This is a genomic window from Nonomuraea sp. NPDC050202, from assembly GCF_040656115.1.
GTDB lineage: Bacteria > Actinomycetota > Actinomycetes > Streptosporangiales > Streptosporangiaceae > Nonomuraea.
The window spans coordinates 1-43,447 of the sequence record NZ_JBFALF010000060.1 but is presented as its reverse complement, the minus strand read 5'-3'; the positions used below and the strand labels follow the sequence as shown (position 1 = coordinate 43,447).

The 43,447-nt window shown below is 68.7% G+C and carries 37 protein-coding genes and 1 pseudogene; 27 read left to right on the top strand and 11 right to left on the bottom strand.

The window, feature by feature from the left end:
- Positions 1 to 85: 85 nt before the first annotated feature.
- Genes AB0I79_RS59660 through AB0I79_RS59650 form a run of 3 tightly spaced genes read right to left on the bottom strand, consistent with a single transcriptional unit; the run spans position 86 to position 2,012 of the window.
- Positions 86 to 616, bottom strand: a complete 531-nt coding sequence (locus AB0I79_RS59660; protein WP_357894444.1) for a hypothetical protein — start codon at positions 614 to 616, stop codon at positions 86 to 88.
- Between the two features lie 21 nt (positions 617 to 637).
- The gene (locus AB0I79_RS59655; protein ID WP_357894441.1) at positions 638 to 1,000 is read right to left on the bottom strand and encodes a nuclear transport factor 2 family protein; all 363 of its coding nucleotides are present in this window, start codon (positions 998 to 1,000) and stop codon (positions 638 to 640) included.
- Between the two features lie 13 nt (positions 1,001 to 1,013).
- A complete protein-coding gene (locus tag AB0I79_RS59650; RefSeq protein ID WP_357894438.1) occupies positions 1,014 to 2,012 on the bottom strand; it encodes a zinc-dependent alcohol dehydrogenase family protein in 999 nt (332 codons plus the stop codon).
- Positions 2,013 to 2,117: 105 nt separating this feature from the next.
- Here AB0I79_RS59650 and AB0I79_RS59645 point away from each other — a divergent pair, with 105 nt between their 5' ends.
- Both AB0I79_RS59645 and AB0I79_RS59640 read left to right on the top strand, forming a co-directional pair.
- Positions 2,118 to 2,864 (top strand): TetR/AcrR family transcriptional regulator, encoded by a 747-nt coding sequence (locus AB0I79_RS59645; protein ID WP_357894435.1) that lies wholly within the window; start codon positions 2,118 to 2,120, stop codon positions 2,862 to 2,864.
- A 144-nt stretch (positions 2,865 to 3,008) separates the two neighbouring features.
- Positions 3,009 to 3,863, top strand: coding sequence for a site-specific integrase (locus AB0I79_RS59640; protein WP_357894432.1), 855 nt, complete (start codon positions 3,009 to 3,011; stop codon positions 3,861 to 3,863).
- A 259-nt stretch (positions 3,864 to 4,122) separates the two neighbouring features.
- Here AB0I79_RS59640 and AB0I79_RS59635 read toward each other — a convergent pair whose 3' ends face one another.
- Entirely contained in the window at positions 4,123 to 4,407 is a 285-nt protein-coding gene (locus AB0I79_RS59635; protein ID WP_357894429.1) for a hypothetical protein, read from the bottom strand.
- Complete coding sequence (locus tag AB0I79_RS59630; protein WP_357894426.1) at positions 4,382 to 5,923, bottom strand: hypothetical protein; 1,542 nt, start codon at positions 5,921 to 5,923, stop codon at positions 4,382 to 4,384. Before AB0I79_RS59630 ends, AB0I79_RS59635 begins: the two co-directional genes overlap by 26 nt.
- A gap of 690 nt (positions 5,924 to 6,613) precedes the next feature.
- On the opposite strand from AB0I79_RS59630, the gene AB0I79_RS59625 reads away from it, so the two are divergent.
- On the top strand, positions 6,614 to 6,982 hold the full coding sequence (locus AB0I79_RS59625) for an STAS domain-containing protein (RefSeq protein ID WP_357894423.1): 369 nt from the start codon (positions 6,614 to 6,616) through the stop codon (positions 6,980 to 6,982).
- 685 nt (positions 6,983 to 7,667) lie between these two features.
- On the opposite strand, the gene AB0I79_RS59620 is transcribed toward AB0I79_RS59625, so the two are convergent.
- The 3 genes from AB0I79_RS59620 to AB0I79_RS59610 all read right to left on the bottom strand — a co-directional run bounded on the left by AB0I79_RS59620 (position 7,668) and on the right by AB0I79_RS59610 (position 10,454).
- On the bottom strand, positions 7,668 to 8,006 hold the full coding sequence (locus AB0I79_RS59620) for a DUF6300 family protein (RefSeq protein WP_357894420.1): 339 nt from the start codon (positions 8,004 to 8,006) through the stop codon (positions 7,668 to 7,670).
- Between the two features lie 187 nt (positions 8,007 to 8,193).
- A complete protein-coding gene (locus AB0I79_RS59615; protein WP_357894417.1) occupies positions 8,194 to 9,093 on the bottom strand; it encodes an aminoglycoside phosphotransferase family protein in 900 nt (299 codons plus the stop codon).
- A complete protein-coding gene (locus tag AB0I79_RS59610; RefSeq protein ID WP_357894414.1) occupies positions 9,090 to 10,454 on the bottom strand; it encodes a hypothetical protein in 1,365 nt (454 codons plus the stop codon). Before AB0I79_RS59610 ends, AB0I79_RS59615 begins: the two co-directional genes overlap by 4 nt.
- Positions 10,455 to 10,616: 162 nt before the next feature.
- Between AB0I79_RS59610 and AB0I79_RS59605 the strand changes: the two genes are divergently transcribed.
- From AB0I79_RS59605 to AB0I79_RS59560, 10 genes are all read left to right on the top strand, one after another.
- Positions 10,617 to 10,988, top strand: a complete 372-nt coding sequence (locus tag AB0I79_RS59605; protein ID WP_357894411.1) for a hypothetical protein — start codon at positions 10,617 to 10,619, stop codon at positions 10,986 to 10,988.
- A gap of 9 nt (positions 10,989 to 10,997) precedes the next feature.
- The gene (locus AB0I79_RS59600) at positions 10,998 to 11,441 is read left to right on the top strand and encodes a hypothetical protein (protein WP_357894408.1); all 444 of its coding nucleotides are present in this window, start codon (positions 10,998 to 11,000) and stop codon (positions 11,439 to 11,441) included.
- Positions 11,442 to 11,690: 249 nt separating this feature from the next.
- Entirely contained in the window at positions 11,691 to 12,152 is a 462-nt protein-coding gene (locus AB0I79_RS59595; RefSeq protein WP_357894405.1) for a hypothetical protein, read from the top strand.
- Positions 12,153 to 12,477: 325 nt separating this feature from the next.
- The gene (locus AB0I79_RS59590) at positions 12,478 to 14,022 is read left to right on the top strand and encodes a radical SAM protein (protein WP_357894402.1); all 1,545 of its coding nucleotides are present in this window, start codon (positions 12,478 to 12,480) and stop codon (positions 14,020 to 14,022) included.
- Entirely contained in the window at positions 14,000 to 14,716 is a 717-nt protein-coding gene (locus AB0I79_RS59585) for an aspartate/glutamate racemase family protein (RefSeq protein ID WP_357894399.1), read from the top strand. The genes AB0I79_RS59590 and AB0I79_RS59585 overlap by 23 nt, the downstream gene beginning before the upstream one ends.
- A complete protein-coding gene (locus AB0I79_RS59580; RefSeq protein ID WP_357894396.1) occupies positions 14,703 to 15,524 on the top strand; it encodes a hypothetical protein in 822 nt (273 codons plus the stop codon). Before AB0I79_RS59585 ends, AB0I79_RS59580 begins: the two co-directional genes overlap by 14 nt.
- Positions 15,525 to 15,543: 19 nt before the next feature.
- Positions 15,544 to 16,338, top strand: a complete 795-nt coding sequence (locus AB0I79_RS59575) for a carbohydrate kinase family protein (RefSeq protein ID WP_357894393.1) — start codon at positions 15,544 to 15,546, stop codon at positions 16,336 to 16,338.
- Positions 16,339 to 16,356: 18 nt separating this feature from the next.
- Complete coding sequence (locus AB0I79_RS59570; RefSeq protein ID WP_357894390.1) at positions 16,357 to 17,313, top strand: nucleoside 2-deoxyribosyltransferase; 957 nt, start codon at positions 16,357 to 16,359, stop codon at positions 17,311 to 17,313.
- Positions 17,313 to 17,804, top strand: coding sequence for a hypothetical protein (locus AB0I79_RS59565; protein WP_357894387.1), 492 nt, complete (start codon positions 17,313 to 17,315; stop codon positions 17,802 to 17,804). Before AB0I79_RS59570 ends, AB0I79_RS59565 begins: the two co-directional genes overlap by 1 nt.
- A gap of 113 nt (positions 17,805 to 17,917) precedes the next feature.
- Entirely contained in the window at positions 17,918 to 18,235 is a 318-nt protein-coding gene (locus AB0I79_RS59560; protein ID WP_357894384.1) for a MazG nucleotide pyrophosphohydrolase domain-containing protein, read from the top strand.
- Positions 18,236 to 18,693: 458 nt separating this feature from the next.
- Here the strand turns inward: AB0I79_RS59560 and AB0I79_RS59555 are convergent, their stop codons facing one another.
- Positions 18,694 to 18,846, bottom strand: coding sequence for a hypothetical protein (locus tag AB0I79_RS59555; RefSeq protein ID WP_357894381.1), 153 nt, complete (start codon positions 18,844 to 18,846; stop codon positions 18,694 to 18,696).
- Positions 18,847 to 19,426: 580 nt separating this feature from the next.
- Between AB0I79_RS59555 and AB0I79_RS59550 the strand changes: the two genes are divergently transcribed.
- From AB0I79_RS59550 to AB0I79_RS59525, 6 genes are read left to right on the top strand one after another with little or no spacing between them, the layout of a single operon-like run.
- Entirely contained in the window at positions 19,427 to 21,292 is a 1,866-nt protein-coding gene (locus tag AB0I79_RS59550; RefSeq protein ID WP_357894378.1) for a hypothetical protein, read from the top strand.
- Positions 21,289 to 23,406 carry a hypothetical protein gene (locus AB0I79_RS59545; RefSeq protein ID WP_357894375.1) on the top strand — a complete coding sequence of 706 codons (2,118 nt, stop codon included), beginning with the start codon at positions 21,289 to 21,291 and terminating at the stop codon, positions 23,404 to 23,406. Before AB0I79_RS59550 ends, AB0I79_RS59545 begins: the two co-directional genes overlap by 4 nt.
- Positions 23,403 to 25,529, top strand: coding sequence for a hypothetical protein (locus AB0I79_RS59540; RefSeq protein WP_357894372.1), 2,127 nt, complete (start codon positions 23,403 to 23,405; stop codon positions 25,527 to 25,529). Before AB0I79_RS59545 ends, AB0I79_RS59540 begins: the two co-directional genes overlap by 4 nt.
- Entirely contained in the window at positions 25,526 to 26,773 is a 1,248-nt protein-coding gene (locus AB0I79_RS59535; protein WP_357894369.1) for a CHAT domain-containing protein, read from the top strand. The genes AB0I79_RS59540 and AB0I79_RS59535 overlap by 4 nt, the downstream gene beginning before the upstream one ends.
- A gap of 16 nt (positions 26,774 to 26,789) precedes the next feature.
- The gene (locus AB0I79_RS59530; protein ID WP_357894366.1) at positions 26,790 to 27,368 is read left to right on the top strand and encodes a hypothetical protein; all 579 of its coding nucleotides are present in this window, start codon (positions 26,790 to 26,792) and stop codon (positions 27,366 to 27,368) included.
- Positions 27,369 to 28,382, top strand: coding sequence for a hypothetical protein (locus AB0I79_RS59525; protein ID WP_357894363.1), 1,014 nt, complete (start codon positions 27,369 to 27,371; stop codon positions 28,380 to 28,382).
- Between the two features lie 477 nt (positions 28,383 to 28,859).
- On the opposite strand, the gene AB0I79_RS59520 is transcribed toward AB0I79_RS59525, so the two are convergent.
- Positions 28,860 to 29,783 (bottom strand): NmrA family NAD(P)-binding protein, encoded by a 924-nt coding sequence (locus tag AB0I79_RS59520; protein WP_357894360.1) that lies wholly within the window; start codon positions 29,781 to 29,783, stop codon positions 28,860 to 28,862.
- A 95-nt stretch (positions 29,784 to 29,878) separates the two neighbouring features.
- Here AB0I79_RS59520 and AB0I79_RS59515 point away from each other — a divergent pair, with 95 nt between their 5' ends.
- The 7 genes from AB0I79_RS59515 (at position 29,879) to AB0I79_RS59485 (ending at position 41,590) form a co-directional block, all read left to right on the top strand.
- A complete protein-coding gene (locus tag AB0I79_RS59515) occupies positions 29,879 to 30,445 on the top strand; it encodes a TetR/AcrR family transcriptional regulator (protein ID WP_357894357.1) in 567 nt (188 codons plus the stop codon).
- Between the two features lie 1,093 nt (positions 30,446 to 31,538).
- On the top strand, positions 31,539 to 32,519 hold the full coding sequence (locus AB0I79_RS59510) for a hypothetical protein (RefSeq protein WP_357894356.1): 981 nt from the start codon (positions 31,539 to 31,541) through the stop codon (positions 32,517 to 32,519).
- A gap of 612 nt (positions 32,520 to 33,131) precedes the next feature.
- Positions 33,132 to 34,634, top strand: coding sequence for a TIGR02677 family protein (locus AB0I79_RS59505; RefSeq protein ID WP_357894354.1), 1,503 nt, complete (start codon positions 33,132 to 33,134; stop codon positions 34,632 to 34,634).
- Positions 34,624 to 35,817, top strand: coding sequence for a TIGR02678 family protein (locus AB0I79_RS59500; RefSeq protein ID WP_357894351.1), 1,194 nt, complete (start codon positions 34,624 to 34,626; stop codon positions 35,815 to 35,817). The genes AB0I79_RS59505 and AB0I79_RS59500 overlap by 11 nt, the downstream gene beginning before the upstream one ends.
- Entirely contained in the window at positions 35,814 to 39,740 is a 3,927-nt protein-coding gene (locus AB0I79_RS59495; RefSeq protein ID WP_357894348.1) for a TIGR02680 family protein, read from the top strand. The genes AB0I79_RS59500 and AB0I79_RS59495 overlap by 4 nt, the downstream gene beginning before the upstream one ends.
- Positions 39,733 to 40,941 (top strand): TIGR02679 family protein, encoded by a 1,209-nt coding sequence (locus tag AB0I79_RS59490; protein ID WP_357894345.1) that lies wholly within the window; start codon positions 39,733 to 39,735, stop codon positions 40,939 to 40,941. Before AB0I79_RS59495 ends, AB0I79_RS59490 begins: the two co-directional genes overlap by 8 nt.
- A 475-nt stretch (positions 40,942 to 41,416) precedes the next feature.
- A complete protein-coding gene (locus AB0I79_RS59485) occupies positions 41,417 to 41,590 on the top strand; it encodes a hypothetical protein (protein ID WP_357894342.1) in 174 nt (57 codons plus the stop codon).
- Between the two features lie 300 nt (positions 41,591 to 41,890).
- Here the strand turns inward: AB0I79_RS59485 and AB0I79_RS59480 are convergent.
- Positions 41,891 to 42,147 (bottom strand): annotated as a pseudogene (locus tag AB0I79_RS59480) (transposase); the annotation flags it as partial.
- Between the two features lie 115 nt (positions 42,148 to 42,262).
- Between AB0I79_RS59480 and AB0I79_RS59475 the strand changes: the two are divergent.
- On the top strand, positions 42,263 to 43,357 hold the full coding sequence (locus AB0I79_RS59475) for a hypothetical protein (RefSeq protein ID WP_357894340.1): 1,095 nt from the start codon (positions 42,263 to 42,265) through the stop codon (positions 43,355 to 43,357).
- Positions 43,358 to 43,447 lie beyond the last annotated feature (90 nt).

Genomic DNA, 43,447 nt, shown 5'->3' with positions numbered 1-43,447 from the left:
TACAAGATCCTGGCCGTTCTCCAGGTGTTGTTAGCCACCTGGAGTGGACGCTGTCCCACCTGCCATCAGCGCCCACCCTAACGAACTAACAAAGTCCTACTAGGGCTTGTGCGTGATAGGTGGCCGGGCCGGTCGGCTGGTTGGCGAAGAACGTGATCGTGAGCGAGTCCAAGGCGGCCAGGCGCAGCGGCACCGGGTCGGTGGCGAGGTCGGCCCCGGCCGGGACGGTGAAGGTGCGCTTGCCATGGACGGTCAGGTGGCGCAGCGATCCCGGTTCGATGGCGGCTCCGCGGTCCGTGCGGGCGAGGGTGGCTTGGTCGATGGTAAGCGGGATGGTGCCGTAGCGGTTGGACAGCCGGATCCGAGTGGCTTTCCCGCCAGCGCTGACCCGGACGATCTGGCGCACGGTCTGGCGGGTGAAGCCCTGCTGTGACCAGTTGGGGGCGAAGCTGGTGCTGGGACGCTGTGGCGCGGCGGTCCAGGTCGCGCTCCAGCCGGGCCCGGTGGCGGCTGAAGGCTGCCGGGCGGTGTCCGGAAATGCGGCAGCGGTGCCGGTCAGCAGGGCGCAGACGGTGATGGCCGTGACGGTCAACAGCCGTCGCGTGGCGGAGGACATGATTCTTCCCGGGTGGTTGGGTCAGCTGTTGGCGGCGTCGAAGAAGGCGTACAGGTGGCGGATGCGCCCGTCGGCGAAGACGGCGACGTCGGAGCCGGTCGCGGCGGTGGTGCCGGCTTCGGGATCGCCGAACCGCCAGAAGAAGCGGGCCTGACGATGGTGCACGTCGATCGGGGCGCTCAGGCCGAAGCGGAAACCAGGCGGGATCCCCTGCTGCAGGGCGGCGAACGCCGCATCCAGCGCGTCGTGTCCTTCGACGGCGATCTCCGGGTCGGTGTAGGTGCAGTCGGGGGTGAGGATCTCCTCGATGGTGGCGCGCCGGGAGGCGGCGTCGGTGTCGTTGATGGCCTCGATGAACCGGTGGATGAGCTCGGCGTAGTTCATGGGTTTCTCCTGGTCAGTGCCGGACGGTGACGACGATCTTGCCGACCTGGGTGTTGGATTCCATGTAGCGGTGGGCCTCGACGATGTCGGTCAGGTCGAAGGTGCGGTCAATGATCGGGGCGAGCGCTCCGGCGCGCAGGCCGTCGGTGATGAAGGTCTCGGCCCGGAGAAGCCGCTCCTCATCGGCGAACAGGTGGTAGATGGCGTAGCCGTAGACGTTGATCGGCCACCACATCGGCAGCGGGGTGGGCCGCCCGTCCAGGGAGCCGTAGACGATCAGCATGCCGTCGGGGGCCACGGCCTGCGCCAGGTCGGGCAGGTCGGGCCCGGCGACGCCGTCGAAGATCAGCCGCGCGCCGCGCTCGCCGGTGAGGGTGTGCACCTGCCCCGCCACGTTGCCGTCGTCGGCGGCGATCACGTGCTTGGCGCCTGCGGCCAGGAGCCGGTCGGTTTTGGCGCCGGCCCTGGTCACCGCGATGGGCGTGGCGCCCAGGTGGGCGGCGATCTGGACGGCGGCCAGGCCGACGCTGCTGGAGGCTGCCGTGACGACCACATCATCGCCGGGCTGCAGTCTGCCGACCTCGACCAGTGCGCCGTAGGAGGTGAACGCGGGCACCCAGATGGCCGCGCCGGTCACCGCGTCCATGTGTTCCGGACGGCGGATCAGCCGCTCGGCCGCCACGATGGCCCGGTCGGCGTAGATGCCGTGGACGGACATCCCCTCGTCGTTCGGCTTGGCCACGATGCTGACCGCTTCTCCGGCGGCGTAGCCGGTCACGCCGGGTCCGACGGCCTCCACCACACCGGCGGCCTCGGTTCCCAGGCGCGAGCCGGGCAGCACCGCGTCGTAGTAGTACCGGCCGGTGCGCAGGAACACCTCGCCCCGGTTGAGTCCGAAGGCGTCGATGCGCACCCGCACTTGGCCGGGGCCGGGTTCACCGATTTCCACGTCGGCGAGGTAGAGCACCTCGGGACCGCCGAGCTCGTCGAACAGGACTGTCCTGGCTTTCATCACGAACTCTTCTCTCAGTTACACGGATCCTGTCGCCGTTCAAAGTCAGAACGGCGTTCAAACTTGGTGCGCCGTACTCTAACGTAGCGGTGTAAGCTGTCAAGCGTGCAAGAGCAGACAGTGGGCCGGCGGGCACGGTTGCGGGCGCAGACCACCGCGGAGATCAAAGCCATCGCGCTCAAGCACCTCAGCGAGGGCGGCCCCGACGCGGTCTCGCTGCGGGCGATCGGCCGCGAGATGGGCATGAGCGGCAGCGCCATCTACAGCTACTTCGACACCCGCGACGCGTTGATCACCACGCTGATCAACGACATCTACACCTCGCTGCTGGACCAGGCGGAAACCGCACGCGACGCCGTCGCCCCCGACGACATCGCCGGCCGGATCCTGGCCTGGGGGCAGGCCCTACGCGTCTGGTCGCTGGCCAACCCCGAAGGCTTCCGGCTCATCTACGGCGATCCGGTCGCCGGCTACCACGCGCCGACCGGAGGACCGGCCCCCGAGGCCGCCAAACGTGCCTGCTTGGGACTTACCGAACTGGCCGCCGCCGCCTGGCCGCACGCGAAAGCCACCCAGGCATCCACTGACCACCAGTGGTCGGACTTCTCACCCGGCCTGGCCGACACCATCCGCGAACACTTCCCCGACCTGCCCCCGGCTGCCGTTGCCCTCGCCCTGCGCATGTGGGGCCGCATGCACGGCCTGATCTCCCTGGAGGTCTACGGCCATCTCGCCACGCAGACCGGCGACCCCGCCAAGCTCTACCACGCCGAACTGCTCGACCTGCTCAGATCCCTAGGGCTCGACGTGGAGCATGCGCGCCGCGCGAGGACGCCGCACTCCTCGGCCTGAACCTTTGGACGATGTGCCGCACAAGGAGATGTGGCACGCCACAGATAACGCCCTATTATCTGTGGGATCACTGATCGCGACCTGCGGCAATGAAGGCCAGCCGCTACGTGAAGCGGCTCTGTTATCTGCGGCAAGGAGGACGCCGTGCCCGCCGTGACGCCGCTGTCGGCCGCCCAGCGCTTGACGGTCCGCACCGCGGCCGACGCCTTCCTCGACACTCTGCCCAACCCCAACACTATGCGCGCCTACGCCGCAGGCGTCGGCAAGATCGCGCAATGGCTCGGCGAGCACCGCCCGCTCACAGCGATCGCCGACGACGAGATCGGCGAGGCCCTGGAAGCGCTGTGGGGAAGCGCGGCGGTCAACACCTGGAACGCCCGCCGCGCCGCCGTACTGTCCTGGCTGGCCTGGTGCCACGATCGCGGCCACGCCGCCCCGGCCGTGCCCGCCTGGGCCAAGCGACTGGCCGCACCCGACAGCCAGACCCCCGCCCGCTCCACGACCGCAATCGACCGACTGATCACCCGCCGCGACGTCGGCCTTCGGGAGAAGATCCTCTACCGCCTCCTGTTCGAGACCGCCGCCCGGGCCGAGGAAATCCTCACCCTCAACATCGAGGACCTGGACCTGACCGCCCGCCAGGCGCGAGTCAAGGCCAAGGGCGCCCGCGCCAAGACCCGCCGCCGCGGCCAGGCACGCGAGGACTTCGTGCTGGAAACCGTCTACTGGGACGCCGGCGCCGCCCGACTGCTACCCCGCCTGCTCAAAGGCCGAACCCGCGGCCCAGTCTTCGTCACCCACCGCCGCCCCGGCCCCGGCAAGGTCATCGGCCCCCGCGACGTCTGCCCCGACACAGGCCTGGCCCGCCTGGCCTACGGCCAAGCCCGCGCCCTGCTGGACGAGCACACCGCGCTGAACGGTCCCGGCACCGGGTGGGACCTGCACGAATTCCGCCACTCGGCGTTAACCCATCTCGGCGAGGCGGCGCGAGCCTGCTGATGCTGATGGCCAAATCCCGGCACAAGAAACCGGAGAACCTGCGGCGCTACTTCAAGCCCTCCCCAGACGCCATCGCCGAGCTCACCAGCCTGCTCGCCCCTCGAACCAGTGGCTGACCTACCTCGACTCGCTCTACCAAGATCGTGATTGTGGGTTTTGGCTTACCTTGGCTGAACCCCTGGCATGACCCCCCGACAACGCCAGCAGCCGAGCGCTCCCGCCCGTCGTCGGGCTGCGTGGTAGCTGGTTCGGTAGTCGATCACAGCAAGAGACCTGCCGCAGTGCAGGGCGAAGTCAGGATCTCGACTGTGGCCGCCGACATCTGCTCGCCACACAACACCACCGCGCCAGCGGCCCACAGGGCGTCGGCCAGCAGCGGATCAGTGGGTCGCTGCCAGGCGGCAAGTTCGGCGACGGTCACAGCGTCCCAGAAAAGAAAGTGCGCGGCGTATACCTGGTCGTGGGGGCCGGCGACCGCGTCGACCGCCTCGCGGCGAGCGGATCTCCAGCGCTGGTCGTCAATGCTGATGCGAGTGGTGAGCAAAGAGTCCAGGCGGGCGCGGGGCAGCCGTGCTGCGGTGGTCAGCAGGTGTCGTGCGGCGGGAGTGTGTGGTCCGTACACGGTGTCCACGGTGACCAGTGTGGGGAGCAAGACCTGTTTCCACGGCCCGGTCAGCAGCACCAGGTCGGCGGCCTCCTGCTCGTTCTGCTCCTTGGCGCTGGTGTGCAGGGCGTCGGAGCGGTGTTTCGGGCCGATGGTCTGGATAAGCGAAACCGGGTGCGGCGGCCACGCCGAGGACGGCGTCGAACAGCGCGAGCGCGCCGGTGACGCGATCATCAGCGGTCGCCGCGCCGACGAACGGCGCGGCGAGCCTGTGCTCCAAACCGATCATGGAGTGTGCCGGTGCGGGAACCGCGAACACATCGCACCAACGTTCCCAGCGGTTGGCCACCCAGTCCGCGGCCCGGGAGGTTCCCAGGCGGGCGATAACGCGGGCGCGTGCTTCGGCGCGGGCCTTGGCATTGGTACGCGCCGCGATTGCCAGTTGGTGCTGCTGGGTCAAGGTGAGAGTGACGGCGGTGAGGTCGAGCCGACGAAGCTGCTGGTCTTGGGTGAAGCTGACCGGCAGCATGATTTCCCCGTCCGCGGGCAGGCCCGGGTGTACCCTCACCGGCAGGGAGAGTGGATCGCGGGCTTCGGCGGCCGTTGCCACCTTCGGGTCCGCGTCGGACAAGAGCCGGCGTTGTAGCTCCGCGGGTGCCCAGCGGGAATGGGCGACCGCCGCGCGCACGGCCGGGTCGGGGTCCTCGGCCAGGCCAGCCCACACGAAGGAGGGCGTGAAGTAGGACCGCCGGTCAGTGGCCTTGGGCGGAGCAGTCGGCAGGTGGTAGGTCACGACCTGCTCGGCGGTGACGGCGATGCGCTCGAACTCCACTGCGGCGCCAGCCGCCGCCGCGAACGCCATGACGTCCTCGGCGAGCGAATGGAACAGATGTTCACCGCTAGGGTCATAGTCGCCCAGGTGAAGGATGCAGGTTTTGGGACCGCCTGCCGCCGCTCGGACGGCCGCGTCGTGCTTGCCGGCCAGGCCGTCGAACCCGCCCCCGGAGAAGCAGGAGATGCCGAACTCCTGGCCGATCCGCACCAGCTGAGGGACCATGCCGGCGGTCTCGCACCACAGCTCCAGCCGGACAGGCTGGCCCGCCTGCCGGTCAACGCGGTAGTCGTCGGCTGCTCTCGCCACGGCCGTCCAGAAGTTGTGCGGATCGGTGAAGGAGGGCGGGGCCTGCACGGCGATCTGGGTGTCGTCGCGGATCACGTCCCAGTCGATGCGGCCGGAGCGGCGGGCCATGCCGACGTACTCGCACATCCGTTTGTAGTCACGTTCAGACTTGGCCAGCACGCCGTCGCTCAGCAGGACGTAGAACAACTGCCTCAAGGAGACGGGCAGGTGATCGCGATAACGGTCGAGCACGGCGTCGACGGCTGTCAGGATCCGGAGTGTTTCCCGCTTGGGCCGCCAGTGCGGCTGCGGCCCGCGGGGGCGCTTGTTCGGCATCGCAAGCCTCCCTGTCCCCAACTCCAGAGTCCGCCCTGGTGTCCTTTTCCTCAAGAAGGCGGGAAGCTGCCGCTGACCTGCCTGTTTAGCTGGTGGGCGCGATGCTTATCTGGGTTGTCAAGCGTTCTGGCTGGTCAGCCGCTTGATGAGGTCAGTAAGCCACGTTAGGCAAGCAGGTGGGCCGCGGCCGCCGCGCCGGTGGATCGGTGAGGTCCGTCAGCCTGGCTGATGCGCGCGAGTCGGAACATGGGCTTCACGTGAAGATCATGTGCGTGACGATGGGGATCGAGGGCCGTAGCTCTGTCGGAGTCTCAACCGGGGGATCCTTCGGATGTTCACTACCTGCAATCAGTTGACTACTGGTATGTAGATGATGTGCGGCTGACTGCGGGAGGGGGAGTCAGTCTCGTGCGGGGCGGCATGGGCGACTGGACCTTCGCTCACGCGTTGGGCGCCCATGTCGTCCCCGCGGCGATTCGCTGATTGTGATCGGACGAATACAGGTATGTAAGGGGTGGGGGCGGGTTCGGATTCGGGGGGAGCCGAACCCGTGACAGGCGCGGGCGTCTGACTGAGCTGACGACGGACGCCCGCGCTCCCATGTCCTGCGGCCCAACCGGCGGTTTGGGCCCCCGGCAATCACATGATCGACGCGAATCCGGGCAGTGTGGGTCACGTGAGGTGATTCCGATGGAGGACCGCGGCCAAAGCCAGGACGGACTGGCAATCGGAATGTGGTACTCGGACGTGTGCCCGGTGATCGGCCTGCAGGGCGAGCTGCAGGCAGCAACGGTCGACGGATTCTTCGACCAGATGGGACGCGTCCTGGCCGACCGGCCTGACGTGGTCGTGGTGGACCTGTCGCGGGTGGCGTTCTGCGACTTCGACGGCGTGGCCGCGCTGGTCGGCGCGTATCGGCGAGCGCGACAGCTTGGAGCCCTGCTGGTGCTGGCCGGGGCGCAGGGCAGATGCGCTCAGATCTTGCACCGCACTGGCGTGGACCAGATCCTGCGTCCCGTTCCCGTCGAGGCCGAAGCGGCCGCGGCGATGCTGGCCTGACCTGCGGGAGCCGGAGGTCGCTCCCCCCGGCCCCTGGCTCCCGCAACCCATCGTCGAGTAAACTCGCACCAGGCAAAGGACCTTGGCGTGCCGGGCAAAGATCCGCTCTGGTCGGCGTGGAACGGCCGGACCGGGGCCGGGACGAATCTAGGCTCAGGCCAGTGAACCCATCGATAACGCCTGGCAGGCGGCTCGCGGAGCCATCGCAGTGATCACCGTCATCGTCTTCGCCCTGGCAGCGGTCTGCGCCGCGGAAGTCGTGCTGGGCCTGGTGCTGCTCGGCTGGGCTGCCGTCGAGCTCGGCTCCTTCCTGCGCCGGCACCCGGACGGCGCTGCGGGTGGCCTGCGCGAGCTGGCGACAAGCGCCCGGCACATTTGGCCTGCCGCCAGAGCGGCGTCGCAGCTTGCTGGTCGGCGCACCATCCGGCGTCGGCCAGGGCGGTGGGTTCTTCGGGCCGGCCGGTCGTCGGCCCGTGACGCATATGCCGCCGCAGTGGGTGGGCGGGTACGCCGGGATGGTCCAAGCGTGCCGCGTCGCAGAGCCGGTAGGTCCACCACAAGCCGCCCTCGCGCGGCGCGGCGGGAACGGGTTCGAGGGTGAGGCGGTCGTCGGCCGGAACCGAAGACGATCATCCGGAGTTGTTTGCCGCGCGTGCTGCTCAACAGGATCTGTCCCTGGCGCGGGTCACAGACCTGCGTCCTTTCCGGATGGTGGCCCCTGCAGCGGCAACCCAAGCGGGCCGGCGCTCAGCACGTCGATCAGGCACGCCGCCCACAGTTGTTTGGCCTGATCCATGTCCGCCTCGGTGAGCTGGTCGGCGTCGGCCAGCTTGCCGGAGGCGAGAAGGTTCAGCCAGGCGGCCCGGGCCGGACGATTCTGATCACAGGTACGGCACAGCTCAGCCAGGCCGCGCCCCCACCGGCTCATGTCCACCAGCATGGTCACGCGTTGCCCACAGCGCGAGCACGCCGGTAACTCGTCGCTCTCGACGGTGCGCATGTTGACCCTGGGCTGATTGTTCATCGTTGGACGGTAACACCGTGGTGGGCGGTTTGAGGAGGTCTGACTGCCCTCCAAGGCACTGGCGGCAGGTCCGGCTGTCCACCCGTTCCTCAACCCCCAGATCATCCGGGCAGGGTGTGCATGCGAAGATGACCTGTGTTCACCGGCGTGTCGCGGATCGTTGCCGAGAGTTGATCAGACAGGCAGGTCAGGGCACGGGCGTCCAACGCCACGGGCGCGGCCCCCGCTGGCCGCGCAGACACGCCAGCCTCAGTTCCATCTCGTCGCGCCGCGCGGGATTCTCGGCTGCGACCTGGGCGGCCATGCACGTCATCCGAAACTCGCGGATGTCCCGCAACGTCTCGAACCCGGCCCATGCGGTGACGTCGTTCCCGTACGCCTTGACGAAGGTGCCGTAGTCCTCGGCTGTGATGCCAGCAATGCTGAACGCCTTCACGGCCGTGGAGGTCAGGTCCCACTCCGGCGGCCCGATCGAGCAGCGCTCCAAGTCGAGCAGCACCACCTGGCCGTCGTCGGTGGAGACCACGTTGCCGATCCACGCGTCGCCGTGCACGACGCTCTCGGGCAGGCCCGGAGGCAGCTCCGCGTACCGGGCTTGCAGCTCGGCCAGGTGGCCGCGCATCCACGCCCTAGCCGCCTCGTCGAGCATCGCCGCCCGGGCGATGCGTTCGGCGAGCCGCACGAACGGGTCGAGGCGGCCGATGTCGAACGCGGTCGGTGGCCGAAGGTCGTGCAGGCGGCGCAACGCGGTTGCCACCTGCAGCGCCGTTCCGTGCCGGTGGGCAGGCAGCTCCCGCCACCACGTGACCGCACGCCCGTCCACCTCGATGGGCTGGTCAACGCCGGGCCATACCTTCACGGCGGGCACGTCGTTCGCCTCCAACCACCTGGCCACCGCCACTTCCCGCAGCGCCGCAGCGGCCTGGCCGGCGCGTGCGACGCGGGCGATGATCCCACCCGGGAGCCGGAAGAGGGCGTTCTCGCTGAGCCGGACCAACTCGGCCCCGGCAGGATCGAGCCCGGCGCGGCGGCTGGCCGCGCCGAGCACCGACCGCGCCGCCGCCTCGCTGTTGGACGTCTGCATCATCCCTGGACCGCCGCCCGGATGCGGTGCCGCAGTTCGGCCACCGAGGTCTGCTGAGCGTGGGGGCGGGCGAATCGGGAGAGCTCCCGCATGTCGTCCTGGGCGCGGCGGGACCGGACGGTGCCAGCGTCAGTGACCGCGCGCCGGCCGATGGCGGCGGCCTCTTCGGGGTCGCCGGCCGCCATGGTGAGGGAGGCGAGCTTGATGCCGCTGATCGCTCGGGACCGCACGTAGGCGGCGGTGTGCCCTTCCACCGCGGCCGCCAGCCTGGTGGATGCCTCTGAGACGTATTTGGCGTTGACCGCTTCGTCGATGACCTTTCCGTCGATCACCTTGCCCAGGGACCGGCCGTCGATCGCCAGGTCGAACACTGCGTGCCCGGTGTCCCCCTGGTGCTGGGCGGCGTCGTAGTACCGCATCCACGGTTTCTCCTCGCTGGGGTGGATGCGGTTGAACTCCTTGTCGGCCTCGTTGACGGCGTCCCAGGTCTCCGGCACGCGGCCGAGTTTGGCGAACGCGCGCGCCTGGGCGGACCGGAGCATGGCCCGCTCGCCGGCGGTGAGCCGGTCGGCTCGCACGAGAGCGAATTCCACGAGCGTGAGCCCGTTGTCGGCGTCTCCGACCCAGATGGCTTGCCGTGCCATGCTGGAGAGCACCTTGGCCCGCAGGTGCCAGTCGTTCGCCTCCTCGGCGCAGGTGAGCGCGAGGGCGAACATCTTTCGGGCGTCGTCGTGGGCGTAGGCGTCGAACGCCATGAACGCGGCCGCGTGCGCGAGCCACCCGACTGCGGAGTACAGCGGATCGTGCAGCTTGGTCGGGCACCGGGCTTGCTTGAGCAGGCTGACCGCGAAACGCAGTTGCCCGTTGACCGCCTCCCGGACCAGGCACCCGCCGTAGGTGTGATCCCACGTGGTGAAGACGTTGGCGATGTTGCGTAGTTCGGCGATGTCGGAGGCGTGGACGGCGGCGGGCGGGCTGATGGTCTGGCCAGGCATGGCGAGCTCGGCGAGGGGGACCGCCGCGGCGACCCCCATCGCGGTGCGGATGAACTGCTTACGATCCACATCTGCCACGGTAGCGGCCGGTTTGCGGCGCCGTGGGCGGGCAAATCCGAGGTCCTTGTCCTCATCTGCCCCGCAAATGGTGCGCAGCGCCTCCCGGTAGTCGGCGTTGGGCCAGCGCACGAGGCCGCGTTCGAGCTTGCCGATGTAGTTGGCCGTCAGGCCGCCCTCGCGCTTCTTCTCGTTCAGGATCCAGGCGTTGACCAGGTCCGCGAGGTCCTGCCGTGACGCGGACTCCCCGGGCGCTGACGGCGACGGTACCCGCTCGCGCGCTCGCTGCAGCAGCACGTTGGGTTCCGCCATGGCGCACCTCCTCGCGGGCATCGTCGCACAACAGGGCATCGGCAGGCCCGGTGAATCTGCCCCCAATCTGCCCTTGAGTGCCCTACTGAATGGCGTTCCCAAGCGCTCGACGCCGCTCCAAGGTGGAGGGGACCCTTCACCGCATGTGAGGAGCGGCACACGATGCAGGCTCTTGACGCGGATCTTCACCAGCTCCGCGCCCGCCCCGCCGGCGTCCCGGTGCTCCCCGGCGCGTCGACCTGGCTCACCCTCCTCGTGTCCATCGACCGGGGGAAAACATGGCAGGCAAGCGGCACGCTCAACCTGCCCACCGCGCGGTACGACGCTGCCGCGCGCCTGTTCCTCATAACCGCGATGACCACCGCGGCCGAGGATCACGACTCAGGCGTGGTGTGGCAGGCGCTCGCATGGCCCGCCAGCGAAGGCGAACAATGCCCGCCCTCCACGCCGCCCGTCGTATCGCTCCGCAGCGACGGCGAACCGCCCAGCTCGAACGCCCCGAATCAACTTCCGCCCCCCCTGACTTCTGCTTGAGGCTTCCCCATGACGACCGACGTACCTGCCAGCCCCATCCCCGGCAACAAGCCCACGGCGGCCAGCCCGGCGGGCTCAAGCCGCCGCAGGCCACGCCGCCGCTGCGACGACCCGGCGGCGCACCGGGCGTACGACGCCGGGTTGGGCGGCGAGGATCGCGCCAAAGAGGTGTTGAGCGACGAGAAGGCCAAGGTCCTGGCCGCGCAGTTGCAGAAGTCGTGGGGCAGCCGCTGGCAGGTGATGTGGGATCCCTGGGGCTGCAAGTTCCGAGCGGCCCCGGCCTACGCCGTGCACATCAACACCCCGGTAGAGGGTCGCAGCCTTCGCGAGCTGTGGCGGGCCGTTCTCGACGTCGACCAGGAGCTGTCGCTCGCGATGGCCGAGACCGTTTTGGCGAACCCGCCCACACTCGTCCACGTACCCCCCGGCTTCCTGCAGGAAGTGTTCGGGTGAACAAGCGAGACGTGGCAGGGCAGGCAGCCCCGCGCGCAGGCGGGGAAGCTACGCCACGTCTTGGCGCGGCCCGACTCGCCGATGGGGATGTTCCCCTTGTCGGCCGCGCACTACGGCGCGGGCTTATCCAACCATCGGAATCCATTCGCTCCTGGCCCGTGCCGCCCACCACTCGCAGCCCACGCCGGAGCCCCTGTCCAGCGTGGGCTGCGAGCTCCACCAGCGGCAACCAACCGAAGATCGCCACCGATGGACGCCTTCCTCATGGCCGCGCTCGCCGCGGCTATCTGTTTGCCAACCGCAGCCCAGCGCCCGCAGAAGAAGCATGTTCACCAGTTACCGCTCGATCGCCGGCGCCACCCGAATCGAGCGGGGAGACAGCAGATGAACCAGCGAGTCAGCCGCTCGCGACGACCTAACACGCAGACGGGCGACACGTTCGTATGGACACCGTATGCCCCCTCCGGCGGAATTCTCCGGGTCCGGCACACCTCGTGCTGCGGCCGGTACGAGCTCGCGTCCGAGGGCGGCCAGTTCTTCGTGCTGCGTCAGGCGGAGAACGGCGGCTACGAGGAGACCGGCCGAGGCCGCACTCACCGCAGCGCCGTCCGGACGTACGTCGCCCTGGTGATCGAGCATCGCCGCGAGCACGTCACCCGCGAGGAGCCGCTGGAGCCCGATCCGTACGTGAACGAGATGGATACGGGCTGATGCACGAGCGCCCCGAGAACCATTCCTCAGCCGTGGGTGGCGAACCCCTCGCTTCTTGCCTGAATTTTCTCCTCGCCCTTCTTTCATGCAGCAACCCGATTTCCCTGCACAGGTTCGTTCGCCGAGCTGTACCGGCGTAAGTAGCAGGCGGCCCGGCTCTTACCGATGCCTGCCCCGCGCCCCGCGGCTGCTGGGGAAGTGGCTCGCGACACATCCAGAGTGTCCCGGATGGAGCCGACCGCGGGCGCACTGGGAAGACCTACCAGTGAGCGAGAACCAAGAGCAGTCGAGCCCCCACAAGGGCACGTTGACGATTGGAGTGCACATGAGCACGACATCGCGCACCACCCTGCTGATCTTGGACTGCTACACCGTCGAACCCTCCGGCCTGGGGGTTCCGCCGTACCTGTCCACCTACGCCCGAGCCGCCTACGGTGCGCTGCGCACGGCGCAACCGCGCGCCCGCATCGCCTACCTCACCATCGATGACGTCCGCTGGTGCCTGAACGGCGGCCAGCCGTATGAGCGGCCTCCGCTGTCAGACCGGCTGACCTACTCGGCCACAGTCAACCGGGAGGATGCGCTGCGCCTGCTCGGCGACGCCGCCCTCACTGTGGTGATCGCCGGGGATGCCGTGCCTTCGGTGCATCTGCAGGCACAAAACGGCTCGGTCGAAGAGATCGCACGAGCCCTGGCCTGCACGCGCGGCCGTCGCGTCCTGCTCGGTCCGCTGGCCACCTACGCGCTGGCCGACCCGGCCGCCTACGGCGGGCTGTTCGACGCCGTCCACACGCACACACTCACCTCGGCCGACATCACCGCCGGGACCCGGCAGGCAGCCCCGTACGAGCGACTGGCCGCCGACCGCGTCGACTACCGAGACCTGGTCGACCAGTTGTGCTGGACGCCGGTCGCCGAGATCGAGCTGTATCGGGGTTGTACCCGGCGCCGCTTCTGCGACTTCTGCAACGAGCCCGTCAAAGCCCCGGTCGTGGACTTCCGGCCGGTCGAGGACGTCCTGGCCGAGGTGGCCATCCTGCACGCCGCCGGGGTACGACACTTCAGGCTCGGGCAGCAGACCTGCTTCTTCTCCTACCTGAACCGCGACGCCGGAGCCATCGAGAAGCTGCTGGCCGGCATCCGGGAGGCCGCTGCCCCCGACCTGGTGACACTGCACATCGACAACGCCGACCCGCTCGCCGTCGCCTCACCGGCAGGGGCGAAGATCGCCCGCCTGGTCGCCGCATACTGCACCGAGGGCAACTGCGCGCCGATGGGCATCGAGTCCTTCGACCTGGAGGTCATCAAGCGCAACACCCTCACCTGCACGCCCGACATCCTCCTCCGGGCCGTCGAGCACGTGAACCAGGCGGGCGCTCACGTCGGTTCCGGCGGGCTGAGCATCCTGCTGCCCGGCCTCAACCTGATCTACGGCCTACCAGGCGAGACGCACCGCACCCACTATGAGAACCTCGCGGGCCTGGTGCGCATCCTGGATGCCGGGCTGCTGTGCCACCGCATCAACGTCCGGCAGGCCCGTGCCTACCCCGGCACGCCACTGGCCGCGATACAGGAGCAGGAGGCGCTGCCTTCGGCCGAGCACTTCACGAGCTGGAAGGCCGACATCGACCACGTCTTCGACCAGCCGATGAAGCAGCGGGTCTATCCCAGGGGCCGCAAGATCCCCGGCCTGCACTCCTTCTTCGTCACCACCCGGGGCACCTGGCATCGGCGCCTCGGCTCCTACCCTATCCAGGTCGTGGAACGTGACGCCGTGCGCCCGCTGTATGAGGTCGCCGACATGACCGTCACCGCCCATGCGCCCCGCTACATCTACGGAGAACGGGATGACGCTCCAACAGGCCTCTGACCGCCGCCGCGCCTCTCCGCAGCCTTCCGTGTCGCACGTTGGGGTGCTGGTGCCCTGGGCCAACGCGGTCGTCGAGGCCGAGCTGCCGGAGTGGGGCCGCGGGCGGACGGTGTGGCACTATGCCCGTCTGGTGCCCGCGCACGGCGGTACGGCGCTGGATGAGGATTTCCTGTCCGGGCTGATCGAAGCCGTCCCAGGGGCGCTCTACCAGCTTTCCCGGCTATCGCTCGACCGGGTCTACCTGGCGTGCACGTCGGCGGCCTTCACCCAGCTCGGCCGCCTGGCCGAAGTCACGGCCGGTTCGCGGGTGCGCGTGGTCAGTGCGTTCGAGGCGATCGTGGCGCAGCTCCGGGAGTGCGGCGCGCGGAGGATCGCGTTGGTGACGCCGTACCCGAGCGAGGTCACGGAGGTCGAGGTCATCCAGTTCGCCGAGCGGGGCGTCCTTGTCACGGGCTCGGCGAGCCTCGGCCTGGCCGATGGGTACGCCGAAGTCACTCTCAATCAACAGGCTGCGCTCGTGAGTCAGTTGGGAAAGGAGGCAGTACGGCAAGCGGACGCGATTGTACTGTCCTGTACGGGCTGGCCCACCCGGGCCGCCATCAAGATGCTGCGGTGTCGGGTGGGACGGCTCGTGACCTCCTCGAACGCCGCCATCGCCCTGCACGCCCTCGGGAGCGCCCGTGAACCTCACTGATGAGATATCCGAACTCGCCCCCCGCCTTTACGGCCTGGTTTCGGTCGTCAGCGCGCAGGAGGAGGTGAAGGCGGCGGTCGAGGCCAACCACGACAACAACCAGTGGTGGCCCCTGCACGTGGACGACTGGCGGATACGGATGCTCGTGGCTGGATGGAGCACCCGGGTGTCCTACGCCATGGTGGACGTCTACGCCGAGGTGGTGAAGAAGGCCGATGCCTATGGCTGGGACGCCCTCATCGGCTTCCAGGACTCCGAGGTCGTCGAGCTCGTTCGCCCGCTCGGCTTGGTGGACGCCCGCGTCCGTTACCTGCGCTCGCTGGAGACCTTCGTCGCCGCCTCGGAGGTTCGCGGCCGGCGCCCGCTCGCCATGCCGGTTGGCGAGTTCATCGAGGATTTCGTCGCCGAGGTGAACGGCGCCTCCTACAAGGTCGCCCAGTGCGCCGCCCTCTACGCCCGTGGCTACCACTGCGGCATCATCCCGGTGGATTCCGGCATGGTCGGCAAGCTCGCTCCGCTTCTCGGCATCCAGGTGGGCGGTGGGACGTTCGCCCACGAGCGGATGCGGCTCCTGCTGGAGGCTTGTGCTGCCGCCGATGCCTCCCGCTACCGGGATCTCGTCACCGCACGCGGATACCGGGTCACGATTCCCGACCAGGTAACGCCCAGGTGGTGGCTGCACCTGGTCCTGATCTACTTCAAGCGCCTGTTCCTCAACCCTCCGGCCAGCCCGAGAGTGTGCGCCAACAGGCCCGTCTGCTCGGCCGTCCTCGATTGCGACCATTCACCCCGCCGGCGACGGAGGTAGCCAGGTGCCCTGTCTCGGCGTGATCGGCAACATCTCGATCGACACCACCCGGTACTCCGATGGCCGCACGTACACCCTGGTGGGCGGGGCTGCGTTATACGTCGCCCTGGCTGCCGCCCGAGCGGGGACGACCGTCCGCCCCGTCGCGGTCATCGGCGCTGATCTGCAACGTCTATATGTTCGCCCTTGGCCCGAGAGGCTCGACCTGTCCCATGTGGCCAGCGTTGCAGACGCATCCTGCCGGTTCGACATCGCCTACGACACGGATGGCGAGGTCGTCGGACTGACCGCCGCATACGGCTCGGCCGCAGCCCTCACAGCTCACGCGCTGGCCGTACTGAACCGATCAGACTGCGACCACTGGCACGTGTGCTGCCGCCGTCCCTTGAACGTTGGACAGGTCCTGGAGCGGCTGGTGATGGCGGGGCATGCGTTCAGCCTGGACTTCCACGTTGCCTCCGCCACCGAGCAGATCAGCGCAGCCAAGGCGGGCTTGCCGCACGCCGAGGTGGTGTTCGTCAACGCGGCCGAATACCGGCTCCTGGACGGCCTAGTCGCGGTGAACGAGCTGGCCACCGTGGTCGTCTCCGACGGGCCCGGCACGGTAATTCTGATGCGCCACGGTCGCGCGATCAGCACCGAATCACCGCAAGGCGGTCCAGTGGCGGAGGTGACCGGCGCCGGAGACACCCTCGCCGGCACCTTCCTCGCCAAAGTCCTCCAGGGCGCTGCGGAACAGGAAGCGCTGGCGTCGGCCGTGACTGCGGCCACCCACCAGGCTCGTGACCCAGGTCTGCCTTACGAACCCCCGTAATCGCAGGGAGGCTCCACTGTGGTGCTCTATTACGTGGCCCACCGTCTGTTCGCCGCCCATGACCGCGCGTTGGCTGCCTACGTCGCGCGCCACCTCGCCCGCCGCTTCGGGCCAGAGGCCGTGTTCCTTCCCTTCTGCGACACCGACGAGGAGAACCTCGACCACCCCTGCAAGGGCCGACGCCTGTTCGAGCTGGACAGCGAGCGCCTGGCCCGGATCGACGCCATGGTCGCCATCTTGCACGGGCCGAGCCTCGACGATGGCGTCTGCATGGAGATCGGTTACGCCGCCGGTCGAGGCGTTCCCGTCCTCGCTGTCACCACCGACTTCCAGGTCTACGGCCCCACCGCGGACACCGCGCTACGTTTGCCGTTCCCTGACCCGCTCCTCCAGCACGTGGTGAGCCGAGTCATCTCCGTGCCCCAACTCGGTCCCCCAGGCGGCGAGGATGGTCGATTCGAGCGCTTCCTCGCCCAGAACCTTCACGCCATCGCACGAGCGGCAACCGAGGTAGTCGACGCTCTGACAGGCTGGCTCACGCCCAGTCCGGCCATGCCGCATCCCAGCATCAACGGCCAGCGGTTGGCCTATCTGGAGCCGTCCCCGTACGGAGGTGACGGCTGGACGGCTCGGGTCTGTGACGGTCTCCGCGCCCACGGCTTCGCCACCCACCGCGCCGGGCGGTTCACCAACGCTGCGGCGGATCCGACCCTGATGGCCATTGAAGATTGGACTGCCCTGGCACATGCGAGCCTGGCCGTGGTGGACATCCGCGGGCCTGAAACACCTCCCGGCGCGGCGTTGGTCATCGGGGCGTGCGCGGCCACCGGCCGTCCCGTCTTCGCCCCCGAGCCCGGCTGCTGGTGGACGTTCGCTCATGGCCGCGAGCCCAACTACCGCAACCTCATGATCCAGTATGGCCTGACCAGCACCTTCAGCGATCTTGACGAACTCGCCAAGCACCTGGAGGTCTGATGGCAGCCGACCTCGCGATGTGGGCCGACCGCTATGAGGTAATCGTCCTGGAGGGCTGCGACGGGGTGGGCAAGACGACCTACGCCGTGGCGCTCGCCACCGGATATGGCTTTCAGCGGGTGCATGCCGATCGCACTCCCGAGGGAATGGATCTTTTCCAGCGCCACCAGGCCATCCTGGCCCTGGCCGGGCGCCTGGTTCTGGATCGCAGTTTCATCAGCGAACTGGTCTACGGCCCGCTGCTGCACGGCCGTTGCCGCCTTACCTCGTCGCAGACTGCCGAGTTGCTGGGCATGGTGGCCACCCGCCGAGGTGTCCTCATCCACCTGACCGCCAAGCCGGAACAGATCCATACCCGTCTTCTCGCTCGCGACGGGACGGCACCCACCCTCGACGAGCTTCGCGTGCTCATCGCCCGATATTTCGCGGTGTTCTCTGACCTGGCCCGATATACGGAAGTCCTCACCGTGGACAACGAACAAGCGGCCTGACGCGAGGTATAAGACAAGCCGTTCGCCTGACCCGCGAAACGATGGCCGATAGGCTCACAGCCGTCCGCCGTCCTCAGGGAGCGCATGAGGCTCCACGGCCACAGGAGAATCGGGTGCACCTCCGAGACGTCCAGAAGCGGGCCTGGGAGAACAAGCTGGCCAAGGGGTTCAACACCACCGACATGCCCCTGGAGTTCGCCCTCGCCCACGGTGAGTTGTCCGAAGCCTTCGAGGCGGCCCGCAAGCACCCTGAGACTCTTGGCGAGGAACTCGCCGACGTTCTGATTTTCCTGACCAGCATCGCAGAGATGTCCGGCATCGACCTCGACGCGGCCGTCGAAGCCAAGATGGCAAAGAACGAGGCCCGCCGCTACACGCGCGGCGCACACGGAGCATTGATCAAGGTGAACGACCAGCCCCAGCACGGCTGAGCGCAGCCGCCGATGCGAACGCTGCACACGCGAAGCATAGGTGTCGATGGTGCGCTCCACGTCCACGCTGAGTGACGCCCCCATGTGTCGAGCTCGTCGTTCGCAGGATCGCCATATCCGGGAAACCCAAGCGAACTAGCTGGTCAGCCACTTGGTCGCTAAGCCACGTAAGACAAGTCGGCTGGCTGCGGCCGAGTGGATCAAGGACCCGTAAGCGCGAAGATGCAGTGGTTGCGTGCCGGGCGGCCTGGCCCCGGCCAATACCGCATGACCGTGACACCCGGCGGCCGGGAGGTGTGGCTCACATGACGCCGTGCAACGGCAGCAGACCCACTCTGCCTCACCACGCACAGTGAGTCGGCGATCCTGCACCTGCAGCTCGGCCACGTGCGCCGGCGAGCACGCGGTGATGGGACGGCGGCGATGGTTATCTAGGGTTGTTGGACCCTTCCAGCAGGTCAGAGGATGATGATCTCTTCTTTCACGTAGGCCAAGTTGACGGTCTCCATGATCGCGTTCGCGGTGCCCTCGCTGCGATAGCGCACCGCAGCGCTCGGTTTGCGTGATCGCGACGGCATCGGCTCGTCCACCAGCCAGCGCATCATCGCCATCAGCTGCGGAAGGCTCGGGCTCGACCAGTCCAGCCCAGACCTCGGCAGTAGGACAAGTACAAGGCGATCCGGCCCGCGTACGTCTTCTCGGTGTTGAACGCCCGGCCCGATGGTTATCTAGGGTTGTCGGACCCTTCCGGCAGGTCAGAGGATGATGATCACTTCTTTCACGTAGGCCAAGTTGGCAGAGCTCAGCTCTGATTTTGCTGGTGAGTAGTAGCAGCGTTTGTCAGCGCCAGGCCCTGATCTCCTCGGCCAGCCCTCTGAGGGACTCGAGCGGGTGCTCGACTTCGATCCACGGCGGGGTGAGGTCGGTGGACTCAGAGGGCGGTTCGAGAGTTGATGCCCCTTTCGTCGTTGGGATTGGGTGAGGCTGGCTGGGTCAGGCGAAAATTCGACGGATATGCAGGTAAGCGTTTCCCGATAAGCATCGCCTGACAAGTGGGCAACTAACGGACATATCCGTCGTTTTACGCATGATCGCTACCGGAATCCTGGGCATTGCCTCCACAATCCTGGCGTCGTTATTCTGGATCGTTCCTACGAATGGGTGAGGTCGCCGGCAGACCGAGGAGGCCCCGTGCCCGTTCCCTGGTTGTCGGTCCTCCTCATCGGCATCGCCCTTGTCTGCTCGGTGATCCGGATGAGAGAGCAGGCCAGGCGCAGATCCGAGCAGAACATCGTGCTAGAGATCGCGTTACCGCCGCTCGCCGCGCTGCGGCTGCATCTCGTGGCGCTGGCCGCCCTGGTGTGGACCTGTCTCACGTTCGCGATCGACAAGCCGGTCGGTGCCCTGGTGGGTGTGGGAAGCGCGGGTGTCGCGGCAGTGATCTGTGCCGGTCTCGCGCTGGGCGCAGCCGGGATGCCGCAGATCGCCCTTGGAGCGGCCCTGTGCCAGGTGCTGTGGCTGCCGGACTCCGTCGTGACGGCGGTCTGGGCACTGCCGATCACCGTCGGCTACCTGCTCAGGCTGGTGCACATCGGGCCGCAGTACTGGCGGGGCTACCCCTGGTTGCTCCTCCTGCTGGACAAGCAGGGGACCGTCATCAGGGGGAGCATGCCCGCGGAATGGTTCTGGCGCGGCCTGCAGGCCGGGACGGCCGTCGTGCCGGTTTCGGCGGCGGCGCTGCTCCCGGCTCCGGGCCTCGGAACGGCCGACGTGGTCGCCCGGTGGACCGGCGCGCTGGTGGTGGCGGCCGAGCTCACCCTGAGCGGCTGGAACATGCGGGCGATCGCGAACCGCAAGTTCCGCCTGCTCACCCGCATCGGCGGAGTGCTCGGCGCGGTCACCTTATTCGCGGTCGCGGCCAGCCCCGCCGCGGCCTGGGTAGCTGCGCGGTGGGCAAGCGTCCCGTTCCTGACCGGACCTGTCGGCGGGGCATTGCTGGCGGGAGTCGCGACCGGACTGTGGGCGACGCTGGAGGCAGTGAAGAGCCGTAACGCGGTGAGCGGGCTGCCGCGATGGGCCCAACTGCTGCAAGTGGCGCGGACGCCATTCCACGGCGGACTCGCGGCAGTCTGCCTCGCCTTGCTCCATCCGCTGCCCGGGCTTGCCCTGGCCGCTGCTGTGCTGGCTGCCGCGGAGGCCGCTGGCTTGTTCGTAGGCCGCAACCGCCACTACTGGGACCACCAGCGTGTCCGCAACGCTGCATCCTTCCTTCGGGACGACGACCGGGAGGCGCTTCTCGGCGGCTGGCTGCACGACGCGTTCTTGAGTCGTCCGGCCCGTCCCGACTTCTCGCTGGCGCGCACTCTGGGCGGCCTGGCGACCCTGTCCGTACAAGGATGGATGGTCCCCGGGCAGGCGCCCGTCACCGGCGGCGCGCCCGAGCTGAAGCGGCCGCTGACCGGGATAGCCGCCTTACGGTGGACCGACCTCACCGCGCGGGCGCTCGACCTGGTCGAGGCCGAGGTCGTGCCACGCTGCCCGCCGGCGCATCTGGCGGCTCTGGAGCGGGGCGCGGCGGAGGCGCGGGCCGAGCTGTCCTGGAACAGGGCGATCGTGCTGCACCTGGCTGGGGAGACGGCGGCCGCTCTCGACCAGTGGCGCGACGCGGCGCTGCGCTACCGGCGTATCGGCGCTCCGGTCCACGAACTCGTCGCCCGCCTCGTCATGGTCTATCTGCTCGCACTGCCCCTGGCCAGGCCCGCCGACGCGCACCGCGAGCACGCCCGGCTCCGGCAGACGCGGAACCTCCCACCCGCCGTCCGGAAGCTGGCCCTGATCGCCGACGCCGCCACAGCGCTGGCAAGGGGAGACGCGGATGCGGCGCGGCCGGCGCTGGCGACAGCGTCCCGCGCCGAGGCCGGCACCCGGGTGGTTCGCGCCGCCCTCGCGGCCGACGCGGGGCTGCCGGACCCGGACCGGCGGCAATGCATGGCGCTGGCCGTGCTGACTAGCCAGGCGGAGGCGGCACTGCGGGAACGAGGAGGCGACGGCCGATGATCCCAGTCGAGCCACACGTACGGGCGACCCACCTGGCCTACCAAGTCACCGCGGCGATGCCGCTGCTCGCGGCGGCCTTCGCCGCGTACTCCGGTACTTCGTCGCCCGTGCTGCTGATCGCGGTGGCCGCCGGCGTCTCCTGCTCCTACGCCTTGCAGTACAGCGCCTACCGCGAGCTCAACCGCTACCTGGCCCTGCGCAGGCTGGCGTGGGAGCTCGCCATCACCTGGCTCGGCGTCCTCGCCGCCGCGCTCGCGGGCGGGTGGCTGGTGGAGCTATGGCGTGCCGTTCCCGGCCTGGCGGGCGGGGAGTTCTGGATGGCTCTGGCGATCGCCGTCCTGCTGCTGGTCATCTCCCCCTTGGCCTTCGCCAACCAGCACGGGTTCGTGCTCAGCCTGCTGGCCGGGCCGCTGCGGCTGCTGTTCGACAAGGGCCATTTTCTGTTCTGGACCGCGGGGCTGTTCCACCCGGATCCCGGGCTGCTCCGGCTGGCCGGCTGGCTGGCCCTGCTGGGGCTGACACTGTCGTGGGGGATGGCCCGCCAGTCGCGGTTACCGTACTGGCCCGCCCGCGTCAACGACGCGCACGTCCTCATCGACGCCCCGCCGGAGCACCGCGAGCAGATGCGGGGCGCCTGGTTGGCGGACTCGGTGCTGCACCGGGGCAGGCCGGACCTGTCCTTGGTGCACACGCTGCTGGACCAGGCCCAGCGGTCGGTGGTGCGCACGGAGAACCTCATCCTGAGGCTGGTGGGCCTCGACGCCAGCGCGTCCCGGCCAGGGGAGACTGCGCTGGAATGGATCGACGCGGCCAGTGACCTTCTGGAGGAGGCGCGGCGGGCCCTCGGCCCGGCCGTTGAGCAGCCGGCCGCCGTGCGGGCGTTCGACCTGGCCGAAGCCCATGCGGCGGTGGCCAGGGCCGAAATCCGATTCGTGATGGGCCGCCAGGAGGAGGCCATGGTGTCCTGGCGGCGCGCGCACGACCTGTGGACCCGGCATGGGCTGCACAACCTGCGCGCCAACCACCTCGTGTTCTTGGTGGGTCGTCAAGGAGACGGGCAGGCGATGCCAGTCATGAACGCCGAGGACGCCGTCATCGAGCTGGACCGCCTGATCGCCGATCCGGAGCTGACGCCTCTGAACCGCCGCCACGCCATGCTGGCCGCCTCGGTATGCCACGCTGCCCTGGGCCACGCCGCCAGGGCCGCAGAGCTGGCCGCCGCCGGCCGCCGGATCCCGGTGCGCCGCGCCGACATGCGCACGCACATCCGGGAGAGAGTGGCGGCCGGTCAGCGCCCGACGCTGATGCCCGCGCAGCGGCAACTGGACCTGGCCATGATCCTCAACACGAGCACGGCGATCAGGCCCGACGCCTTCGGCCCCACCAAGGTCCTCTTCCTGGAGACGCGCTCCTGGCCGGAGAGCCGGGCCAAGACCCTCATCGTCAGGGGGATGAACCTGTGGCGGGCGGGCCGCCGGGACGCGGCCGAGGACACCCTGCGCCAGGCTGCCGGGCTGCTGAAGGACACCGGACAGACGGCTTACGCGTACTGGGTGCTGCTACAGCTCGGCAGGGCCCAGTACGAGCCGGCGCCGGCCCGTGCCCACCGCAACCTGATGGAGGCGCTCGACCTGCAGGAGTTGCTGCGTGACCAGGTCCTGGACACGCGGCTGCGGATGACGGCGGGCGGCTCCTTTGAGGGCCTGTACGCCGCGATCGTGCGGCTGCTGGTCGAGAGCGCCCCCGGCGAGGACGTCAATAGCTGGCCGTCACGCGGGAACGCCGCAGCCTTCGAGCTGGTCGAGCGCAGCCGCTCCAGGACCATGCTCGAACTTCTCGGCCAGAACCTGCCGCCGCGCACCGGGCCTAAGCACGCCCGGCTCATGCGCGCCGAGAAGGCGGCCAGGCGCAGGCTGGCCGCCTGCCAGGCCGCGATCGGCCCGACCACCACGGGAGAGGAGACAATCATCCAGCTCAGGGCGGCGCGCGCGGAACTGAGAGACGTGCTGGAGCGCCTGGCGGCCGTCGACGAGCGGGGCGCCGAATACGCCCAGCTGCGCCGGGGCGATCCGCGCTCCTTCGACGAGATCCGCCGCGTGCTGGCCCCCCGGTGAACGCCACCGCTCTCGGCGCGCTGCCGCCGGTCCGGCTCGTCCACGCGGGCTATCTCATGGTCGCCCTGACGCCCGCGGGCCAGGCGGTGTTCGCCGCGATGCGCGGCTCTTCCGTGGACCCGGCGCAGCAGGTCGCCACGGGGTTCGCCGTCACGGCGCTGTTCCTGTGGTACTACCGCGTGACCCGGATCCTCACCCGGTTCCAGCGGGCCCGCACGTTGCAGGTGGAGGCCACGGTCGCCGTTCAGGGTCTGGTGCTGGTCGCGCTCACGGCCGAATGGCTGAGCGCGGCCTGGCACGCGCTCCCCTGGCTCGCCGGCCACCTGTTCCTGCCCGCCGCGCTGCTTGGGCTGCTGGAGGTGCTCCCGCTCGTCACGCGCGGCAGGTACACGCCGCCGGGATACACCCGGCTCCTGACCGACAAGGGCTTCCTGTTCTTCGCGCTCGGCGGCTTCTTCCAGCCCGATCGGGGCCTGCTCACGCTCGCGAGCTGGCTGGCGGCGGTCTCGGCCGTGCACCACTGGAAGATGGCCAGGACCGCGCGGCTGCCCCTGTGGCACCTGCGCGACCTCGACGCGCACCGGTTCCTCGACGGCACGCTGATCTCCCTCCCCCGGGCGCGGCAGGCCTGGCTGGAGGACAAGGTCCGGCCCGGCAGGCGGCCGGACCTTGCGCTGGTCCACACGATCGCCGAGCAGAGCACCCGGCTCGCCACCGACGTCAAGAGCGGCGCTGTCGTGGGCCTGCATCCAGGCACCGCCGCGCCGCGTACCGGGCGGGCCGCCCTGGACTGGCTCGACCACGCCGCCGCGCTCCTGGCGGCGGCCGAAGACCACCACGGCGACCGGTCGGCGCCGGCCGCGCGGGCGTTCGACCTGGCCCGCGCCCACTGCGCCGCTAGCAGGGCCGGGGTGCACTTCACCACCGGGGCATGGGAGCGGGCGGCCGCCGCCGCCAGAGAGGCGGCGGCGCTGTGGCAGGCCCACGGCCTGACCGATCTCGCGGCGGCGGAGCTGGCGAACAACGCGCTGGCCTGCGCGCCCGGGAACCTCGCCGTACGGACGCTTCCGCCCGTCGAGGCGCTGCGCGACCTCGTCCCGCTGACCTGCGAGCGCGGCCTGCTCCCGCTCGTCCGCCGATCTGTGCTGCTCGCCGCCGCCGCGTGCGCGACACTGCTCGGCGAGGCCGCCCGGGCGGATGCATGGTCAGCCCAGGCCGCGGCCTCGCTGCCCCGGCGGCGGGACTACCGGGCGCTCAACCGGCTGCGGCTGCGCGCGGGGCTGACCCTCACCTACGTGCCGCGCCTTCGGACGCACCACCGCCTGTTCGAGGAGCTGCCGCAGACGCTCGTCCAGCGTTCGGTGCCGCGCGGGCTGGAGCCCGTCCACCCGCTGCCGCTCCCGCTGATCATGGGCAGTGAGCAGTGGCCGGACAGCGAGGCCAAGCGCATCACCGACCGCGGCCTCACGTTTTGGACGGCGGGACATCGCGAGCGGGCGAGCGACGAGATCGAGCGGGCGGCGGCCCTGTTCGAGGAGACGCACCGGCCGCTGGACGCCCGCTGGGTCCGCTACACCCTCGGCCTGGCGCTCTACTGGACCGACCCGCCCCGCGCCTACCGGAACCTGGTCAAATCCCTCGACCTGCAGGAACGCATCCGCGACCAGGTGGCGGGCGAGGACCTGCGGATCGAGGCGGGCGGCCCGACCGAGCACCTGTCGGCGGTCATCGCCTGGCTCCTGATCCGCGACGGCGAGGTTGAGACGGCCCCTCTGCCCCTGTCCCGCGCCTTCGAGTTCGTCGAACGCTCCCGCTCCCGCGTCCTGCTGGAACTGCTCGGGCAGAACCTCCTCCTCAGGGCTGGGAAGGACCTGGACGAGCTCATCGCCGCCGAGCAGGAGGCGCAGGCCGAGCTGGCGCGCCACCGGGCGCTTCTCGGCGGGTCCGCCGACCCGCAGGCAGCTCTCGCCGCCGCCCTTGCCGCCCGGGAGAAGCTGAACGGTATCTGGGACGAGATCGCCGCCACCGGCCGTGACGGCGCCGAGTACGCCCAGTTCAGAAGAGGAGAACCCGTGTCTTTCGACGATGTCAGGCCGATGCTCGCACCGGACGGCCGCCCGTGACCACGATCCTGGCCGAATACCTGGTCACCGACCAGACCACGCTGCTGTTCGTTGTCCGGCACGAGGAGGAGCAGCCGCGGGTCGAGCAGATCCCCCTCACGCGCGCCCAGCTCAACGCCCACGTGGTCCGCAACCCGTCAGGCTCGGCCGCCGTCTCCCCGTCCGACCCGCTCAACGAGCTGATCGCGCCGCTGAGTCGACACTGCGAGCCGGGCGACACGATCTGGTTCGTGCCCCACGACGTGCTGCACTACCTGCCGCTGCACGCGCTGCTCCTTGGCGACCGGCACCTGATCGACCGCAACCCCGTCTGCTATACCCCAAGCGCGTCGGTCATGCGCTACTGCCAAGCCAAGCGCCGGCCGGGTAGCCGCCGCGTCCTGGTGTACGCCGACCCGCGCGCCGACATGCCCCTCGTGCACGCCCGGGAGCAGGCGCTGGCCATCACCCGCCTGTTCGGCCGCGACGCAGTCTTGCGCATGGGCGCGCAGGCAAGCGTGGCCAAGCTGGAGAAGGACCTCGCTGGCCTCGACGGCCATCTCCGCGTCCTGCACCTGGCCTGCCACGGCCGCTACGACCCCGAACGGCCGCTCCGCTCGGGCGTCTTCCTCGCCCGGGACGGGAGCGACGACGGCAACCTGTCCGCCGAGCGCATCCTGACCATGTCGCTGCCCGCCGACCTCGTGACGATCAGCGCCTGCGAGAGCGGCACGAACGCCCGCCACCCCGGCGACGAGTTGATCGGCCTCACTCGCGCGCTCATCTACGCGGGCGCAGCCTCGGTGCTGGTCAGCCTGTGGGCCGTGGACGAGGTCTCGACCGGCCTGCTCATGCAGCACTTCTACCGCGAGCTGCTGTCGGGCACCGACAAGGCCGAGGCGCTGCGCCGCGCGCAACGTCGGCTGCGCGACATGACGGCCGCCGAGGTCGTCGCCCAGTGCGAGCAGGCCGCTGCGGCGACCGGCGACGACGCGACCGGCGAGGACTGGATCGACGCGCGGCTGCTGCTGGAGGAAAGCGTGGCCGCCGTGCGGTTCAGGGCAGGCGACTACGCCGGCGCGCAGGTGGGCTACGAGCGGCTCCTGCCGCGGGCGTCCGGGCCGCGGCTCCTGCGGCTGGAGATGGGCGAGACCCGGTCGAGGTGGGCCGCGGCGGGCGCGATCGAACGCGCCGACTACAAGCGGAAGATCTACGAAGATCCCTATCATTGGGCTCCTTTCATCCTGGTGGGCGACTGGAGATGACGAGCTGGAGATGACGATGTCCGACACGTTGTTCGCACAGGCCGACGACTTATTTGCGCCGCTGTCGCCGGGTTCGTCCGTGGCGCGGGCCCGCGCCACGCTGGCTGACGGCCTCATCGGCGTGGTCCGGGACGACTCCGGGGAGGTGGTGGCGACGGTCACGGAGGCGGACCTCGCGCGGCTCGACGGCGCCGCCGACCTCCGGCCGGTCCTGGCCTCGCTGCCCCCGGCGATCGTGGCGGACTCTGACGTGACCTTCGCCGAATTCGGCGCATCCCCGGCGGTGACGCTGCTCGACGTCGGGGCGCGCGCGCTGGTGCTGCTCGAAGGCGCGGAGGTGACGGCCGTGCTGCCGGTCGGCGTGGTCGGCGCGTACTTCGCCTCGGAGTCGTACGTGCCGCCCTCCAGCGTCATGACGCCACACGGCGGCAGCACAGACGGCAGCCTAGGACGGCCGAGGACCGGCCTGGCCCACGTCGTTTGTGCCGAGCCGGGCTGCGGACACCTCAACGAGCTGGCCTCGTTCAACCGGCGGCGGTTACCCACATGCGCCAACCCCGACCCGCCGGAACATCCGCTGCGGATCGGAGGCTGAGTGCTCGGCACCGCGCTCAAGGAGACGACAGGGCTGTTCGAGCGCCGGTTCCTGCTCAACGCTCTGCTGCCCGCGCTCGTGCTCATCGGGCTCTGCGGCGCCGTCGTGGTCGGCTCGACGGTCGGGCCGCAGACTGGGCTCGCCGTGTGGAACCGGCAGGACCCCTTGCTGAAGGCCCTCTGCTCGGTCGCCTTCGCGGCGGTCGTGGTGCTGATCGCCACGTGGCTGTCCGGCCTGACCGCGCCGCTGCTGCGCTGGTACGAAGGCGACTGGAACCGCCGCCCGTGGCGCTGGCTCGCGGGGGCGGGCCGCCGCTGGCACACGGGCGTGTTCTCCCGGCTGCGCCCCGAGGACCTCGGCCACTACCAGCGCCTCTACGCCGGCTACCCACCGGACGCTGAGGAGGTCATGCCGACCAGGCTCGGTAACATCCTCAAGAACGCCGCCCTCTACCCGGAGGAGCGGTACGGGATCGACGCCGCGCTGGTCTGGCCGCGCCTATACCCCCTGATCCCAGCCGACCACCGCGCCACGCTAGCCGCCGCCCGCGCCGACCTGGAGTTCTTCCTCACCGTCTCCGGCTTGGCCGCCTTCTTCTCCACGGCCTCTGGCCTCTTCCTGCTGGCCGCCGGGGCACCGGCCGGGCTCTTCCTGCTCTGCCACGCCGGAGGGGCGGCCGTGGCGCTGCTCAGCTACGTGTGCGCCCTGGGCCCGGCACGCCTCTACGGCGAGCACGTCAAGGTCACCTTCGACGTCTACCGGGGCGACCTGCTCAAGCACCTGGGACACGAGGTCTCCTCCGAGGACGAGGAGTGGGTCATGTGGGAGGCGCTCGCCAAGCAGTGGTACCGAGGTGTGCCGGTCGCCGTGACCGTCCGGGCCGCCCATCTGCCGGCCGCCACCGCCCGGCCGCCCCGGGAGACGCCGCGGCGCAGGGTGCGCCTGCCCCTGACCGTCTGGTTCCTGCTCCTCACCGCGCTGACCAGCGCGATGGGCGCACTGCTGCTGGTGTGAGTCACCGCCGCCGTAGGAGAGCGAGAGCAAGTCCTGGTCGACCAGGGGGTTCAAGAGCTCGGTCGTCACCCACGGGGCCTGGCTCGGCATAGATGTGGAGATCGTCGAACGCCATCCCACAGACCACGGGTTCGTTCCCAGCCCAAGCGGTGGGTGGCCGAGCAGACCTACGGCATCCTCATGCTGCACGGCCGACTGGCGACTACGAGCATCGCCCCACCAGCTCCGAATCGCGCGTGTACTGGGCGATGGGCGACGTGATGACCAGACGCCTGACCGGCACCTCCATCGTTATCTTGGGTTGACGAGCGAAATGGCTGGTCAGCTGCTTTCAGGCGTGTCAGGCACGTAAGGCAAGCAGGTGCGCAGGAGTCAGGCGTGGCGGGCCATCTTGACGGCTGAGATCAGCAAGACGATGGCCGGGCAAGGATGAGGACCAGGGCCGGGTGACGCCAAGCAGCCGGCGGCCGCCTCTGGTCAAGCCGCGGGCCGCAGGTGCTGCTGAGCCCATTCCTCGAAGCTGGTGAGCGAGAGGCCGAGGTCCCTGGCGTACTGCGGGCGGGCCGGCTGGCCGGCTATGTTCATCCACTCGTGTGAGGCGCCCATCGCCGGCATTCCGGCGGCTATTGCCTGCTCCTCAGTCATGTCCGGCGCGGACAGGTGCGTGCCCAGCGCGCGGGAGAGAACCTCGGCGATCTCCGTCATCGACAGGTAGTCACTCGCCAGCTCCAGCTCGACCCCGTGGAACCGCTCCGGCTCGGCGATGGCTGCGGCGGCCGCCCTGCCGATGTCGTCCACCGCGGCGAGGGAGAGCCGGGTGTCCGGCTTCACGACGCTCACCAGACCGCCTTCAACGCCCCGCGGGAACAGGAAAGCCATGGACGGCAGGAAGTTCTCCATGAAGAAGCCCGGCTTGAGGATCGTCCAGCGGGAGAAGCCGGCCGCGCGAACCCGGTCCTGGATCGTGCTCTTGGCTCCCAGACTGGCGTCCAAGGAGCCCCAGCGGCCTGCGATCCAGCCAGGAGCCTCGGTGTGCTGACCCGCGCCGCTGGTGGACGTGTGTACGAACTGCGGCACTCCCGCAGCCTGCGCGCCCTCGATGAGGTTGACGGCCTGGGCCACCTCTCCGTCGAAATCGAAACCTTCGGCGGCCAGGGCGGGCATCTGAACAGAGAAGACGGCGCGGACACCCGTGGCGGCCCGCACCACCGCATCGCGATCGTGGAGGTCACCGGGGACCAGATCGGCGCCCAGCGCCTCGACGGCCTTGGCTCGCTCGGTGTCGAGGTAACGCACCAGAGCGCGTACGGGAACGCCTGCAGCGAGCAGGGCGCGGGCGGTGGCGCCGCCCTGCCTGCCGGTGGCGCCGGTGACCAGGACAGGTGCGGAATCTGCAGGCATGGTGCTCCTCAGGGCCATAAACGGCGGGGGCCGCCGTTTTCTGTGCGATACGATATGGCGGGCCCCGCCATTTAGCAACTCTGGAGATGACGCCCATGCCCGACCGCCAGCGCGTGGACGCCCGGCGCAACTACGCGCGCATCCTCGCCGTGGCCGAGGAGGAGGTCGCCGCGTACGGGGCCGGCGCCTCCCTGGAACAGATCGCGCGCATCGCGGGGGTCGGCTCGGCCACCGTGCGCCGCCACTTCCCGACCCGTCGGGCGCTGCTGGAGGCGGTCTCCCATCAACGCATCGAGGCCCTGGCCACCCGCGCCCGTGAGCTGACAGGCAAGGGTGACAGCCGTGACGCGCTCCTGGAATGGCTCAGTGACGTCGTCGCCTACTGCGTCGCGGCCCGAGGGCTGGCGGCGGCACTGGCCTACGACGGGGCCGAGCCCGACCCCGTACACGAGAACACCTGCTCGGCGAGGATGACAGAGGCGGGGCATCCCCTGCTGCAGCGCGCCGTGCAGGACGGGGCGGTGGCGGAAGATGTCACCGTCGCCGACCTGATCGCGCTGATCGTCGGCGTCGTCCTCGCGACGGAGCACCACCCTGACCCGGCGGCCCGCGCGGACCGGCTGTTCCGGCTGGCCGTGGCGGGCCTGAGCCCGCGGGGCTGAGAAGCCTGCTCGAAAAGACCGTCCCTCATCCTGCCTGCTTGATACGAGCCGTCAGGCGGCGAAGCGGCGGCGGGCGAACTCGAGTGGCCGATGGCTCCTACGCTGACCCACGGCATGGAACCCGATGGCCGGAGTTCCGCAGCTCCTGGCGGCGCTGGTGACATGGTTGTGGGCAACAGACCAGGTGAGCGGCGTTCGCGGTGGTGACACAAGGAAATCCGATCCGTGTCACCAGGAACGCTGAACGCCACCTTGATCCTTGACGTCGTCCGAGGCCAGGGTGGTGCGTGTCACCGGTGGCGACACGAACTGCCGAACCCGGGGATGACTGCGCCCGGGTTAGGGAGATGGTGGGGTGGGGGTCGACGCCGCCCTCATAGCGCTGGTCGACTACTGACCTGGGAGAACCCCGCTAACGCCGGATTCCGTTCCAAATCTCTTTCCGGCCGCAATTTCAGCCGACGAAGTCTCCGACTGGTTGACCTGCCCAACATGCCATACGGACCCCCAGATACTGTGCGTCAAGCAGCCGCTCACACTACTTGAAGTACTTGCCGAACGACTGAGAGCCACCAAAGATAACCGCAGAGCCCTGGGCTGAATGAAGCACTGAGGCGTCCGGCACAACTCCGTAGCGCTACTTCCCGTTCCTGATCATCATGCCGCACCAGTCGAACAGCTCAGCACGGGGCTCTTCCTCTTCCGGCCCACCGCAGTCTTGTTTCCTCGAGTGGCCGAAGGTCGCGTCGCCTGGCCGTAGCAGTCAGCCGCTCTGCTTCATCGTGCAGGGCCTCAATAAGGAGGAACTCAAGACACAATTCCTCCAGGCCGTTCGCTATTTCCACAAAGGCCTCCTCATAAACAGACGCCCCACGCGCCTCAATCGTTGACAACGTGAGCAGCCTCGATGGAGGAATCGACTGAGGAGTTTTCCCCATACCGGCCGCCGACCACGTTGACCACAACACCCAAAGTGGGCCTCTACCAGGCATGACGCCGCTATACCCGCGACTTTGGGAACCTCCCGGTTGTCGGCGCGACCGGTTACCGTCAAAGGACCAACCTCCCATCCCCCTGCATGGAAGGCCCCGCGGTGAAACAGCGCACCCAGGTCGAGCAGGACGCCTCCCAGGCGTGGATCTACGCCGCCAACTGCCTGCTGTATGAGAACGACCCCGGCCCGGCCGTGCTCAACGTCGGCAGCTTCGACGAGCCCCGCATGGTCCCCCGCTCCCAGGCGTGGCAGCACGCCTACGCCCTCAACGTGCTCGTCGACTGCGACGGCGATCATGCCCGGCTGTTAGCCGCCGCCCAACACTGCCGCGACGACGCCAACCGGGAGTCCGGCTTGTCCGCCCAGCGCGTACGGAAGCTGGTGCGCGCTGCCGACTTGTGCGAGCAGGCGGCCCGCATGGTCGAGCAGGCTGGCGCCGTGCACGATGACAAGGCACGGCGTCGCCTCGTGGCCGCCTGTAAGCACGAGACCATGGTGATAGCGCTGGGCGTGGTGCCCGGCGTCGCCGAAGACAGCGCGCAGGACCTGCTCGACCAGCTCGCCGAGATTGACGCCGAACCCGACCCACTGCCCGAGGAGGCCCGGCAGGCTGCCCGGCACCTGGCCGGCCAAGCCCACATGGTGGGGCGGGAGGGCGGCCCCCAACCATGGCGCGCGTTCTTAGGGTGGATCAGCCGGGGCCGGTTCGGCCGACGCCGTGGCTGGCCAGCCATCCCCCTCCTGGGCACGCCGTGGCAGGACACCGTCTCGGCCGAACGGACCGACTGGCGGACACGCGCCGCCAAGCTGGGCAGCGAGTCGGCATTCGCGGTCGACTATCGGATCTGCCGCCGGTGCCAGCTCGGCTGGGTGGAACATCCCTACACGATGCCCGAATACCAGCGCTGCGGACTGGCCAGCGCCGCCCTAACCCAACTGCGCGCCGAACACCCCGGCCTGTCCTGGCACACGCTCGGCGGCCACTTCCGCGAATCCCGGCCGTTCTGGGCGGCAGTCGGCCAGGGCGTGCGCGGCGGCTACCAGCAACGTGAGCTCTGTCGGCACGTCACGCCCGGATGACCATCGGCGCCGGATCGTCCAGACCCGAAGTCACATACATCAGCGAGCCGACCTTGTGACCACCTCATATGCCGTTCAGTCGAAAGGAACCTGCGGCCGCGCTGGACTTCCCATGGGACTTGTGGGTTGTGGTGAGGACATCCGCGTCGGTGGGATGTTCGGCGGCGGGGTTCGGTTGGGTAAGTCGTACGGGCGAAGCCCGTTCCCTTATAGAGGTGGTTGCGGGAGCGGCCGGCATCGCCGGCCGCTCCCGCCCTCAAGGAAATTTACTTTGTAAAGGCGGCCTCACCGGGTGCCATATTCATGCACCCGGTGACTCTCCTCGCGTGGTTTGTAAGGCACGGGCTTCGCCCGTACGTTCTTCAAAAACCGGGGCCGACCTCGGTGTTTGCCTCTACACGAATCGGGGGGCCTCAGTTATGCCCCGGCGGCGAGCTCGGGTGAGCGGCCTCGGATTGCTGGCGTGTCCGGCTACCGCCGCCAGTGTCCACCATCCTCAGAGCAGGCTGGCTGTGAGGCGTAGATACCTGGTGTGACCGATGTTCAGATTGTCCCCTCGGTTTGGGCAACGCTTGGCCCGCTCCCCATTGACAACGACACAACCGTGGCATTGTGACGGAATACTCACGAACTGTGATGTCTCATGCACCGATACAGGTCTTCGCCCACCTCGACACCGCTAACGCCATGCTCTATCGCCGGATCATGACGGTGTTCATGGCGAACAAGCGCCGCTTCGTGGTGCACCTACGCCCGGAGGACGTTGCCCAGGCGCTGCTGGATGACGGCGATGAACCAGTCACCCAGCAGCGGGTGGACAACGCGCTCGTGAGCCTGACCGGCTGGGACAACCTCAAGGCCGATCCGGATACCGGTCGCGTGATGACGGTGGAGGACTTCAACCGGCCCCGCTCCCTCTACCAGCTCACCCGCAAGGGCGAAGCGGCCGAACTAGCGCTGGAGGTGTTCGATCAGGAGCTGGGCCGCCGGGGTGAGTTGCAGGCGGTGGCATTGGAAGACATCCGCGTCCGGCTGCACGCCCTCGCTGCCCTCGGCGGCAACCCGGATCCTGCCGTCGTCCACAACCTGCTCCTGGAGATCATGAACCGGCTGACCAGCCTGGCGGCCAACGCCAGCGCGTTCATGAGCGGCATGCAGCGGACCATCGAGCTGCAGGACGTTGCGGAGGAGGCATTCCTTGGCTACAAGGACCGCCTGATCGCCTATCTGGAGCGGTTCGTCTCAGAACTGGTGGTCAAGGCCTTCGACATCGCCGAGCAGATCCGTAACCTGGACCAGGCGGATGCTCTGCTGACCCTGGCTGCCACCAGGGAGGCCGGCGATGTCGCACCCGAAGGGGAAGAGCAGCCGGTCCAGCTGAAGCTGGCCGAGTGGCGTGATCGCTGGTCAGGATTGCGGTCATGGTTCATCGGCGATCGCACGCGACCCTGCCAGGCCGACCTGTTGCGGGCCACGGCACGGCAGGCGATTCCGGATCTCCTGGCTACCATCAGCATCTTGCACGAACGCCGCACAGGACGCAGTGACCGCTCGGCGGACTTTCACACTCTCGCGCGGTGGTTTGCGCAGTGCCCGACCGAAGCCGACGCCCACCGCCTCTGGCGGGCCGCCTTCGGTCTCGCATCCGCACGTCACCTGGCTTGCGAACTCGGCGATGACGTCGAGGTGCCCGCTGCTACGAGCTGGGTAAACGCGCCGAAGGCGGAGATTTCGGCACGGCTGCGCGCCACCGGCTACTACGCCAAACGAGGCGCCCCGAGCAAGGTCATCGACCGCAGCAGGCAACGCGAAGAGCTAGCGGCGTTCGTGACCGCCGAGCGTGAGCAGACCGAGCTGGCTCGCAAGCGCCTGGCGACCGGCACCATCATCCGACTGAGTGCGCTGCATGTCCTGGATCAGGCGGAGTTCCGGCTCTTCCTCCGCCTCCTGAGGGAGACCTTGTCGCAAGGCCCAGGTGAGGTGGACGCCCTGACTGCGGACGGAAGCCTGGAGGTCCGCCTCAAACCGGTGGACGGCTACGCAGAGATCCATACCGAAGAGGGTGTCCTCCGCGGGCCCGACTACGAGATGAGGATCACCGACCGTGCGAAGTGAGCTCGGCGCTTTCAACGCACAGCAACGAGAGGAACAGCGCCGCAAGGCGGTTCGTGCGCTGCTCCGACGACCCCTGCTGACACCCGAGCTGGAGGAATTCCGGCTCATTCGCATCCATCAGGGCTGGCTGGCCGACTGGTTCGCCAGGGAGACCGGCTGGACGTTGTACGCCGACGCGTCGGTAGCTCGCCTGCGCAAGGTTCCGCTGCGCCATGCTGACGGTACACGGCCAGCGCAAGCCAAGGGCAAGTCGGCGTTCACGCGCCGCCGATATGTGCTGACCTGCCTGGCCCTGGCCGTGCTGGAGCGGGCCGACAGCCAGATCACGCTGGGCCGGCTAGCCGAGCGGACGCTTGCCTTCGCTGCCGATCCAGAGCTGACAACGTGCGGGATTGTCTTCACGCTGGGCAATCGGGAAGAACGAGGTGACCTGGCGGCGGTGGCGTGGCTTCTGCTGGAGCTCGGGGTACTGCGCAAGGTCGTGGGCGACGAAGGCGCCTACATCGGCGGCTCAGGTGACGTTCTCTACGATGTGGACCGCCGGGTCCTCGCGGTTCTGCTCGCGGTCCGGCGCGGCCCCTCCACCGTCGACGCCCACGATCCCGGCACACGACTCAAAGCGATCACTGAGGAGCTGCTTCCGGAGACCGACGAGGGCCGCGACCAGCTGATCCAGCACGCGCTGGCCCGCAGACTGCTGGATGACCCAGTGCTCTACTACCGCGAGCTGACCGAGACCGAACGTCTCTATCTGGATCGCCACCGTGAGCCGCTGCTGCAGCGGCTCCTCGATGCGACGGGGTTTGTCGCCGAGGTGCGAGCCGAGGGCATCGCACTGCTCGACCCCACCAGGGAGGCCACCGACCTGGGCATGCCGGATGAGGGCACCGATGGGCACGCCACCTTGTTGCTGGCTGAATACCTCGCACGGCAGATGCGGATATACCCGGATACGCCGGTGGAGGTCGCCGAGGCACGCACGGAGATGGAACGACTCGCCGCACGGCACCGAGGGCCGTGGCGGCGAAGGAAGGCGTCGGTGCCGGAATTGACGTCCGGGGCCACTGATCGTCTGGCGGCGTTGGGCCTCATTCAGGTCAGAGGCGATGTGCTTATCCCGCTGCCGGCGCTGGCCCGATTCGCCTTCGGCGAGGCCGTCATCATGGAACGGAAGGGCGCATGAGCACGCGATGGCAACCGGTCCGGCTGGGACTGGTGGACCTGTTCTACTACGACCAGCAGGAGTTCCGTTTCCGCGACGGCCGGATCATGTTCTTGGGTAACAACGGGACAGGCAAGTCGAAGGTGCTGGCGATGACGCTGCCTTTCCTGCTGGATGGTGAGCTCACGCCGAGCCGGGTGGAGCCCGACGGTGACCCGGGCAAGCGCATGGAATGGAACCTGCTACTCGGCGGCCGTTACGGGGAGCGTCTAGGGTACACGTGGCTGGAGTTCAGCCGCGTGAACGAAGACAGCGAAACGATGTATTTCACTGTGGGATGCGGACTGAAGGCGGTGAAGGGCAAGGGCATCGCCGACCGATGGTTCTTCGTCACCTCCCAGCGCATTGGTGAGGATCTGCGCCTCATTGGCGCGAGCGGTGCTGCCCTGCCACGTGATCAGCTCACCAAGGCGATCGGATCGTCCGGACAGGTCGTCGGGAAGGTATTGGATTATCAACGGCTGCTCGATGAGAACCTGTTCCATCTGGGCCAGGAGCGTTACGAGGCCCTGGTCAGCCTGCTCATTCAGCTGCGCCAGCCACAGCTGTCCAAGAAGCCGGACGAAAAGAGCCTGTCGCGGGCGCTGTCCCAGGCGCTGGTACCGGTCGACCAAAATCTCATCACCGACGTAGCCGCCGCCTTCCACGACCTAGAGCAGCAGCGGCAAGAGCTGAACGGGCTGCGGGAGACACATGACGAAGTCCACCGCTTCCTGACCTGCTATCGCCGCTACGCGTCGGTGGCGGCCCGCAGGACTAGCGCCGCCCTGCGGGCGGCCCAGGTGGTCCACCGGCGCCTTCACCAGGAGAGCGGCGCGGTCGCTGAGCTGATCAAGAAGTCGTGCCGGCTGGAGACTCAAGCCGAAGCCAGCCGCGAGAGCGTGGAGCTCGAACTGGCCGAGCGGCAGGCAGCCAGAGAGGAACTGGCCGGAGACACGCGGATCAAGAATCTCGACAGCGCGGAGCGCTACGCCGAGGAGGCCGACCAGGCCGCCACAGACGCGGTGGAGGCGACCGAGCGGGCCGAAGCCGCGCTGGCCCAGCGCACCGCCAAACACATCGAGGCTGAACGGGCCGCCGAGGTGACAGGCAGGAACCTCGATAGCCGCAAGGAGAGTGCGGCCGCGCTGGCCGAGGCGGCCGGGCTGAGTACGCCACACGAAAGCTTCCTGGCGGACCCGATGGCAGAGACGGCCATCAGGTGCGCGATCCACGCACGCGGGCAGGCGCTCGCGCACGTCGCCACGCTGGCCGACACCGCCGCCGCCCGTGAACGGGACCTTCAAGCCGCTCTCACTTTGCTGAGCAAGGACGAGACAGCACGCGACAGCGCGGCAGACAAGCTGGCCACCGCCCACGAGAACCTAGTCACCGTTACCGCGGCTCACGTCACCAACTGGCGGCGGTACGGCATGAGCATGCGTGAACTGACCATGCCTGATCCGCAAGAGTACGACCTGGCCGGTTGGCTGGAATCGCTAAGCGGACCCCACCCGGGTGAGTCTGCGCTTCGCGAGGCCGGAAGACGCGCCGGGCAGGCCCTCGCCCGCTCGCTGGCCGACGCCTCGCGCGCCCTGGAGGCCCGCCGCGCCGAGCACGCCACACTCCTCGCCGAGCGCGACCGGCTGGCCAGAGGCGAACCCACTCGGCCGCCCGTGCCGCACACCAGAGAAGCAGCCGTCCGCGAGGGGCGCGCGGGCGGCCCGCTATGGGCGCTGGTCGACTTCCGAGCAGAGGTTTCGCAGGACGAGCGCGCCGGAGTGGAGGCAGCGCTGGAGGCGGCCGGCCTGCTGGACGCCTGGATCGCCCCGGACGGGCGACTGCTCGACCCCGGTACTCATGACGTGATCGCCCTGCCCGACCAACCGGCGGCAACTCCCCTGAGCCGAGCGCTGCGCAGCGACGACCCAGCGGCGCGAGCAATCCTGGACAGCATTGGGTTGGGCGTGCAGCCAGGCCCATACGTCTGCTTCGACGGACGGTGGCGGCTGGGACCGCTCCACGGCGCATGGGCCAAACCCAGCGCCGAGTACGTCGGTGCCACCGCCCGCGAGCAGGCTCGGCAGCGCCGGCTGGCCGAGCTGGCGACGCTCGTCGAGCAAGCCCTGGCGGAGGTGAGCCAGGCCGAAACGGCGGTCGCAGGGATCGAGGCACGTCAGCGGGTCGTTGACGCCGAACTGAGCGGTCCCCCAGCCGACAGCGAGGTGCGCGAGGCACACGCGGACCTTGCCGCGGCCACGATGCGTTATCACGACGCCGCCGCCAGAGTAGAGGAGCAGGAGAACGAAGCCGTCTGGGCGCGGGAGGACCTCACCGCGGCGTTGGCCGAACGCGACCGAGCAGCTGCGGACACTGGCCTACCCGCCGATCATGCCGGTCTGGGGCACGTTCGTGAGGCGTTGACCGGCTATCGGCAAGCAGTCACCGAGCTTGTCGCCGCCGCCCATCTGCATACCGGCCGCCTGACCGAGCTCGCGACCTGGGCTGCCGAACTGGTCCAGGCAGAGCGCGAGCGGGACCGGAAGCGGGAGGCGGAACGCGCGATGGTCGTTCGTGCCAAGCAGGAGAACTCCCGGCTGGCCACGCTTCGTGAAGCCATCGGCGCCTCTGTGGAGGAACTGCGGTTGCGGCTGGAGCACACCAAGACCCGCATCGCCGCGCTGACCAAGGAGCTCAAGCGCCTTCATCTTGAGCAACGCAAGGCCGCCGATCAACGGGCCAGGGCCGAGGGCAGGCAGGAACAGCTGACGGAGAACCTGGCCGAGGCGGTCGCCACACGCGAAACCGCGGTCGAAGGTCTGCGCCGCTTCGCCGGGACCGGCCTGCTCCCCCTGGCCTGCGAGGTAGAGCTCCCGAGCTCCTGGACGCCCGACCCTGCGGTACGGCTGGCGCAGCGAATCGAACAGACCCTGTCTGAGGTCGAGGCATCCGACGAGGCCTGGCAGCGGGTACAGGACGACACCACCCGCCGGTACAACGAGCTGGCGGAGGCACTCACCCGCCACGGTCATCACGCCGTGGCCGGGCTGTCGGACTGGTTCGTCGTCACTATCCAGTTCCAGGGCAGGGAACGTCCCCCTGGCCAGCTGACCGCGCTCCTGGAAGCCGAACTCGACCACCGCGAACGCACCCTCACCGCACGCCAGCGGGAGATCGTCGAAGAGCATCTGGTCAACGACGTGGCCGCCCACCTGCAACAGCTCATCGCCGAGGCCGATGAGCAGGTGGAGCAGATGAACGCCGAACTGCAGGAGCGGCCCACCTCCACGGGTATGCGGCTGCGCATGTCATGGGTCCCCGCCAAGGACGCCCCCGCTGGGCTGCCCGAAGCCCGTAAACGACTGCTGCGCCAGGGCAAGGACATGTGGTCCCCGGAGGACCGGGTCGCCGTCGCCGATTTCCTGCAAGCGCAGATCGAGACGGAACGCCACAAGGACAAGCACGGCACCTGGACCGATCATCTACGTCGAGCCCTGGACTACCGCGCCTGGCACACCTTCGTCATCAAGCGCTACCAGGACGGGGACTGGCGAGCGGCCACCGGCCCCGCCTCCACCGGCGAACGCGTACTGACCGTATCGCTGCCGCTGTTCGCGGCGGCCTCCGCCCACTACCGCTCTGCCCATCCGCACGCGCCACGCCTAGTCATGCTGGACGAGGCCTTCGCCGGAGTCGACGACAAGGCCCGAGCCGCCTCCCTGGGCCTGCTGACTACCTTCGACCTGGACGTAGCGATGACCAGCGAACGCGAATGGGGCTTCTACGCCACCGTCCCAGGCATCGCCACCCACCAACTCGTCCGCCGCGACGGGATCGATGCAGTCCACGTCACCACCTGGGAATGGGACGGCATCCAAGCTCGCCGGGTCAACCCCCATGCATGATCTGGTACGGCTGCGCCGCACGCTCGGTGTGCCAGGTCTGACACGGCTGGTTTCGCAACTCGTGGCCCGGATCGAGCACGGCAGGCCGTTCGACGCGCCCGTGATTCTGCGCGCGCCTTCCACAGAGGAGCGCCGAGCGGTATCCGAACTACTCGGCCGCCTTGACCGCGGGGGCACCAACCTGACCGTAACCCCGCAGGCCATCACGCAGGCGCTGCGACGGGCAGGCATCAGTGACGATCTGCGCGCGGCCGTGCTGACCCTGAGTGGACCGGTCACCATCCGCTCTGATGAGCGGGAACGTGAGGACCGAGCGCGCGTAGAGGCGCTGAGGCTGCTGACGCAGTCCCCTCATGCCGGCGAAGCCTGGTTCTCCCAGTGGATCGCAGGGCTAGCGACCGACGGCACGTTGACCCGACTGGTACGGCAGGGCGGCGACCTAGTTCAGCAGGCGCGTGCCGTCATCGACCTGCTACCTGTGGACGAGTTGCCGATCAGTGTGTTCGCCGAGCAGGCCACTGGCGATACCAAGGCCCTGGCCGGGACACCGTTGGCCAGGTTCATGCTCCGCGCGCTTGCGATCCGCGCAGAGTTGCCTGTTCCAGAGTCGGCAGCCTCGCGCCGGATGGTGTGGGAGTCGGTGGGCGTGATTGAAGATGACCTGGCCAGCCAGGTGCTGGTACTCGGGCTACGCGCAAAAGGTTCGCCGCTGGGTGAGTGGCTGTCCACCGCGGCGGAAGCGTCCGTCCCCTTCCGAATTACCTTGCACCAGCTCACCACGCTGCCACTGCAGATCACCTCGCCACAGGTCTACGTTTGCGAGAACCCCGCCGTACTGCGTGCAGCGGTGAGCTTGGGGCCAAGCCAGACGGCTCTGATCTGCACGGAAGGCGTTCCTTCGCTGGCCTGTCACCGGCTGCTCGCTGCATGCGCTGGCCGCACAGTGCACTGGCGTGGCGATTTCGACTGGACGGGGCTACGGACCACCGCGTACGCCGTGACCTCCATTGAGGCAAAGCCATGGCGTATGGACACGGCCACCTACGAGCAGGCGCTGTCTCGAGGCGGGTCTGAACCCTTGAAGGGAAGTCCAGTGGCCAGTTCTTGGGCACCTGATCTGGCGGGGCGGATGCTGGCGGCTGGGCGCGCTGTCATGGAGGAACGGATCGTCGCCGAGTTGATCACCGATCTGGCGCGATAAGATCCGGCCGCTCACCGATTGGCCACGTCGCCGCACGCACGGGGCTGTCGGCGGTCAACACCGGCATGCAGCTGTGATGGCGGTGCTCTGGTTGTAGGCCGTCACGATGGCGCTTGTGGGTGCGCTGCTCGCGATGATCCGTAGGGCACCAGTGCGCATGTCAGCAGGCCGGAACGGCCTGCGAGCCGGCGCTGCCTCTCGGCTGGGCAGGGCTGGCCAGGTGCCGAGCTACTTAGCAGAACCGGCGGCACCAGTGGGTGCGCCTGAGGACGGACTTGCTACGGCGATCGTTGTTGTCCGGTCTTCCCCGCGATCGGGGCGCTGTGGTGGTTGATCTTCGGCGTTGACGGGCCCTGGGCTTGAGACAAAGCCCTAGCGAGTGAGCGAATCTCCGACTTACACGCCTGCCAGGACCGAGGAGTTTGTCGCCGACGTCCGTCAGTAGAGGCGACGACCCACCCCGAAGGAGATCTCAATGATCAACGACCCGGCACTGCAGGCCCTGGACAGGCTCGTCGGCACCTGGAAGATCACCGGAGGGCATGAGGGAACGGTGACCTATCGCTGGCTGAACGACTTCTTCCTGCAGCAGAACGTCCAGCTGGGCGACACGCACGGCTTCGAGATCTCGGCCGGGAGCGGAGGTTGATGGCCGAGCCCAGCGCCGACCTCAAGTCCGCTACTACGGCGATGACGGCAGCACCCTCGACTACACCTATGAACTCCAGGGCGACACCCTCACCATCTGGGCGGGTGAGCGGGGTTCTCCCGCCTACTTCCAGGGCGTCTTCAGCGCCGACGGCCGCGCCCTCACCGGAGCCTGGGTGTACCCGGGCGGGGGCGGCTACGACTCCAACGCCGAACGCGTCGACTAGGTCGTGCTTCATAAGGAACTGAGCCACTCGTTGATCGCGGCGATGGTGAGTGTGGCCTCGAAGCGGACAGCGAGCTTGTCGTACCGGGTGGCCATGGCGCGGTTGCGTTTGAGCTGGTTGATGCCGCATTCCACCGCGTGCCGCTGACGGTAAAGGCCGGGATCGAAGGCGGAAGGTCGCCCGCCCCTGGAACCTTTGGCGCGCCTGCTGGCGTCCGGGTCGGCCTTGCTCGGAATGCACGCCTTGATCCCACGCCGGCGTAAATGAGCCCGGTTGGCCTTGCTGGGGTAGGCCTTGCCGGCCAGGACTCGATCGGGCGGGTCCGGGGCCGAGACATACACCCTACAGTGCATTCTGTACGATTACCCATTGGTAACCGCCTGGCGGTCGTTGCAGACCGTTGTGACACCAGATCATTGCGTCGCTACCTCGACCCCAGTAGCGTCATGGAAGTGCTCGCGAGTCTCCTGCCAGGCATACGGGACCTGCGCACGCCTCTGACGGTGGGGTACCTGTGGCTGATATGCGGCTGGCTCTGGTTCCGCGATGTGCTGCCGCAGCGGGCCACGGCTCGCGGACCGATTGCCGACCTTTACGACCTCGATGGGATCCTGCCATCGGGGACCTACTTAGCCGCGCTGACGTTCATTGCCTACTTCTTAGGCTCAATCGTCGAGCTCGACATTGCCGCAGCGCGGTGGCTCGACCAGGTCAGGCCCAACCGGTCAGCCTGGGAGGCGGTCGCTGACCGGTTCCGTATCCGCCTCGACGACACCGAGGGCGTGACACCCGAGCGTTACACGGCGGCGGTAGCGGCGTGGCAACGCGCGACGCCCGCCCGGACCACCAAGCGCGTCACGCTGCGGGCCAACGTCACCACAGACAAGGCGCGGCTAGAGCTCGGTGACCGGGACGACGGCTTAGCGCAGATACGGGCGGAGCAGGCGCGGATACGGGCAGAGGCGGATGCTCGAGGCCTGGGCCTCCCACTGCCCGAGAAGAGCAGGATCGTGCACCAGCATGAGACGTGGACCCACGAGTCCCGCGTCGACGGCGTCTGGAGACGCATGCATCGGAGCGGGTCTCCGACAGGCGGGGCGCTCGTGGAATGGCGTGGCCCTCAGTTGCCCGTTGCCCATGACACTGTCACAGGGCTGCCAGCCCTAGCGATCGCCGCGCTCTACTCTCTGTGGGACGAGCTGCCCGACCTCGCGACTCGACTGCTCGTCGAACGGCCAGAGGTCTTTGACCGGTACGACCGGCTGCTTGCGGAGGCATCACTCCGTATCAACATGTTCCTGCCTTTGGCCGCGCTTGTGGGCACACTGGCGCTTCGCGTGCACTGGCTGTGGTGGTTCGGGCTGGTTGCGTGTGCCGCACTGCTCTACCAGGGGTTCGTGCAGCGATCCCGGGCCCTCGCGGTGGTACTGGACTCAGTTGCTATCCGGCTGATCGAGTCACCCACGATGGTGGCGGTAGCTGCCGCTCAGCACGGCGAGACCGACAGCGACCCCACCGCGGCGGCCTCTAGGGCGAACTAGGAATGTCCTGAAGATCTTGGTGGGCTGGCCAGGTGGGGTTTCGGGATTCAGACTCGGGTCATGATGGGTCGTCGGAGGGTTCCGGCTGGG

Bases quoted from the DNA above. Each gene is read 5' to 3' on its own strand.
- AB0I79_RS59565 (WP_357894387.1), top strand. From the start codon at position 17,313: ATGGCAGCCGACCTCGCGATGTGGGCCGACCGCTATGAGGTAATCGTC.
- AB0I79_RS59600 (WP_357894408.1), top strand. From the start codon at position 10,998: ATGACGACCGACGTACCTGCCAGCCCCATCCCCGGCAACAAGCCCACG.
- AB0I79_RS59655 (WP_357894441.1), bottom strand. From the start codon at position 1,000: ATGAACTACGCCGAGCTCATCCACCGGTTCATCGAGGCCATCAACGAC.
- AB0I79_RS59610 (WP_357894414.1), bottom strand. From the start codon at position 10,454: ATGGCGGAACCCAACGTGCTGCTGCAGCGAGCGCGCGAGCGGGTACCG.
- AB0I79_RS59590 (WP_357894402.1), top strand. From the start codon at position 12,478: ATGAGCACGACATCGCGCACCACCCTGCTGATCTTGGACTGCTACACC.
- AB0I79_RS59630 (WP_357894426.1), bottom strand. From the start codon at position 5,923: ATGCCGAACAAGCGCCCCCGCGGGCCGCAGCCGCACTGGCGGCCCAAG.
- AB0I79_RS59485 (WP_357894342.1), top strand. From the start codon at position 41,417: ATGATCAACGACCCGGCACTGCAGGCCCTGGACAGGCTCGTCGGCACC.
- AB0I79_RS59545 (WP_357894375.1), top strand. From the start codon at position 21,289: ATGATCCCAGTCGAGCCACACGTACGGGCGACCCACCTGGCCTACCAA.
- AB0I79_RS59490 (WP_357894345.1), top strand. From the start codon at position 39,733: ATGCATGATCTGGTACGGCTGCGCCGCACGCTCGGTGTGCCAGGTCTG.
- AB0I79_RS59475 (WP_357894340.1), top strand. From the start codon at position 42,263: ATGGAAGTGCTCGCGAGTCTCCTGCCAGGCATACGGGACCTGCGCACG.
- AB0I79_RS59555 (WP_357894381.1), bottom strand. From the start codon at position 18,846: ATGGCGATGATGCGCTGGCTGGTGGACGAGCCGATGCCGTCGCGATCA.
- AB0I79_RS59495 (WP_357894348.1), top strand. From the start codon at position 35,814: ATGAGCACGCGATGGCAACCGGTCCGGCTGGGACTGGTGGACCTGTTC.
- AB0I79_RS59520 (WP_357894360.1), bottom strand. From the start codon at position 29,783: ATGCCTGCAGATTCCGCACCTGTCCTGGTCACCGGCGCCACCGGCAGG.
- AB0I79_RS59625 (WP_357894423.1), top strand. From the start codon at position 6,614: ATGGAGGACCGCGGCCAAAGCCAGGACGGACTGGCAATCGGAATGTGG.
- AB0I79_RS59660 (WP_357894444.1), bottom strand. From the start codon at position 616: ATGTCCTCCGCCACGCGACGGCTGTTGACCGTCACGGCCATCACCGTC.
- AB0I79_RS59530 (WP_357894366.1), top strand. From the start codon at position 26,790: ATGTCCGACACGTTGTTCGCACAGGCCGACGACTTATTTGCGCCGCTG.
- AB0I79_RS59620 (WP_357894420.1), bottom strand. From the start codon at position 8,006: ATGAACAATCAGCCCAGGGTCAACATGCGCACCGTCGAGAGCGACGAG.
- AB0I79_RS59615 (WP_357894417.1), bottom strand. From the start codon at position 9,093: ATGATGCAGACGTCCAACAGCGAGGCGGCGGCGCGGTCGGTGCTCGGC.
- AB0I79_RS59650 (WP_357894438.1), bottom strand. From the start codon at position 2,012: ATGAAAGCCAGGACAGTCCTGTTCGACGAGCTCGGCGGTCCCGAGGTG.
- AB0I79_RS59595 (WP_357894405.1), top strand. From the start codon at position 11,691: ATGGACGCCTTCCTCATGGCCGCGCTCGCCGCGGCTATCTGTTTGCCA.
- AB0I79_RS59585 (WP_357894399.1), top strand. From the start codon at position 14,000: ATGACGCTCCAACAGGCCTCTGACCGCCGCCGCGCCTCTCCGCAGCCT.
- AB0I79_RS59605 (WP_357894411.1), top strand. From the start codon at position 10,617: ATGCAGGCTCTTGACGCGGATCTTCACCAGCTCCGCGCCCGCCCCGCC.
- AB0I79_RS59515 (WP_357894357.1), top strand. From the start codon at position 29,879: ATGCCCGACCGCCAGCGCGTGGACGCCCGGCGCAACTACGCGCGCATC.